Genomic DNA, 47,354 nt, shown 5'->3' with positions numbered 1-47,354 from the left:
AACAACGAAAGTGCTAATAAGAAAAAATCAGTTCGTATTTCTAAAGCAGGTCAATATTTAAAACCTTTATTAGTTCAGTGTGCTCTTGGAGCAATCAAAGATAAGGAGGGCTATTTTGGAATTAAGTATTCTCGTATCAAAAAGAGACGAGGCCACAAGAAAGCCATTATCGCAATTGCAAGAATGATGCTTGTCAGTATATACCATATGATTCTTACTGGAGAGACATTTAATCCTTCAGATTATGAATCATTTAAAAATCCTAAGCCACCTATAAAGCAACAAGTTTTAACAGAAGAATCAGCGATAGAGTTTCTTAAGAAATCAGGTTTTGACGTTTCTAAATTAACTAAACCATAATATTCAATTATTCTATTTTTTCTAAATTATTCAAACTTATTTTTAAGTTTGTCTTTTTTTATACGTTTTGATTGATTTTTGTTTCACACTTTTGTCCTCCCTTTGTTTTTAATAATTCTTTCAGTGCTTTGTTTACCTCAGTAGTACCAAGTTCGATGGTTTTGCCATATCCCTTTGAAAGAACAACTTTGTCATTCCCATTTACGCCAAGGGTATAAACGTGCTCACCATACTTTTCATTTACTTTGTACCAAAGTTCTAAGGTTCTTTTTGAAATTGCATCTAAACCTTTCTTTGCTGTCATCTTTATGACACCTCCTTTTCTTGGTACTACATATATCACTCTAAAGGGAGTAAATAGCAAGTTAATTCACATAATAATGTGTACAAATAATAAAGGAAAAATCACTCTTCTAATTGTGTAGCCCATACAATTCCAGATAAAACGAATACTACATTAGGAAGAGCCACACCGTTGCCCCACATCTTATATTCTGCAGAATCACTGTGAGGATTTTTAAGCCATTTCATTATTTGATTATCTGATTTAGGTTTTGTACTTTTACCAATTGCTAATCGATGCGTTTCAAAAACATCTCTCCAAAAACTAATCTCATCATCTGTAGGATTTTCTGTTTCAAGATTATTGCACCAAAAGTCTGGGAAACCTTGAAGCCTTGCACATTCTGTAGGAGTAAGTCTTCTAACTATGTAGTGAGGTTCGTTTACAATCGGAGGGTCTTTATAGTCTGTAGCAACTAGAGTGTTCGCTTTTTCTTCTTCAGCTAATGTAAAAAAAGATGCTTTGCTTGAACTATAAACCGGATGAGCAACACCACTAGCTCCGGCAGCTACAATGGTAGGTTCAACTTCCTCTTCAACTTGAAAACTGAACTTTGCATTGTATCCCTGATTCATAGCAGGTCTACCAATTCCATAAGAAACAACTGCAACACCACCTTGATTTCTATCAGGAGTAGTTCCCCCGGTATCAAGAGTTCGAGATACATCCGTTTCATAAACATTGGCACGAGCATTCTTTGTACCTTCCGAAGTTAATCTCACATCAAAGCTTTTCACATTCGAAACAACGAAAGGCTGATTATTTCCGCCTGTACCATAAGTTGAAAGTACTGTTGGTGCTATTTCTTCTAATTCTTTGAATCTAGTATCTTGGCCATGATTTTCAAACATTACTCCATTTCTGCCTGTTGACATACCACAGTTCACACCCAAGGTGGATGCTACTTTATCGATTGAACCATTATATCCATCTATGCTGATGCTTGTGTTTTCAGTGCTTTCTCTAGAAGTGGAGGCAGAGTCTTTCCGCGAAGAGATGCTCTTTTTAGAATACCCAGACAAGCCTTCTGACTCAAATAATATTTTTCCTGCACTGAAACCTCCAAAATCTGCGACAAGGTAGATACGTCTTCTTCGTTGGGGTACTCCCCAAAATTGAGCATCAAACACTCGCCAAGCGACTGAGAAATCATCTCCCATGATTTTTCCTGCCCCCATCCACTTTGTAGGTTTAGGCACTGACAATGATCCATCTTTGATTTTGCAGATTTCTTCGATGACTGTTTTGAAGTCATCTCCTTTGTTGGAACTAAATGCTCCTGGCACGTTTTCCCAAACGATAAATCTAGGTTTTTCTCCATTTGTTTTACACCTCATTTCTTTAATGATTCGTATTGCCTCATAGAAAAGGCTAGAGCGAGAACCAGAAAGGCCATCTCTTTTTCCTGCAATACTCATATCCTGACAGGGACTTCCAAAAGTGATAATATCAACAGGTTCTATTTCTCCACCATTCATTTTAGAAATGTCACCATAGTGTTTTACAAACGGCATCCTTTTCGTTGTTACTCTAATAGGAAAAGGCTCAATCTCCGATGCCCACAAAGGGGTAATACCGGAAATCAAGCCTCCGAGTGGAAATCCACCTGAACCATCAAATAAACTTCCTAGTGTTAATTTATTCATTTTTCTCATCACCATCCTCAACTTCTTTTACTAAAGCAGAGTATGGAATTTTCTCACCATTTCTAGTAACAAAGACATTATCACTATTACCCGTATCTTCCACATATCTTCTAAGGATGACTGATGCATATTTCTCATCAAGTTCCATCGTATAGCAAATACGATTTGTTTTTTCACAGGTCATCAAAGTAGAACCACTGCCACCGAATGTATCAATAACGATTGCATTTTCCTGACTTGAATTTCCAATAGGATAAGCAAGCAAATCTAACGGCTTAGAAGTTGGATGATTTTGATTCTTCTTTGGCTTATCAAAATTCCATATCGTAGTTTGACTTCTACCTGCATTCTTACTCCAGTAGTGTTTGCCATTTTGAAGGAAGCCATAAAGCACCGGTTCGTGCTGCCACTGATAATCAGAACGTCCTAAGACAAGCGAGTTCTTTACCCAAATACAACATCCAGACAAATGAAATCCGGCATCAATGAATGCTTTTCTAAAATTAAGTCCTTCAGTATCTGCATGGAACACATATGCAGCACCACCTTTTTCCAAATGGTCTGCCATATTTTGAAATGCAGAAAGCAAAAATTCATAAAACTTATCACTTTTCATCTTGTCATTTTTAATTGAAAGGCCATCGGAACTTTCAAATGATACATTGTATGGTGGATCGGTTAAAACTAGATTTGCTTTCTTTCCATCCATTAGAGTAGATACATCTTCTTCACTTGTAGCATCACCACACATAAGTCGGTGTCTGCCAACGCTCCAAATATCTCCTCGTTTGACAAATGCTGCTTTCTCTAATGCCTCGGATAAATCATAATCATCATCTTTCACATCAGAAGTATCATCACTTCCAAATAACTCAGCTAGGTCATTTTCATCAAATCCGGTTAATGCAATATTGAAATCCTCACCTTGTAAAGATTCAATCTCAATACGAAGTAATTCTTCATCCCAACCTGCATCCACAGCCATTCGGTTATCTGCCAAGATGTATGCTTTCTTTTGTGCCTCGGTTAAATAATCAACAAACACACATGGTACTTCTTTGATTCCTTCTTCTTTAGCAGCAAGGATTCTTCCATGACCTGCGATAACATTTAACTCTCTATCAATAATAACCGGATTGATAAAACCAAACTCTCGGAGGGAAGAACGAAGTTTCATTACTTGTTCTGCAGAGTGGGTTCTTGCATTATTGACATAAGGAATAAGCTTTGAAACTTCTACAAGTTTCATCTCAGTTGTTGTTTTACCCATAGATACCTCCTAAAAAAGCCCCCATTCAGCAAATTTCTCGAAACCACCGACAGAGTGAATATGCTCTCTTGCAATTTCAACGATTTCACTATATGGTTTTCCATCAATCGTATCATCACCAATTGCACAAACAAGATTTACAGTTTTTCCGGTTTCTTGTGCCTTTAAAAATGCGTAGATATTTACAGATACATCTGCTTTGGATAAGTCTTTACCATGAAGACCACCGCCGGTTACTGAATCCCCCATATCAGAACCAAGTTTTCTATTAGTTGCACCTGTATCAACATCAGTTCCACCCGTCCAATCACCAAGAGGATTGATTTGAGCATTTGGATATGTAGATTTTAAATCTGTGGTTTTTGCGTTACTTTGACAAATGATAAGTCTATCTCCATCAAGAATGTACTTTCCATCGTATGGGTAAGCGTCATAGATTTCATTTGCGATAACGGATAACATTTTTTGTTCAGATGTTAAAGGTACACCTTTGAAGATTCCGTTATCCCCACATTTGATTTTTTCTTCTTGGTTCTTAGCAAGATGTGTATCTTGAGGAACAATCACTATATCGAGAGTAACATTCCCTGCAATACGAGTAATTGCACCTTCAATATCTTTTGCATCAAGGCTTGCTGATGTTTCAATAATCGCATGGCACACACCATGTCCGATTAAGACTTCTACGGCAATCTTTGGATTTTCTTCTTTTCCATATGCTAAGTCAACAATCGCTCCGGCAATTCTATCTGCAATTTTATCCGGATGTTTTGGATTTACTTTTTCAATCATATCTATCTTCCTTCCCTTGCTCTTAATAAGCGTTCCATCAAATCATTTTGTGGTGCAGCATCGTCATAATCAGTACTGCAGTTTTCCTTAACGATTTGAAATATTTCATTCCATAGCCTTACAGCTTGGTTCATATAGTTAATGCCAATGTTAATAAATGGAGATGGTATAGGTTTTCCTGTTGTTGGATGCTTGGAAAGAAAACCAAGTTTATTAGTCATTTCTTCGCACTGAATCCAACGAGCAGAACACATCGCATATCTCTCCAATAACTGAGGGGATACTTTAGATGCACATCCTATCTTTTTAAGCCATTTCCATGTTTCTTCATAAATATCAGATGCTTGAAGTTCTTCTCCGTCTCTTTGTTTGGCAGACAAGAAATCATGTGGCTTTGGCATCTCCACGCCTTCAACATCTGGTATATCTAGAATTTCTAATTTTCTACCACCAGGATTTCCACTGTTTGCTTTATCTTTTACAGCTGATTTTTTACGACCTGCACCCGGTCTTGCACCACCGCGGCCGCCTATATTATTTGATTTTGTAGGCACGTCTCGTCATCCTCCTTTAATTACCCTTTTGAATACGCTTTTTTTACACAGAAGACCCCACGCCGTTCCACGGTAATCTCATTTGTAGAGATTTTGACCGCCCCTAGGCTTTGTCTTCATATTCATAAATTCTATGTTTTTTGCCATTTTGATAATCTCCACGCTCTCCATGAATTTTTGCATGACATGATTTACAAAGTGATATTAGATTACTTCTATCATGTGTTCCACCCTCAGCAAGCGGTAACTTATGATGAACCTCATCTACCGGAACAATGATTCCATTCTTAAAACACAATTCACAAAACGGATGCTCTTTAACATACTTATCACGGATTCGTTTCCATGCTCGTCCATACCTACGGCGTACAGCTTTATCTCTACCATACTTCTCGTAATCTTTATTCATTTCCTTTTCGTGTTCCTCGCAGTATCTTCCTTCGGTTAAATTGGGACAACCGGGATAGCCACAGGGTTTCTTCGGTTTTCTTGGCAAGTTTGCACCTCCTTTTTTAGTTGTTTTCATTGTGTAGTTGTATACTACTAAAACAACTACACAATAAGAAAAGCCCTTGAAGAATTGCTCCAACAAAGGCTCTTTGCTTTTTTATATATTTTTCTACAATACCATTTTACTACTTTCGCTTAGGAACTAACAGTGGCCTGAGGGTGAACTAGGGTGGCTTCTTTCAAAATGTTCTAAAGCTCTGGCATGAACACGCTTAATCCATCTATGTGAGTAGTTCATTTCTCTTGCAATGTCCTCAATTTTCATAAGTTTAGAATATCGATACCTAAGTACTAATTCTTCGATTGGGTCTTCCATACCATCAATTGCTACATCAACTTCATGTTTTAAATACTCTAGCTTTGCATAATCATTTATGAGTTGTTCTTCTAGAACATTTATCTTTTCAAGATACCTTTCAAAGGGTGCTTTAGTATTTCTTGTAGCTGCATAATGAGGCTCAAAACTAGGCGATGCTGGACAACTTGCAAGTTCTCGATAGCACTGTATTCTCTTCTCTTTTATTTTAATTAGCCTTTGTAGTTCGAATGGTTGATTTAAAAATTCTTTTGCTGTCATATCTGACACCTCCGATTTTTCTTTCCCTCGGATTGTCAATTTTTGTCTTTGATTTACAATTTTGCTTTTACTGCATCGATTAAACTGCTTTGAGTTTTATCTTTTCGTTTTAATGCTTTCAAGATATCTTCATCAATCGTACCTTTGGTAATAATGTGATGAATAACAACTGTGTCATTTTGACCTTGTCGATATAACCTTGCATTGGTTTGCTGATAAAGTTCTAAGCTCCAAGTAAGACCAAACCAAACAAGTGTAGAACCTCCGCTTTGAAGATTTAAGCCATGACCTGCACTTGCCGGATGAATAACTGCTACAGGGATTTCCCCATCGTTCCAATCCTTGATGTCGTTAGAGGTTTTGATTTCACGAACTTCAAATCTTTCTTTTATGCGTTCTAGATCATGTTTAAACCAATAAGCTACAAGTAGAGGTTTTCCATTTGCACTCTCAATCAAGTCCTCAAGTGCATCTAACTTTCTATCATGAATTGTTACAAATTCTTTATCCTCAAGATAGATTGCACCATTCGCCATTTGCGATAATTTATTAGAAAGCGATGCTGCATTGGCTGCTGTAATCTCTCCATCCGGAATAGAAAGTACAAGTTCTTTTTTCAAGGTTGTATAACTTTTCTTTTCCTTTTCTGACATTTGTACCACTGTTTCACATTCAATTAATTCTGGCATTTTTAAATGGTCAGTAGCTTTCATTGAAATTGTTATGTCAGATATTTTTTCATAAATTATCTTTTCTGCAGAAGGAAGAGGCTTATAGCTATAAACAATAGGACCATTCATTTTATCAGGTGTAAAGTATGCATTTCGATACTGTCCTATAAATCTTCCAAGTCTTACTCCCATATCTAAGATTTTGAATTCTGCAAACAGATCCATAAGTCCGTTACTTGATGGTGTTCCTGTAAGTCCAATTATTCTTCTTATTTTAGGTCTAACCTTCATCAATGACTTAAATCGTTTAGAACTATAATTCTTAAAAGAAGAAAGTTCATCGATAACAACCATATCAAAGTCAAATGGAAGTTTACTTTTCTCTACAAGCCAAGGAATATTCTCTCGATTGATAATATAGATATCTGCGTTTTCTTTTAATGCAGAAGTTCTTTCTTTTTCTGTACCTACAACCACTGAATATTTAAGATCAGAAAGATGGCTCCATTTTTCAATTTCTTCTGGCCATGTGTTCTTAGCCACTCGAAGAGGTGCTATAACTAAAACTCGATGTGCATCAAAATAATCAAATAAGAGATTATTGATTGCTGTTAAAGTAATGCTTGTTTTTCCAAGTCCCATATCAAGTAGTAATGCTGCTATTGAATTTCTTTCGATAAAGTCAGTCGCATATTTCTGATAACTATGTGGTTCGTATTTCATCAATAACACCTCCAATTTGCTCCATCCCATCAATGACATAAACTCGAAAGCCAAGCCCCATCAATAATTTATGCCTAGCCACTTGCAAAGGCCTCGGTTTTTTATTTGGTGCTTTCAATTCTATAAAAGCAAACTTGCCTTTTGGTAGAAGAACTATTCTATCCGGCATTCCTGAAAAACCAGGAGATACGAATTTAGGACAAATGCCACCATGCTTTTTTACAGTATCTACAAGTTTTTGTTCTATTTCTTTTTCTCGCATAAATACCTCCAAAATCTATAGTGGTGGAGGTCGATGAAGTCGTTTCTAAAACTTTATATAGAGTGATTTTTTACTAAAATTTCTGCCCTAAAGGGGTTTTATATAATAGACCTCCACGACCTCCATCTTCTAATCTAGAAAGTCCGATTTCAAACGAATTCCAAGCACAAAATTGCATCCTTTCGTTTTCTTTCTTTTAAACCCTGCATTTTCTATTCCTGTATAAAAATCTGTGGTACTTCTTGTATACTCTCCGGTTCTTGCACAATAAGAACGATACTCCTGATAAAATTCTCCCGACTTTTGCTGATAAGAATCATCTACTTCACAGCATTCTTCAATAAAACTAGAAAGCCAATCATTGTTTTCACGATATTTATTTATGGCATCCTCAACAACCTTGGGATTTTTTATCTTAAAGTTATTTTTGATAGCCTTTTGTGCTCCATCAATAATCCATGAAAGAACAGCACCACCTGCGTTTTCATAAAGATAATCAGCATAATTTTTCTTATCAGCACTACCGGTAATCTTTGCATTAAAAGGAATAACAATAAGTCTACGCCAAGTGCCATCATCATTTGCTCCTACCTTTGGAAGATGATTTGTATATAAAACTAGTGTGTGAGTTGGCACATATTTAAATGGATCCTTATATTTCTTTTCTGCTGAAACCTCATCCGTAGAACAAAGCTGCTTAACGATTGATGTATTTAGACGCATTCCTTCTTCAAGTTCTGCTGCTACCACTAATCGTTTACCTTTAAGTTCTGCCATTTCCGGTCTGACATTTCGTTTACAACCAACAGTCAATGCATCTGCTGAAATTGCACCACTATAAGTTCCAAGCACTCGTGCTATGGTATTCCAGAACGTACTTTTACCATTGCTGCCTTCACCATAAGCAATTACAAGTGCCTCAACATAAACCTTTCCGATAGCAGAGAGACCTACGATTTGTTGTACATAATCAATAAGTTCCTTATCTTTACAGAAGAAATTTTCTAAAGCATCAAGCCATAAATTCATGCCCACATCATTTGGAGAAATTGCCGTCACCTTTGTGATGAAGTCCTCCGCTTGATGTTCTTTACTACTTCCATTTCTTAAATCATAAGTACCATCAGGAGTATTTAGCAGAAACTCCTGAACATCAAAATCTGTAATTTCCTTAAGTAGCATAGGTTTTGCGGCTTGCAGTGCAGAAGTTACGTATTTCATATCTCTTCTTTTCATAACGAATGCGTTATATTTTGATGCCATCATAAATTCCTTGAACGCTCTTTCACTGTTTTCATCAATTGCTTTTTCAAGAGTTTTTCCTCCTGCCATAATGATTTCTTTATCTATTCCGTCATCAAGAAGTGATTTCTTAGCTTTTTCTACTGCTGCCAATGACTCATTTAGTTGTTTATCCAAAAACTCTTCACAAGCACCAACAGCAAGTTGCTTTGATTCTGACCAATGCGTACCGTCATATCTTAAATAATCGGTCGAGTCTGTATAAGCAAGTTCGCCTTTATATTCACGAACGAGCACCTTAGCTTGTCCAATATCTGAATAATCATCTGGTTTTAAGCTGTATCCTTTTTCAAAATCTTCTGGAGCAATATATCCTTCTTGTGCTTGCACCTTTTTACCAAATTTAATGGCACTGCTCCAAATCAAAGAGAGTTCATTATCTTCTAATGGTGGATTACATAGTTTAGCTTTTTCAAGATAGATTTCATGTGCTTTATCTGTATTCCCATATCTCTTAATCAAGCGTCCGGCAATATGACTCATCGTGTTGTTACGAGAACCCTCACCGATACTTTGAGTAGCATTATCAAACTCTTCAAAATCCAACTCATCTAACAAATCCACAATCGACCTAGTTCCTTCATGCCAAATAATATCTGTTGGCGTATGACCAAAAATAAACCTTGCGGCATCAAGTGCATTATCATCAAAGAAAGTCATAACTTCCTGCAATCTCTCTTTGATACCTGCACATTCTTCAGCTACAGTAATTGGCTCATGTGGAAAGTAGATATGATGTCTTGGTCTTGCTGATTTATTACCTTTATCCTTACCATCGTTCCTACTCGGTACTACGATATAACTGACATCAGGAAATAAATCTTCATACATCTTTGGATAAATCCAATCTTTAGAATCATCACTATGGTCGTTGTCACAGTCCATGACCTCTACATCAGAGGAAATGAAATCATCAACACTTCGATGACAATTCTTAAACTCACCACATACATGATCTCTAGCAATGGTAGCAAGCATATCGTCCTTATTATTGATTTCGGATTTATTTGGGTAAAGAGAATTGGCTGGATTACCGACACAATTTGCAGTGTAAATAGTTAATTTCATTATGCTTGCTCCTCCATTTCTTCAGAAAAATATCTAATTTTCATTTTTCTTCTTTTGGCAATATCAATTTCTCTTTGCATTCCATCAGAGAATTCTTTACCAAATACCCATAGTTCTCTGCATTTACCTAAAAGTACATAGTTAATCGTATGAACGGCTAAGTATCTCTCATTTGGATCAGCGTCATTCATAAACTGTGGGTATAAAAGGTGGGGAGCAATAGGAATTGTCATGTTATCAAGTGCAAATCTGCAGTACTTACGAGCATTTTCTACATTTGTTTTTATATCCCCACGATACTTACTACAGATGTAAACAAGCGGTCTATATTCCTTATTAGTCATTCTATTGCACCTCTTTTTCTATCATCGGTAAGATGCCATCTTTTTTAAGCAAGTCGTAGATAAACAAACGTCCTTTTTGTGTCCAATAGGTATGTGGTTTGGAATGAGTGCTTCCGTCTGAACCTCCATAGGTGTGTGTTTTCGTTGATGTCAGTCCCATTTCTGCATATTCCTTATACAAAAGCCAAATCTTCTTACCTTGTTTAAACTGAATCCCTTTTTCATGAAGATATTGATTCATATAATTGGCAGTCCAACCATAGTCTTTAGCAATTACAGAAATAGCAACTAAATCTTTACAATTTAAAACCACATCGTAGTAACTTGCTTTGGGTTTCATTTCTACAATTTGCTGATTCTGAATAGCAATTGTTTCTTGAAGCACTCTTGCCTTTTCTCTTTCTTCTTTTAACTGAGTAAGAGCAGCAATAAGCATATCTGGATTATTAAGTAATTCGTCTACTGCATAAGCTCCATATTTACGAATACTAGGTAATACTTCCGATGTTACCCATCTCTTAAACTTCTTAGCATTTGGCATTTTGCTTGAAAGAATTAAACTGTAAAGACCACTTTCGTTTATAACCGTCAATCCTCTATTTGGAATTTCTAAGGTCGCGTTTTCCGACCTTTGGATTACAGTTCTGTCTTCCTCATCTACATGAGTCGCAATTGCATCTTTAGTATTGCTGTAACCAAGAATCTCTGCTACGTCCTTTCCTACAAAATATGGCTCTCCATTTATCGTTAGTGCGCGGATAGAACCAAACTCCGCTTTTGTAAATTTTCGCAATTCGTTCATTAGAATTACCTCCTGTTATTTTTTTGAGGGCTATTCCTCTAAATAACAGGCAAAGAAAAATGGCAGGATTTTACCCCTGCCAATCATTTATTTAATCTTTTTTATAAAATTCTGTTTCATATCCATCCGCACGAAGTAAAATACCGGAAATCCAAGGTGGAGTTCTACCCATTTGCTTACAAATAGCATCAAGCGAGACATTCTTACTACATTCAATAATCAATTCATCATGGACATGGCCTACGATAAAACAATGAGATAACGTTCTGATGGCATACATTAAAATATCTCTGCTAATTGCTTGTACTATATTTTCTACAAACTTCGGTCCATAGCTTTCGATTCGTTCCCATTTCTTAGTTGCTCCTACACCTTCATAGGTTACCGATTCACTCCCGAACTGATTTACTCCCATCTTAGGTTTTACATAGGAAAGTCTTCTGCCACTTGGAAGTTCAATAAAAAGCATTCCGCTTTTATAGAAAAAACTGATATTCCCAATTTTTGATGGAGTTCTTTCAATAACTGCTTTCTTTACAGCACGATCAACATCCCACCAAAATTTAACAATATTAGGATTTGCCTCTCGCCACATATTCACAAGTGGTTGTAATTCTTCTTCATTAAGTCCCATATCAAGAGCTCCCATTGCTTTTAAAGCACCAACAGAACCACCATAGCCAAGTGCTAATTCTGCGATTTTACCTTTTTGTCTTAAATGAGCGTTTTGTCCATGTTTTTCTACCGGAACACCAAACATCTGACTTGCCGATGCGCAGTAGATGTCACCACCATTTGCAAAGACCTCTGCTCGCCATTTTTCTCCTGCAAGATGAGATAACACTCTAGCTTCAATTGCAGAAAAGTCAGATACAATAAATTTCATACCTTTTCTTGGCACGAAGGCAGTGCGAATAAGCTGCGATAAAGTATCTGGTATATCCTCATAAAGCATATTCATAGCTTCATAATTTCCAACCTTTACAAGTCCTCGTGCATCTGCTAAATCTGACATATGATTTTGAGGAAGATTCTGTAATTGAATAAGTCTACCAGCCCATCTTCCACTTCGATTGGCTCCATAAAACATGAACATTCCTCTTGCTCTTCCATCTCTACATACTACGTTTTGCATAGCTTGATATTTCTTAACCGAGGATTTGGAAAGCTGCTGTCTTAATTCAAGCACTGTTTTAAGTGGTTCTTTCACTGTCTTTAATACTGCTGCAACTTCCTTTTTACCAAGACTATCCATCTCTAATCCATTGTTAGAAAGCCAATCTTTCATTTGCATAACTGAGTTAGGATTTTCAAGACCAGTTAGTTCCTGCATTTTTTGTGACAATACTGCTTTAGACTTTTCATCAAAAGAAATAGCATTTTTCACAACATTTAAATCAAGAGCAATTCCTCTATCATTGATTTCCTGATCAAGATGATATTCTTCCCAAATGAAATCCGGTACTGCGAACTTAGAAAGCTTTTCTTGTATAGCCATTTCTACCTCAACATCTCTTTTGTTATATTTCTTAAATAACTCCCACTTTACTTTATCGTGAATTGGTAGATTTCTAGTTCTACCACCATTTACTTTCGTAGCTTTACAAGGAACACAGAAATATCGGATGAGTTCCTTTCCCTCAGTCATCTTTTGTTCTGATAATCCTAATACCGCACCTGCTCCTGCAAGTGATAAAGGAAGTCCCATATATGCAGACCAAATCATAGAACATTTCCAAGATACAGGACTAAGATAATCACCAACTGTATCTTCTAAAATACTGTATGATGTAAATTCATTCTCATAAAATCTTCGTAAATATACAGATAAACAAACTCTTTCAAAATTGGCATTAAAAGCCCATTTTGTAATATCTTCATCAGTTAATGCTTTAATAATCTCTATAGGTATTTCTTCTCCTTGAGCTAAATCAACCACTATTACTTCACTGCCATCAACCGAATATGCAAATAATAAAATTTCAAAGTTCTCTGACTCCACATACTTATAGACACCGCATTTCTGCAAATCAACATCTGAGTATGTTTCAATATCAATACTGATATTTTTCATTTCTTGCCACCTTCCTAAAAAGTAAGACGGTAAGATTTCTCCTACCGCCAAACCTACATTATTTCAAACTTTTCATACGTTCTTCATGATACTCAAGTTCTCTTTTTTCTCGTCTTCTATCAAAGATAAAACTTTGAATGCTATCGATTAACAAAGTAACACTTAAACTAGTCCAAGCTAAAATACATACAAATAAAATGATTGTCTCTAAAAATTCCATATTTTTCACCTAAACCCTTTCTTAAGATAAGAAATCATCATCTGCGTCTGTTGCAAAATCATCCTCAGCACGTGATTTACCACCAAGTGGTTCTCCATCTCTAATCTTTTGAAGATTATTAAGACCACAAGCAATACCTTTATTCCCGTTAGAATTAAAAGCATAAAGGCTGATTGATGCACGTCCATAAACACCACTATAGACTTCACTGCGGTCAATGATTGTATTTCTATCAGCATCTACAATGCCAGGTGCCGATGGAGAGTTAGCATTGATGAAATAACTATTTGCATATGCTTCATCGTCCGGTCTTTCAATGTCTCCGTCACGAAGTGGTGTCTTGATTGCAGAAAGTGCAGGAACACTTCTACCATTGCCTTTAAGTTTTGATTGACCTTCTTCATAAGCTGCCTTAATTGCAGCATTGATTTTATCCACTGTTGTCTTATCTGATTTTGGAATGATAAGGCTGACACTATACTTTGGAGCACCACCATTGATACTTTTTGGCTCCCAGACATTTGCATAGCTCCATCTTGTGTTAGGTCCTGTAATTACTTTCATTGGGTTACTAAATTTTGACATATTCTTTTCCTCCTATTAGTCATTAAAATCTTCTTTTGCTGTTTTGATTTCCGGACGTTTATCACTTTCCGGAACAAGTGTTGGTTTGCCTTCTGGCTTGTAAACCAAATCACCTAGTAATTCATTAAATTTCTTCTTACCAAGAAGTGTAGTCATAGCTGTTATTCCTAGTAACTTCTTCTCATATGGGTCTTTTCCTATACTCGTTACAGTTTCTGCCACTTTATCTTCATTGGTATACTTGCGAACGCTGCGACCTTCAACTACTTTAAATCCGTCATAGTGAACACCACTCATTGCCCTTTGAAGTGCATACTCTTTAACATCAGTTGCCCATGATACAAGTTCATCTACTTTTGAAAGAACAATTGAAATCTCGGCATCTTCTAATGTTACAGGCATCTCAAAATCATACTTTGCAAGTTCCATGTTTTGTTCCATGCGTTTCCTACAAGTTGCTTTGACCTTGCAAAATCTACAATGATCTCCCGCCATAAATTCACCTTCACCATCAAAGGCTAATTTTGCTTTTGGTTTTAGAACTGTATCTGCCCAAGTGTAGAGTTCATCTTTTTCCATAACGAATGTGCTGATGTTTTCTCTTCTTGGTTGGAAGATAGTCATTGAAACATTATCAATATCGTAAATTCCATCAAACAGATTTAATGCTCCAAGTGCATAACACATCATTTGAGGATTGTGTTCAGTTGATACTTCTACACCTTGACCATGCTTATAATCAATCACATGAAGAGTTCCATCTCCAATAATTACGCAATCACCAGTACCGAATCCATTAGGAACATAGTTTGAAAAATCAAGTTTCTCTTCAATAAGAATTACTGGGTCTTTACAAGTTTTCTGAGTTTCTTGACTTACAGATATGCAAAAGTTTTTGTACTCTTCTGCACATCGTTCCATTTCTTCGTCATAGAAACTAAGGTTCTCTGTAGGGTCTGTGCTTTCCATACCAATTGCAATCTTTAATTTATGTTCACAAAGAGTATGTGCATCAGTACCTTGCTTTGCATAATCACTATTCGTTTCACAATTTACTTTTTCTGCCTCTGCATTAAGTTTTGCTGATGGCGGACAGTTAATCCAGCGGTGGCTAGATGATGCAGACAATAATGCGTGTGCTACCATTTACATCACCTCCACTTTTTGCAAAAGTTCTTCATACTTTGATGGATCCACATCTGAAAGTTTTTCTACACCAAATTCGGTAAGAATTGCTTTAATTTCAGCTGTATGACCTTCTCTTGATTTAGTAGCAAGAACTCCTCGCACTTCTTCAAATGTAAAAGCCTTCTTTGGTGTTTGTTTTTCTTCATCTGAAGAAAATAGCTGTGAAAGACTATCTGCTATACCAATAAGCATTTCGCCACATTGTTTTAACTGTTTAACCTGCACTGCTAACTCGCTTGATTTACTCATTAAGCATTTCCTCCTTACTTTAGTTCTTTGACATCAACGGACTCAACCGTTTGTCCTGGAGCAAGCAAATACACCTGTGTAAAATCACCAAACAAGAATCTTGCAATTCTTGACGGCAAACGCATATCTGCTGCTTTTAGGACATTGGCTTTCTTTCCGTTGGGGTCTGAAACATTGATTGTGATTTTGTGTTTCATTGCCATTTTCCTTACCTCGCTTTCTGTAAGGTGTTGTCCCTTACAAGTAACAGGCAAAGAAAACAGCTCGAATTTTACCCCTTAAGGAGGATTTATTTAAAAAAGTTTTCTTTGATGTAATTTAGGGCATTGTTATAATGCTTTGAAACATTCTTGACGCTGATTTTCATTTCCTTTGAAATCTGAGTGAAGTTCATTTCTTCATACAATACCTTTTTGATTACTTTCTTTTGCTTGTCCGTAAGTTCTTCAATAAGTTCACGCACTCTTTCTGTATCTTCACTATTCTCACAATTTGGGTTAACCGCTAATTGGTATAAAAGACGGTTCTTATCAAAATCAGTATCTGATTCATCTGTTCCAAAATCATATTCAAGTGATAGGTTGTAATTTTTAGGGAATCTTTCTTCTACCTTGTATGCTATTTCATATTCTGATGGAGCCTCTCCTCTTCTAGCAGTTTCTTCGTCAATATACTTTTTAGTCCATTCTTCAATTTCAGCTTTTTCTTCTGGAGTTCTTTCGGGTTTGGAGTTCTTGTTGTTGTAATAAACCTCACTGTCATCTAATGCATGAAGTGTTTTGATGTCAGCCTCAGTTACCCCGTTTTCTCCAGGACGAAGAATGATTTTTTCTTCTCTACCATCAATTCCAGTAAATGTGTAAATGTAAGTATCTCTTTTCTTTGAGCTTGTTTTGTAAAATTTCATTGATTGTCCTCGCTTTTCTGTTAATTTGGTTAACTCGAACGAGGACAAAAAAATGAGCCAATACTAAGATGTACCGACTCTCCTAGCCATTTTACGCATGACGAAATAAGGGTACATCAAATTTCACCTTTCACTCGATTTAGTGAATGGCTCAATATTCGTATCCTCGCGCCGTATTACGTAATTAGGCTTGAGTTATTTTATTTTGCTAAGTCACGTGATTTAGCTTGATTACATTTTACTATCATTTAATAAGTAAGAAAATTTCCATTAAAATACCCCTTACTATCAATCAAATAGTAAGGGGTTATATATAGCATTCATATTATTTTCATGATATAATGTGATTACAAGTTAGAATTTAAATATGTGATATCTCATTCATAATGAGTTATGTCACAAATCACTAAATTATAAAACTAGAAAAGAGGTTAATCATGAGTAATTCTTCTAATTTTTTTCTAAATAATTTTTTTGAACTAGAAAACACTCCATGCGAGTGTAAAAAAGAAACTGTACATACAGCCCCAGGAGTAGATCCTTCTTTTGTTTTAAAAGTATGTGCAAACCCCAATGCTAACTCACTTCATTTTTCTTATTCCGCTCAAAAGGGATTAAATTTATCTGGTAATGCTGGAGGTATAATAACTGAAAACATTCTAGGACAACTACTTGCAATAAAACCCAATGATGTGGATGGAACAATTAGTTTCTTGGAAAAATATGGTTTTATTTTCCCCATTAGTTCAGAAATGTATGAAACAATTGATGGAACTGTATTATTAGAAATATTGAACAGAATCAAAGCTACTGTAAAATTGATGAGTGCTATAGCTGGAAAGAAAGATTATAAGGCAATACTTATTTACACAACTTATTTGTTATTTTCTGAACCAATTGAAATGAAGTTATCTAGCATAACTTATAACACCAATTTTCATGAATTTACTAATTTAATTAGAACTTACAACATTATTCCTGACCTCCATAGAAACCAAGAATTCTTTGATACTGAATGCATATCTATATTCGACACTTTAAAAGGAGATTTTGAAAAACTTGATATAAACGAAATAGCAGGTATGAGTGAAGGAAGTGGAGTAACTGGACTAACAGGAAGTCGTGATTATTATTTTAGAAATCTTTTTTGTCTATATACTACTTATAATATGGCAAATGACAATTTGAGAAATATCATTGACTTCTATTATAATTATCAGAAGAAAGTCAGTATTATTAAGAATGTTGAACCTACGAGAATTACATATTACTCAAGCCCTAACAAAGAAAACTTTTCTGATGAGATGAAAGAGATGCTTGTTAAAATCGCCAAAATTGTTATAAGCGAAGAAATTAATGCTAATCTCCACAATATTTGTCCTCAGTTAGAAATTAATGCGCTAACACCTACTTGGAAACTTAACAGTCTTCTTGAAGCTTTATATTTTTCGGTATTCTATATGAAACCAGGAGTAGAGTTATACAAAGAATGTGAAAATCCTAATTGTAAACATGAAAAATATTTCTTAATCAATGCTACTGTTACAAACAAAAAATATTGCTGTCCTGCTTGTGCCAACGCTGCTGCACAAAGACGAAGTAGACAAAGAAAACTTAACAAATAAAAAAATCTCCATTCAGTAACTTTTACGCTACTTGAATGGAGATTTTATATTTGTAATTTTATATTATTATTTTGGAGGTGATACAAGACCTCTTGATAGAACTTTTTCAATACATTCCGCTAATTCTTTTTTCTGCTGTTCAGGAGTGCCAATATAGTTGTACATTAAATATCTAGTATCCATCACTATCCCCTGAATTCTTTCAAAGTTTTTCATTTTAGGATTACTAGCATCATATCTCCAATCACCGATAGCTTCACCTATATTACCAACATTGCTGTTCAATCTAAAAAGATTATCAGCTTTATTATATGGCATAATAAAGCAATTAAAGAGGTTAGCATTAGGAATGCCTTTTACTCTTTCGATGTATTCACCATATGTAATCTGTTTATTAATATCTGTACCATTAGGCAAATGATCTGGATTACCTGTCCAACCATAACGATAACATTTTGCATCTAAAACATAATACTTATCTTTATAAATCATTATTGAATCAGGAAATAAAGGTGTTTTCTCCTTATCATGCCCATAATCCAACAGCCATCTAGTTTTTGGAAAATATTGTGTTTTATCTTCAATACCAAAAGCTTTATCAATCATTTTCTCCCATACTGTTTCAAAATGGTCAGTACCAAAAAAATACTGCGTATCAGAAGATTTCTGATCAATATACTCAAGCATTGCTCTCATAGCCGTGAAAAGTTCCTGCTCATTATCATTGTTAGTACTTCCAATTTTTTTAGTAAGAATATAGATAGACTCTTTTACACCCGGATGCATCCCTGGTTTCTCAGGCATAAAAGGAACATACAACCATCCCAACTTTTCAAAAGCCTCATAAACACAATATTTATGTATCTGCGTTATCTCTTTGTTTGCATTTGGAGTAGACGAACGAACAGTCATATTCGTGAAAATAAGCGATCCATTTTTCTGAACTAATGCTCTTTGTTCCTTCACTGTCTTCGGCCAAGAAGTCCTTCCTTTAGTATCCGTTTTGTACTGTGGATCTGTTTCAATATAATATCGTCCAGCTCTTAAGAAACCACGGATAATCGTTAAATATGCATGAATTGGAAAATCTACGGTTCTTGGTGCCTCAAACTTAGGAGACTCAATAACCTTATCTTCTTTCATAAATGCAGCAAGCACTCCAAATAAATTATTGATATCGATTCTTGAATCATCATCATTTTCCGGCAATTGATAACCTAATGGAAAATAAATCACAGCATCATCAGAATCTGCTTTTACACCAACAAAACTATCACCATCTTCATTCGTATTTACATGACATCGCTGCCTTAGATTTTTCGTTAAATCCATTAAGAATCACCACCTTTATCTACTTATTTTTTTACTGCTGTGTAGGATAAAGTGTATCCCTGACATTTTGTTTAAAAATTCTAAATCTATCAGGTCCTTTACTATATACAAATGTTCTAATTACTTTTTCTAAGCTATCCATGTTTTCTGTATCAAAAATTGCTTCTGGATTAAACTTAAATGCATCGTCCCATAAATACTTTATTACCTTTTCAGGGAATAGTCTATTGTGAAGAATAGCATCTCTCAATTCCTCAAGTCTTGCTGTTTTATTTGTGTCTAAAGTACCTAACAATTCATGGCGAATTAAATCATTTAACTCATCAAGAGTTGTTACAAAGTCACCTGTCGGTAATGCTTTTGAATCAAAGACCAAATCTTGTTCATGAACAAAGTATACACCAAGTCTCTTATCTTCTGCAGAAGCCATCTTCACTCTATTACCAATAATAATAGTATTTACTGTTTCGCAGAATTTTTGCCATGTAACCTTAGTATCAAGAATTTCGGCATTAGATAATGAATGTCTAACATTATTGAAGTTATTTTCAATAAGTCTCATATTCCATCTTCTTTGGAAAGCAGTATCCAATGTAAATACATTCTGATCCGAAGTATTCATTGTACCTAAGATTGAAAGATTAGATGGAATCCTTACTTTGTGTTTTCCATCTTCATAAACAACCTTTGCAATGTTTTCATTAGTAATTCCATACTCACTAGTTCCTATCGGATAAGTTATTTCATCCAATACTCTTGGTTCTACTGTCCTATCTAATAATTGGAATATATCACCAAAAATTGCCGGAGCATTACCGCGGTTAATTTCTTCAATAATTAACACATAAGGTCTTGAAGGGTCATTATATGCCTCCTTCAGTATATTAGTAAAAGGTCCTGGTGTAAATTCATAAGTAACCATTTTATCAACTGGGTCTACTACAGGTAAAATCTGTCCAATAAAATCTGAATTTGTATAATCGGGATGGAACACTAACCTTTCTACAACTGTACCTTTTTTACAATATTCATGTTCAATAGTCCAACTTTTTCCTGAACCAGGAACACCATATAATAAAATATTTTTACCGGTTACTACTCGTTGTGATTCGTCTATCTTATTTGATGTTAAAATATCGTCTGCAGAAACCGTACTTACATCTGTTTCATTCTCAAACTTTTCTAATTCGAATAAAGATTTTGCTGAGCCTAGAAATCCCAAGTAATCAAGAGTAGTAAAAATATTTGGATTTTCTTCAAAGATAAATACTTTTTTTGCAACTTCTTGAATTCTGTCTTCTTTGATACGTATATAATCTCTGTCAAACTCCAATGTTTCAAGTTGTTTTAATGCCAATATTAGTCTGTTGTCAAATTTTGATTTGAATTTTTCAAATTCTTCAATTGTGTCATTTTGTTCATTTCTTAATAATGTTATTAACAATAATGTTTCAAGAAAATCTTCAAACACCTCTGTAGTTGCAACTAAATAACGATATTCAGTCATCGAGATTTCATATTGTCCTGTAGTCCTTCCCAATTCAATAAGAACTTTATACAAAAGCATTACAGGATATAAACGATATTTTTGTCTAACGCCATTTCTTTGTTCATCAATTTCAGAGCTGATAAACATCTTCTCAATTTGTCTTTGAATAATATCTTTATACAAATCCGTTTTTTCATATTCCCCATTACAACGTTCCGTTATTTCTTTAAAAGTATCAGTAATAATAGATTCATCATATTTTGATGAAGTCATAGTAATCAATCCAAAGAAAGCTGCGACTCGTAATGCACGATAATTGTTAGATATATTCAAATTAGGTTTTTCCTTGTTTAATTCACTCAACTGTTCAGAAATGTAATCCTGAATATTTTTATTTTGTGTAGCACTTTGGTACTTTTGTAAAAATGATACCAAATAACACAAGCTGTCAAATGAGGTCGGTTGTTTTACTAAATACCAACACTCATAATCATTCGCACTTTTTAATTGCTCTAATTTATTTTGTAAAATAGGATTCATATCATTTATCCTCCATCTCCATAATTTTTCTTACTAATTTTGCTAAAAAGAATGAAATCTTAGGTGGAACTGCATTCCCAATAGTTTTACAAATAGTTGTTTTATTTCCGTAAAATATAAAATCATCTGGGAAACTTTGAATTCTAGCAGCTTCTCTAGGTGTTAGCGTCCTATTCTCACAAGGATGAATAAACCTTCCACCTGCTGGTGTATCAAATCTAGTTGTAATTGTCGGAGCCTGTTCATCCCAACATAATCTTCCATACGAACCACTATGGACAGAATTTATTTCTTCTTTTAATGCTGTGAAGTTTTGTCCATTATCCACTCTACTCATCCTGTCTACTGCCAATTTCGAATGATTTGTCTTTGTATGATTACTCAAAATATCATTACTACTAGCCAAATATCTTTGATAGTCTGTCATCGCCTCTGGATTTGCTATTTTACCATCAATAGTTGGACTTGGCATATTTCCAATAGCATCTTCCACCGTGACTTTGTTAAAAAATGTCGGATACTCTTTTGTCATATTCTCAATTGTTAAATCCCATAGTTTTTCAACATCCACATTATCAATAGTTGTGCCAATAATAATCATTCTTTCTCTCTTCTGTGGGATTCCAAACTCCACAGCCTTAACAACACGGTAGTATAAATGGTATGGTTTCCCATCTAACATATCTGCATCTTGGAAAATTCTCTGAATCTCTTCGAATATTTTTCCATTCTGCATTGTCATAATTCCTTTGACATTCTCCATTATAAAAACTTTTGGCTTTACAGTCTTTACAACATTGAAATAATGCTTAAATAAATAATTTCTAGGGTCATCAATAAATCCTTCTCTGATTCTTGCTCCAGCCATCGAAAACCCTTGACAGGGTGGTCCTCCAATTATTACATCAGCATCACCTATCTCAAACACACCAGATTGGTCTATATTTCTTATATCGTCCACAATCATATCTACTTCTGGATGATTCATCATGTAGGTGTTTGCAATTTTCTCATCAAACTCCACAGCTTTTTTTACTGTAAAGCCTTCCTTCAAAAAGCCTAAGGACAGGCCACCACATCCAGAAAACAAATCAATTACGTCCATTTTCAGCACCTCCACCAATTCTGTATCTATACGAGAAATTTTTAATGTAAATGCTTTCTTCATCGGTTAATCCATATAATGCATTTATATAATCATCAATCTCGTGAATGACATTTACACACTCTTTATGCTTATATTCGTAGTCTGTTTGTTTTGTACCTACATATACTTTAGTATCTTCTAATCTTTGTTCCAATGCATAAGCCAATCTATTTGTCGTTTCAAAATCAACTAAATCTGGTATTTTAAATCCAGTCAATTCTTTTCTTGTAATATGCCAACAGTCAGAAATACAAATCCAATACCACCAAAACAATGATGAATTAAGCAAGCACATGCAAAAATTTGCATACTCTCTATTTTCACATTTAAACTCTTTATATTCAGATCCATTATGTAGTGTTAAAAATGCTTTAATCCAAAAGGCTGCTCTCATATTTAAGTATAAAGGTACATTATCTTTCTCAAGCATTTTTATAAGTTCATTCCTATGTCTAGTGACTTTTCTATATACCGCACTATCAACCCTAGTACCTAATTTAGGAATATAATCATCTTGAACAAATGTGTTTTTCACAACCTCAGTAGTGCTAAAGAGTTCTCCTCTTTCTTCCTTATACCAATATCTGTAATTTCCCGTATATACATTTCGTGCTGATGTCACATTTCTTCCGAAAAGAACACACAATTTCTGATGAACTGAGGTAAATAAACAGTCTGGCCTATCTGAATAACTTAATATATATTGTTCTGCAGTTTGCCTAGATAATTCATCTCGAATTTTTTTCATTCGTGGTGTAGAAACATATGACAATGGAATTACAAACCCTATTACCCCGCCTTTTTTCAGATGCTTTGCTGAGTTATCTAATACATTTGCATATATATTCCCATACTTCATAGTTGGGGTTGATTCACTTTTTGAATCTTCTACATACGGAGGATTCCCGACAATTATGTCGTATTGTTTATTTGAATCTGGCGTTGTTGAAACAAAGTCATATGATGTAAAACAAGACTCCATCATACTTGCTAATCCTTTAATTTTAGATGCACCATGTCTGTGTAAAACACAAAGCAGTAATCTAATTTTTGTAAGTAATATAGAATCCGGGTTTAAATCATTTCCTTTTAAAGTTGAAATAACTTTTTTTATTTTCCCTCTTGTGACTTCAGTATTATGAAGATCTAATAAATCTAGTTTCATTTCAAGAGCGGCTAGCAGAAATACCCCCGCCCCGCAAGTAGGATCATATACAGTTTTTTCATAACAAAAATTGCTATAAGGGATTCCATTTAAATCAAGAACATGAAGATTATTTGGTTTTAATTTTCCGCATACCATTTTCACGCTATTGAAAAGAATAAATCTCACTATATCTGAAGGTGTATAATACACTCCTTTCGCTTTTCTAATATCTTCTTTTTCATTAATGTTAGATAATATTTCTTGAACTTCTTCATACGAATACATATCATTATATTTATTTGTAAAATCCTTTTGCTCACCCAGCAATATATTTATTTCTTCTCTAATTACTTTAAGTTCACTCTTACTGTAATTCTGCACAAGATAACCATTTGTAATGGACAATGCATTCTTTAACATTACACTTGCCATACTGTACTACCACCTTTAAATTTAATCTATTGCACTTTTCCCGCTCTTTACCCAGGCATCTAACTCGGAGAATTTAAACTTCCATTTTTTCCCTATTTTATGTGCAGGAATTCCTTTTCCTTTTTTTATCCAATCACGTATAGTTATCGGTTTAACACCTAAATGTTCAGCTGCCTCTTCTAAGCTTACCCATTTTTCGTTGTAGTTTTCTTCCATCGTTGCACCTCTGACTTACAAAAAATTGCACAATTATACATATACATTATACTATATACAATCATGTTTTTTCAAGTGTTTTATAATGTTTGATGATGTTTTGTGATGTTTTATGGTCAAAAAAATAGGGAGTCATTAAAACTCCCTAACCAATCTATCAATCCCCATCATTCTATTATAGTCTATATATTTAGCATCCCCTTCACCAAAATCCCTCACTTTAGCATACCGATTTAAATAAGCATAATCAGAATATCCCATAATAGTTCCTGTTGTGATATCATCCCAATTAACTAAGGTTAATTCAGAATCAACATCTATCGCATTTAGCTTAACAGCAACATAATAATCTTTAGGAATATTATTAAATTGATCACAATTAATTAATAGTCTTCTGTGAATACCTCTGAAACCAGTTTTTATGTCCACAGTCTTATTATCTCTAGTAATAAAATCATAACCATCAACATTTTCTTGGCCAACAAAAACATCGAACATTCCCTGCATATCAACTTCTTTACCTTTTATTTTAAGGAATGTTAAAAAAACTAATTCTCCTAATTTTCCAATATATGTTCGCTGAACTTCTATCTTCTGTTGTAGGGAAACATCACCTGATTCCTTAATTTGAGTCGGTAAAAGCCTACTATATTGATTATCCGTTAGAACAATATCTTTAGCAAATTGTAAGCACTCATTTCTCATATTCTCAGTGATATCTATATCATATACGTTAATATTGTAATTACCCCTCTGCTCTGTTCTTATTCTCACTTCAAAAATCACCTCAGTCATATAAGTTATAATTATAATTATAATAACAGCAAATTAGAATGTACACTATTTTATGTGATTTTTAAATTAATTAACCAATTTTAATAACATACATATTTGAACGATAACTCCAATCAATCGTTCAAAGGTTGTGCATAAACTAATAACAACAAGCATAAACTTTTTTAATTTCAACCTTTTTCAAGGCAAAAAAATAAGAGCCTCTTTTGCTCTCCCGATAAATTCCTATATTTTAAGCCATTCTAGGCATATTTTATACTGTATCTTTGTATCAATCTCGTAGTGCTTTTCTCCTCACCCTAATATTCAGATGGATTGTTTGAGTAAAATAAAAAAGTCATGCAAGACTACATGACTAAATATTTGTACAAAAAGTCTACCATCTTCATTCAGAATAGTTTTTGCATCTTTAACACAATAGTTACATTATAAGATTTTTTTGATTGACCACATGACACAGGTCATAAATTATAAAATTAGATTAATAAAAAATTCACGAGTATTTTGATAATGAAGCAATTCATTTTTTATGATTTTTCTAAGAAAATACTAGTGTTATGCTTCAGATGATCAATCAATAGATTTTTTAAGTTCTCTCAACGATATCTATTATTTCAGGCCAGTAGTCATCAAGACCTGAAATTTGTTTTTTTGAAGCATATATCAATTGCAAACCAAAGCAGATAATAGGTGTAAATTTATTTTCTTTATCTCCATTGATAGCCTTAACCAACGGAGCAATCCCCATATCTATATGAGCTCCTCTTTTATCAGAAAGATATTTGATAAAGTCATAAACTGTTAAATCGTAATACCCTACCTTCTTCATCAACTCGAAAATTTTTTTATTTGATAATATATCTTCCGGCTTGACTCTTCCATATCCTACTATCTGTTCACCTTTATACTCTATCTCTACGCTAGTAAACAACTGTTGAAATTCTGCCTTTTCTTGTCTCTTTAATTTATTTAGGATTAATTGAAAAGTCATATTTGGAATAACATCGGGAATATCAGACACATCTTTATCGAAGTATGCAATTTTTTGATTTGCCCATTCCTCTAAAATAATCCAATTTTCTATTTGTCCAAAACTATATGGCGCAAGTTCAATATGCAATTTATCCTCTCCCTCAAAGGAAATACCTGATATCAGAGGCATCTTAAAGTTTGGACATAATTCAAGAATTAATGGCGTATGCTGATTTTCAAACATAATTTTTCTTAAGGGCATAACAACTATGCGATCTATCAGTTCTTTATGGTCTGATCCTATTTCCTCCATATGTGTAATCGCTAATCTTATAATATCAAATTCTTTTTTCAACTCAGCCAACATACCATTTTTACTGAGCTTAAATTCTGTTATGAAATTTAATTCTGGTTCGTATTCCATGTACCAGCACCATCCTCTCTCTATATATATTCTTTATATATTCTTTATTTTCTACGCAAAACAAATTCAACAATGGAGTCTTCTATTCAAGAAACTAGAATCATTGAACAGTATTTCAAAAAAATTATCTTTTAATAATTTTAATTGCCCCTTTTAAAATTTTAGGCCCAATTTTTTTTAATCCTAGTGCCACAGCACCAATTCCAACTACTGCGGCACCATCATTTAATCCCTTTTGATGTTTTGGACATAATCCTGTAACATTCTTTTTATCAGTAATAATTCTTCCACAAACTTTACATTTCTTAACTTTTTCACTCATTATGACTATCCTCCACAGACACAAAATAAACTTCTTTTTCATCTAAATCCGATGTTTTCATCTTTAATTGTTTCAAACTTTTTTCGAATGTAGGTTTCATTTCTACAGAAAATTTATACCATGAATCCATATTATCATCGTTATATGGAAAGTAATCATGCATTAACATAGAAGCTGACTGCCCTTTTCTAGATATCGGTTGCTCAATAAAATTCAACATTCTGCTTTGATAATTTTCTATTACCAGTTTTGCAGTTTCTCTTTCACCCAAATACTCTAATATTTGAAGTCTTACTCCTACAAATTTTGTCACTATTTGCAAATCATCAGAAATAAATCCCATATAGGTATTTGGTATTTTGCTTAAATAACCAAATGGAGCATCAACCTTTTTTGCAAAACTTTTTGCAGTAGTTTCAATATCTGTATAAACGGCATTGATAGCCGTTCTCATTTTGCTATCAGCTTTCTTTAACATTCTAATTTTTTCTTCTTCTGATTTTTTAGTAGCTGCTTCTAATATAAGTCCACGTGCATCCAAAAACGGCAGAACAATCTCTCTATCTCGATCCCTTTGAATTTGATACGTTTGAAACTCTTGTATTTCAGATAATTTCGCATAAATTTGACGCATCTGTATTTGATTGCCAATACTTCGCATCGTTTCAACATTTCCTGGATTCTTTATAACTTTTTTGAGAGTAATATCTTTAATACGAACTCCATTTTCATCAAGAATAACGGCTCGCATATTATCTTCTATCTGTTTTGATTCCCCAACAGAATAAATACCTTTCTTAAGTTTTGTTTTTATATCAGAAGGCAAATTATCAAAATCTGGTAATAACATAATGTTTCCTTTTGTAATAACATCTGCTTGATTAATTACCTCACTAATTATGCTTAAGTCTGCAATTGGTAGCTGTGTAATTTCTTGTAAAGTTGAAGATTTACGTATCGATAGCATCATATCTTGCACGTAACCATCAAAAAAATTACTCATTTTAGAAATATTAACACCAGTTATATCTTCTTTTGTTCTAAAAATATTCAGATGATTTCCATTTTGAAGTTCTATAATTTCTGTACTTTCGTTCGCATTAACATCCATGCTATCAACTCCTATCTATCTTTAGTTCATCTTTCATTTTTTCTTATTACTCTGTATTGCTTTTGTAAGCCAGTCACTTACAGTTTTCACTACGAACGGAGAACTCACCAATGAAGTCAGTGTTATTCCAGCAATAGAACTCGCTGTTTTAATCCATTCCTTTGAAACAATTTCTCTTGTTGCAGTTCCAGCTAAAATGGATGGTGTTAACAAATTTGCCTTTTCCAAAAGTGAATTACACTCTTTCTCGGTGTATTTTTCTGGATGGTCAACTAGCATATCGAGAAGAATCTTAATCATTTCAGTCTCTTCTGGATGTTTTATTGTTTCGGCATCGATTACACTTCTCATAGCAATATATTGAGTTTTTGTTAGCTTGTTTCTTCCACTTTCAATATTATTTATCGTTTGACGAGTTACACCAATCTGATCCCCAAGTTCAGTTGCGGTCCACCCAATAGCTCTGCGAATCAGTAGTAAATTATTTTGCATTCTCTTGATTTCTTCCATAATAGCATCCTCCTTGCAAAGAATTTTATCACTTGACAATATATTTGTCAATGTATTATATATTCTAACTTGATAATCAATAAAAATACACTCATAGACAATACTGAGTGTAAATTTAAAAAATCATATTAAACCACTTTATGTATTATTAGTTCACCTAACTGATTGCACCTCACTTCAATGTATTCTCCTATATCAAATCCATATTTTCTTAACCATTCCCCTTTAAGAATAATAGTAGGTGTCGATTTATATTTATAACCACTTCCTTCATACACCTTAAGTTTTCTACTCTCTTTGCAAGTGATAATTTTCTTTTCTTGTCGTTCTAAAAATTGCTTATCAAACTCTTTTATGTGACTTATTGCAGCAACAACAGAATCACATTTGCTATATTCGCGATATTTCATCTCCTGTGCCCTTTTCTTATGATAAACGGTTATTCTATTAACCTCGTCAAATTGGTTGCTAAAAACGCTCCAAAAGTGTCCTGTGGCATTTGATTTCAATTCAACAAAGTTTATTTCCTTTCTGACAATCGTAAAATAAGAATCATCAAATAGTTTATAATCTCTTTTCTTTAGTATAAAACATTCTCCCTTCAATCATCTAATAACTGTACCAGTTCTCTATATTTCATCTTGCGTGTAAATAAAATCTTTCGCCTGTTTTAACCTCTCGTCATATTCATAATCAGCATAATTTACACATTCTACCTTCCCATCATAATAATTTATCTGAAGTTTTGTATCGGGTAAAACAATAATCCTATCTATCAACTTATGTATAAGTAGTAACGATATCTTTATTTTCTCTTCTGTTCTAACTTGGATGTATTCATTTTCAAATATTGGTTTCCGAGATTTCGTTTCTTTCTTCTTTATCACCAAATATTCTAGAATCGAATCATATATTAATAAAATCAGATTTTTTTCTCTTATTTTTGGTGAAGTACCATTTGATGCGCAAGAATGAATAACATAACTACAAGTTTCATAATTAGTTCCTGAATGATCTACCTTTGTATTTATCATTTTTCCACATTTTCTATCACAAGCAGAGCAGTACAACATTCCCATAAAAAAATTCCTTTTTAGTAAAGCACTAGCATGAGTTTTGTTGACAGCTTTGATTAATCTAAACTGCACTTTTTCCCATGTGTCATTATCTACTATTGCCTTATGATGATTTATTACATATATCCGATCAATTTCTCCATTGTTTTTCAATAGCTTCTTGGTAATCGGATCTAGTATATAATACTTCTGCATTAGACAGTCTCCTATATATTTTTCATTCTGGAGAATAGATAATACTGTGGCTGTGTCCCATTTCTCTTTACCTTTAACCGTCCTAATTTCATCTTTTTCCAATAAAAGAGTGATATCCTTTAAGGTGTACCCTTCTAAGAAAGAGTTATAAATTCTTTTTACAATCTCTGCTTGTTCTTCATTAATCAGATAACCTCCATCATCTCCTCGATCATATCCTAAAAAACTAGAGAAAGCTAAACAGCCTTTACCTTTTGCCATATTTTTTCTCATTCCCCATTTAGTATTTTCAGAAATAGAACGAGATTCCTCTTGCGCAACAGCTGCTATTACTGTAAGAATAAACTCTCCATCATCTGACAGTGTCCATAGATTGTCTTTTTCAAAGTAAACTCCAACATTTAAAGATTTCAATAATCTTGTGTATTTGATTGTATCTAATGTATTTCTTGCAAACCTAGAAATTGATTTAGTAATGATTAAATCAAACTCTCCTTTCTTTGCGTCTTCTATCATTTGGAGAAATTGACTACGATTCTTTGTGTTTGTTCCTGTTGTTCCTTCATCAGCATAGATGTTAACTAGTCTCCAATCTTCTCTTTTATCAATTTTATTTCGGAAATAATCTATTTGATTATTGAATGAGCGAACTTGCTCTTTTTTACTTGTGGAAACTCTCACATAGATTACAACACGAGTTACTTTCCTTTCATTTTTTTCTGCTATCTTATTCGCGGGAATTACACTTATGATTTGTTCTAACATTTTCTTTCACCTCGATTTTTGTCTATGTTTGCTCTATCAAGATGAAAAATCAAGTAATAAATTAAAATCTCAGAATATTCTTTGTACTAATTTGCCGATATACTTTGATAAGATATAGTGCAAATTCGTATCACTTTCCAATTAAAGGGTTTAAGACATCTACATCTATTTTCCCATATTTCTTATAGAGGTCTTCTTCTACATTACTTGGGATATCGCCTGTAAATAAATAATTATAGCCTCCTGTTGTGACTAACATCACTAATGAGTTTTCATTAGTAGAAGGATAGATAACATCACTTTTGAGCATCTTGATTGTAATGAGCTTATTCTTCTCTTCTTTTTGATAGGTATCAACAACACGCTTGACTTTATATTTCTTCTTTAATGAATCTAATGCACCATAGTGATCATAATCATGATGAGAGATATAAACTCTATCAATACACGGAACACCTTGAGATTTAAGAAATGGAATCACATTATGAGAGGCAATATCATATTCCCTATTACCACCTGTATCAATCAAATAATTTCCTTGATTAAAAGGGAGACGAATGAGTGAACAATCTCCCTGTCCTACATCAATAGTAGAGACCTGCGTGTAAGGTTTATAGATACTATATATATGGAAGCTGATCAGTAGTGCGCACAACAATGACATAGAAAGTTGAATACTTTTCTTTTCTTCTAATAATAAGAAGATATTAAACAAGATAATGTAATAAAGAATAATAAATGAGAGTGTTGGTTTTTGAAAAATGATTTCAGCATTGAATGAAGTAATAAAGGTAAGAATCATCCGCTGGTAGCCAATCATCATCTTCATAATCAGATCTATTGGAAAAATAAGAGAGAGAAGTGTCACAATATAGAAACAGGATATAAAAGGAGAAAGAAGAACTGTTAAGAAATAAGAAAAGATATTAATAGAGAAATTAAGTGAGAGGACAATAGGAATACCACCTAAATAAATAAGGAAAGAGCGGTATGGGAAATGTTTGGTCATAATGACAAGAAAATAAATAAAATATGAAAAGATAAAAGAAATACTAAAGATGATATAAGGATTCTTAATAACATTAACTAAAACAAGAAATGATAAAACATCTAGTTGATTGAACTTCTCCTTCACAAGATCATAGATAACAAGCATATAAAAGGCACGATAAAGAGATATATTATAAGGTATAGAAAAAACATAAAATCCTATAAGTACTTTAATGATGATATCTGCAATATCATCACGTATAAATGATTTAATAAGACTGAGACATTTATAGAGTAAATGAATATGCATTCCTGAAAGAGCAAACATATGTACGAGAGAAAGACTTGTGAGGAGTGAATAGTCTTCTTTAATGGCTTCATCTTTAATGCCTAAGATAAACAGCTTCTGGTAGCTTTTAATAGATTTTGAGGAAGAAAACTGTTTTTCTAATAATTGATAAAAGGATGGATGGGATGAGACAGAAGTAATATGGGTGATTTTAGCCTTTGCGACGATATTGTTAGCTTTGAATGAATGATATTCATCATAACCTATAGGATCTTTACGATGATTGATTTCTAGAAAGTTCAATTTAACGAGTACTTCATCATTATATTGAAACGTATGATCTGTATAAGCTTTAATCTTCCCATAATCTGTATTTAAAATAACATAATTATCTCTTATATCTTTCACCTTTCCAGAAACAATAGAAGACACTTCTGTTGATGTGGCTGGTCTAAGTATAATTGGTAATAAAAAAAGAAGAAATAACATCTTTCTTCCAAATCGTTTTACTAGATAAATTAAATAAGCTAATAGAAATATATAAAATAAAGGATGAACAAGATAAGCAACAGATAGTAATAAGACAAATACTGCATAATATACTAAATGATATCTTAAAGGCATAAGTAATCACGGTAGATGAGATATTTCTTCTCACCGATTCCTTGTATATTCATAATGTCTTCTATTGTATAAAAGGGCTGTGTATGCCTATAGTCTATAAACTTCTGTGCTGTTTTCTCTCCTACTCCTTTTAATGTCATAAAGTCTTCTATTGTTCCTTTATTGAGTGAAATCATATTTGCTCTTTTTACTGGTAAGTAAAGACGCATCTCTGCATGGATACTTCTATTCATATTCAAAGAATCCATGCAAGCATTTTCTTTAACTCCAACTTCCTTAACCAAATCACTCATTGTCATCCCTTCTTTTATAGGGACTTCTCCTGTCTTGTTAAATGCACCTTCTAATGTAATATAGACTTCTGATTTTTGTGTTGAGCCGACCTTCTCAGGCTTTTGATAACCATATATAAATGAGGCAATACTTAGAAGAATCAGCCCTATAATCTTAATTTGACGCATAAAAAAAGAGAATTAAATTAATTCTCTCTTGTAATATGAAAATGCCTATAAGCAAGATCTGTCGCAATTCTGCCTCTTGAAGTACGTTTGATCAAGCCTTTTTGTAGTAAGTAAGGTTCATAGACATCTTCTAATGTCATTCTTTCTTCACCAACGCTTGCAGCAAGTGCTTCTAATCCTACAGGGCCGCCTTGGAAACGATTGATGATACCAAGCAAATATTTATGATCAACATCATCTAGTCCTAGATTATCTACTTTTAAACGGTCCAATGCCTGCATTGTACGGTCTTTAGTAATGATTTCATCACCATAGAACTGAGCAAAATCTCTGACACGTCTAAAGAGTCTATTCGCAATACGTGGCGTTCCTCTTGAACGTCTGGCAAGTTCCATCTTGGCTTCTTCTTCCATGACCATACCATAGACTTTACTTGTACGAGAAATAATATCTCGGAGTTCTTCATCCTTATAATAATCAAGTTTAGCTACAATACCAAAACGATCACGCAATGGGGCAGAAATATCTCCTGCACGTGTAGTCGCTCCTACTAATGTGAAAGGGGGTAAATCAATACGTACAGAACGTGTTGTCGCATCTTTACCAATCATAACGTCTACACAGAAATCTTCCATTGCAGGATATAGTATTTCTTCTACAACTTTATTTAAACGATGAATTTCATCAATAAAGAGTACATCACCTGGTTCAAGAGATGTAAGTAATGCAACAAGGTCTCCTGTTTTTTCAATAGAAGGTCCTGTTGTAATCTTGATATGCGTTCCCATTTCATTCGCAATAATCATTGACATTGTGGTTTTACCTAATCCTGGAGGGCCATAGAATAAAACATGATCAAGTGTTTCATCACGCATCTTTGCAGCGCCTACAAAAACACGAAGGTTTTCTTTTAAATCATGCTGACCGACATATTCATCAAAAGAAGCCGGTCTTAAAGAACTTTCTTCATCTTCGATATGTTCATTTGTATCTAAAATATCACGATCCATAAGATTCTCCTTTCATTATTGTGTTAATAAAGCTAATGCACGTTTCACATAACCATTAGTGTCTAGATTTTCACTAGATAATACTTTCATTGCTTTTTCTACATCATTTTGTTTATAGCCTAATGCGATTAATACTTCAGTGGCTTCTTCATAATCTGGAGAACCAAGAGGCTTCATTGCACGTTTATCAAACTTTCCATGCAAATCAAGGATAATCTGCTGTGCAGCTTTAGGACCAATCCCAGGTATCTTCTTAAGATATGCTGTATTTTTACCTTCTATCGCATCAATAATTGCATCAATCTCACCTGTCGCAAGAATACCAATAGCTGTCTTACAGCCTATCCCTTTTACAAGAATAAGTTTCTGAAATAATTCTTTTTCTTCTTTTTTCTTAAAGCCAAATAAAGTAATATCATCCTCTTTGACCTGCTGATAGATATAGACTGTTGCATCATCACCCTTTTTAAAATTATAGGGGTTGGATACATGTACCTCATAACCTATTCCATGATTATCTATGACAATATGATCTGAATATAAATCTGCAATGATTCCTTTGATATAACTATACATAAAAATCTCCTTTACGCATTTCCTAATTCTATCATATGTCAAAAAAAAATACCATTTCTAGAAATGGTATTAATTATAAAATTCAAATTCGAAGTCATATAAGCGTACAGTATCGCCATCTTCACAGCCAGCTTCCCTTAATGCATCATCAATACCCATATTACGGATTTGTAATGCGAATCTCTGGAAGCCATCATCTGTAGTAAATGAGGCCATCTGTACAAGTCTTTCAACCTTCTTACCAGTAACTTCCCATACACCATTACCTTTATTATGAATAGTGAATGGTTTTTCTTCTTCCTTATAAGTATAAAGAACACTTTCCTGTTCTTCTTCCTGATTAAAGAAGTCTGGAGCAGTTTCTAATGCATCAGCAACTGCATAAAGAACAGCGTCGATACCTTCATGAATTGGTGCAATAATTGGGAATACTTTCTGATCTCCAAGCTTTTCCTTGAATTTCTTTAAGTTTTCTTCTGCTTCATCACCATCCATCTTATTAGCCACAATAATCTGTGGTCTTTCCAATAGGCGATATTCATATTCACCTAATTCTTTATTAATAGTGACATAATCTTCATAAGGATCTCTGCCTTCGCTGCCGCTCATATCAATGACATGAACAATAACACGACATCTTTCGATATGTCTTAAGAACTGATGACCTAAACCCTTACCCTGTGATGCGCCTTCAATAAGACCAGGTAAGTCAGCCATAACAAATGAACGACCATCCTTAACCTGTACAACACCTAAATTAGGTACGATAGTAGTAAAGTGATAATCAGCAATCTGTGGTCTTGCCTTTGAAACAACAGATAATAAAGTAGACTTACCAACACTTGGGAATCCTACTAATCCAACATCTGCAAGTAGTTTTAATTCTACTCTTAGATTGAATTTTTCACCCGGTTCGCCATTTTCACAGATCTTAGGTGCTGGGTTACGTGATGAAGCAAATCTTGCATTCCCTCGACCGCCACGGCCACCTTTTGCGATTACAGCATGCTGACCATCCTTTGTAAGGTCGGCAATAATATTGCCTGTTTCGTCATCATAAACACAAGTTCCTACTGGTACTCTGATAACTAAATCATCAGCATCAGCACCATGCATCTTTTTAGCATGACCTTTTTCACCATTTTGAGCCTTGTATTCACGATAATATCTTAAATCTAACAAAGTTGATAATGAGTTTGTTGCAACGAAGATAACACTTCCGCCACGACCTCCATCTCCTCCAGATGGTCCTCCCTTTGGAACATGCGCTTCACGTCTGAAAGCAACTGTACCATTACCTCCAGTACCTGCTTGAACATAAATCTTAACGCGATCAATAAATTTCATGTATCCACCTTCTTTCTTTAAAAAAAAGAATCCCATGGGGGATTCTTGAGATTAAGCTACAGGGTAAACAGATACCTGTTTCTTGTTTTTACCAAGTCTTTCGTATTTAACGACACCATCAACTTTAGCGAATAAAGTATCGTCTCCACCTTTACCAACATTAGTACCAGGATGAACCTTAGTACCTCTCTGTCTATAAATAATTGAACCAGCTGTGCAAGTCTGTCCATCAGAAAGCTTAGCACCTAGACGCTTTGATTCAGAGTCACGACCGTTCTTAGTAGAACCTACACCCTTTTTAGAAGCGAATAACTGTAAATCTAACTTTAACATAGTATTATACCTCCCTAGTGTTAATTTTAACATATTGTTCATATGAGTATTCAACAGTTTCTAGAATTTTTAATAAAGTTTCTAGAATAATCTGATAATCTTCACGATTATTGAATATCTCGAAATAAGAGTAACCACTCTCAACATTGGCAAGATTGCCATCTTTCATGAAGCCTTTAGCTTCAAGCATATTGTAAATACCTACCACTGCGGTACTGATACCAGCACATGCAAGATCTTTACCATATTCATCTTGACCAGCATGTCCTTCAACCTTAATTGATTGAATCTGACCTGCATGGCAAACGACATCTACGTGAGTCATTAAGCGTTGATTTCTTTGATTGTTAGCTTAGTATAAGGCTGTCTATGACCCTGTTTCTTATGATAATGCTTCTTTGGCTTATACTTGAATACAGTGATCTTCTTTTCCTTACCCTGTTTTTCAACAGTTGCAGTAACCTTAGCACCTTCTACGTAAGGATGACCAACTTTAACACCATTATCACCAACTAAAAGAACCTTTTCGAAAGTGTATTCAGTGCCTTCTTCAACATCTAACTTTTCTACAAAAATAGTATCTCCAGCTTCAACCTTTAACTGTTTTCCACCAGTTTCAATAATTGCGTACATCAGTGTACCTCCTTCATATTTTTTTCTCTTAGACTCGCCAACCAAGGCAGCACTTGCATTTAATACCTTTTATGTGCGGTTGTAGTCAGAGGTCTACAACGCTGATTATAATATCATTTATTACCCTTATCGTCAATATTTTTTTCAATTTTCTTAAATTCTTGTCGAGGGCAGGTACGATTATATACTTCTCTTAAGTGTTCTTGGGATACATGGGTATAAATCTGAGTTGTTGATAAAGAGGAATGACCCAATAATTCCTGTACAACACGGATATCCATTCCTGCATCAAGTAAATGAGTCGCAAAAGAATGACGTATCGTATGAGGATGAATCTTACGCAATGGATCATAGAGATACATTGTACGATCGATAATATTTTCTACTCCCCTATTTGTTAGCTTTTTTCCTCTTCTGTTCACAAATACATAATCATGTGTTTCATGATATTCATTCATAATGCTTACTCGATCATTATCAATATATTCTATTAACCATTTCTTTGCATAATCATGAAATGGCACTTCTCTTTCTTTACTTCCTTTACCGAATACTCTAAGCATCTGTCTATTATAATCAACCTGGGATAAACGTAATGAGACAACTTCACTCACACGAAGTCCTGATGCATACATAAGTTCTAAAAGAGCCTTATTTCTTACGCCTAAAGACGTATGCGTATCAATTGAGTCTAGATACCCCATCATTTCATCTACATAGAGGAAATCAGGATTTCTAGTACCTGTTTTTAATGAGTGCACCTGTGTGAAAGGATTAGAAGAAACAATCTCCTGTTTACATAAATATTTAAAGAACGATCTTAAAGAACTCAAATAATGATTAATTGTTGTATGAGATAAGTGCTTCTCATTTAAATGAATCAAATAATTCTGAATAACATAATAATCTACTTCCTGTAAAGAAATACTTTCTTTACCTATAAATAAAAGAAAATCAGTCAATTCTCTATCATAAGATTCTAAAGTGAGTACAGAGTAGTTCTTTTGATATTTAAGATAGTGAAGAAAAGTTTTCTTCTCATCCATTGATAAATTCTTCCATCTTTTCTAATGCACGTTGTGCATATTTTTCTTTCTTTTCTTTTTTCTTCACTTTACCTTCTAAATCAGGAAGAATTCCAAAGTTAGCCTTCATTGGTTGGAAATCACTAGGAGACGCATGAGTAATATAATAAGCGAGAGATCCCATAACTGTTTCTCTAGGATAGACTAGTAATTCTTCTCCCTTTAAATATCTCACCGTATTTTTACCAGCCACAATACCACTCTGAGCAGATTCCACATATCCTTCTACACCAGTCATCTGACCTGCAAAGAATAAATCTTCACGATTCTTGAACTGATATGTAGGATTTAAATATGTAGGTGAATTAAAGTAACAGTTACGATGCATAATACCATAACGGACAATAGAGGCATTTTCTAGTCCTGGAATCATATGAATAATACGGTCCTGTTCACCCCATTTTAAATGTGTCTGGAATCCTACAATATTATATAGAGACCCAACCGCATTATCCTGTCTTAGCTGAACAACTGCTTCAAAACGCTGACCATCCTTTTCTAGTCCTACTGGTTTCATTGGGCCAAAAAGTAATGTCTGTTTACCTCTTCTCGCAATTTCTTCAAAAGGCATACAGCCTTCAAAGAACTTTTCTTCAAAATCATGAGGCTTAACAACTTCCGCAGTAATCAGTGCATCATAGAAAGCATCAAATTCTTCTTTAGTCATTGGACAGTTGATATATTCTCCATCGCCCTTATCATAACGTGATTTATAAAAAGCTTTATTAAAATCAATAGATTCTTTTGTGACAATAGGAGCTGCTGCATCATAGAAATAAAAATAATCCTGATTACCCATTAAATTCATAATTTCTTTTGCGAGTGCATCACTTGTCAAAGGTCCTGAGGCAATAATAGTAGGCCCTTCAGGTATTTTGGTCACTTCTTCTCGGTGTACAGTGACTAAAGGATGATTTTCAATAAATTCTGTCACTGCATGAGAAAAACCTTCACGATCGACTGCCAAAGATCCTCCTGCAGGAACTGCATGGTCTCTTGCCATCTTGATAATCAAGCTATCATTCATTGTCATTTCCTGTTTTAATACACCAACCGCATTCTTTAAACCATCTGCACGTAATGAATTAGAACATACAAGTTCTGCAAAATCACTTGTCTTATGAACATCAGTCTTTTTCACTGGTCTCATTTCATATAAATGTACAGGAACACCTTCTTTAATAAGCTGATAAGCCGCTTCGACACCAGCCAAACCTCCACCTACGACATTTACTTCCTTAATCATATTTTCCTCCAACAAAGAAAATGAACTGCATGGGCAGTTCATTATTCTTCTTTCTTTTTCTTTTCTTTAATAATTGTTTTACACTTTGGATAATTAGAGCAGGCTTTAAATGGACCAAAACGACCCTTTTTCCATACAACTGGACTGCCACAGTTAGGACATGTTTCACCTGTCTCTTCAAGCTTCTGAGGCTTGATATATTTACATTTAGGGTAATTAGAACATGCTTCAAAGCGTCCAAAACGACCCATTTTATAGATCATAGGAGAGCCACATTGAGGACATGTCTCACCTGTTTCTTCATTGATCTTATTTTCATCAGCCTTAACATATTTACATTCTGGATAATTGGAGCAGGCTACAAATTCTCCAAATCTTCCTTTTCTAATAACAAGATCTCCACCACACTCAGGACATTTTTCTCCTGTTTTTTGTGGTTCAATCTTTTCCATACCATCATAGGCTTTTTCTAATAGTGGTTCAAATACTTGTTCAAATTCAGTTAAAGCATGAACATAAGTATCCTGACCCTTCGCAATTTCATCAAGCTCATTTTCCATCTTTGCAGTATAGTCTACATTGATAATTGAATCAAAATATTCAAGAAGTTTCTTATTAGTCAAAAGACCTGATTCAGTAGGCTTGAATGTTTTCTTTTCTAAAATGACATATTCTCTAGTCTGAATTGTATCAATAATAGTGGCATAAGTAGAAGGACGACCAATACCTAATTCTTCCATTGCCTTAATAAGTTTTGCTTCTGTATAACGTGCTGGTGGTGTAGTGAAATGTTGTTCCTTGTTGATCTTTTTAGCGTCAATTTCTTCATTTTCACTCATATCTGGGAGTAATTCATTCTTACTCTTATCATATTCACCATAAACCTTTAACCAACCATCAAACTTTAAGATAGAGCCTGATGCATTAAACTTATAATCATTGTTGTCTAATACTAAAGATGTACTTGCAGACTGGCTTGGTGCCATGAGTGAAGCAAGTGCACGGGCATAGATCAATGAATAAAGCTTATATTGTTCCTGTGTAAGATATTGTTTAATACTTTCTGGTGTACGTTCAATACTTGTTGGACGGATGGCTTCATGGGCATCCTGAACATTTTCAGTCTTTTTAGACACCTTAATGCTTCCTACATATTCTTTACCATATGTCTTTTCAATATAATCCATAGCAGCAGAAGTGAATTCTGGTGATAAACGGATAGAGTCAGTTCTCATATAGGTAATTAGACCGACAGTTTCAGTACCGATATCAATCCCTTCATATAATTTCTGAGCAATGGACATAGTACGTCTTGCCTTAAATCCTAATTTACTGGATGCTTCCTGCTGAAGTGTCGAAGTAATAAATGGTGCATAAGAATTTCTTTTCTTTGTTGTCTTTTTAATCTTTTCAACAGTAAAAGTTGAACCTAGTGCATCATAAATAACCTGTGCTTCTTCACCATTATGGATTTCTAACTTCTTAGTCTTATGTTTTGTAAGTTCTGCCTTGAAAGGAATATTATCCTTTTCAAATTCAGCATCGATTTTCCAGAATTCTTCTGGTACAAATGCATCAATTTCTGCTTCTCTTTCACAGATCAATCTTAATGCAACTGACTGTACACGTCCTGCAGACTTAGATTTAATCTTCTTCTGTAGTAGTTTAGAAAGCTTAAACCCAATAATTCTATCTAGAACACGTCTTGTTTCTTGTGAATGAACTAAATCCATATCTATCCTACGTGGATTTTCAATTGCATTTGTGACTGCATTCTTAGTCACTTCGTGGAATTCTACTCTCTTTGTAGTTTCAGGATCTAATCCTAATACTTCTGCTAAATGCCATGAGATGGCTTCCCCTTCACGGTCCGGATCGGTTGCGAGATAAACATCATCTGCTTTTTTCGCACATGCTTTTAGTTCTTTTACAACATCTTTCTTATCTTTACTAATAACATAATGAGGGGCAAACTCATTTTCTATATCTACACCTAAGCCGCCTTTACCAGAAATAGCCAGGTCTCTGATATGTCCTTTTGATGATTTAACTACGAAATCATCGCTTAAGTATTTACTAATTGTTTTAGATTTAGATGGTGATTCGACAATAACTAAATGACTCATACATCTAACCCTCCTTCATCACCTTATAATATGGGAATTTTTTATTTTGTCAACATCTTAGTGAGAATAAGAAGCAAAACGCTTCCTATTCTTCTAAGATATCTTCTACACTCATAACTAGCTTTGCGCCCTGCTGGATGAGTGCATTACAGCCTTTACAGTCATATATACGCCCTGGAACTGCAAAGACATCCTTGCCTTGTTCTAGGGCAAAACCAACTGTAATCATTGTGCCACTTTTAATATCTGCTTCAGTGACAAGAAGTTTCTGTGAGAGTCCGGCTATAATACGATTTCGTTTAGGGAAATAGTCCTTTCTTGGTGGGGTAAGACCTGGATATTCACTGATAATAAGTTCGTTTTTTAATTGATCATAGAGTTCCTTATTCATTGGTGGATAGGGATAATCAATCCCACTTCCAAGTACTGCCACTGTATGACCATTAGATTTTAAAGCCGTACGATGGCCCACACCATCTATACCTTTAGCCATGCCTGATACAATCACAAGTCCTTGTTTTACAAGATCTTCTACAAGAATACGCGTCGCCCTGACACCATACTCACTGCAGTCTCTCTTACCAATCACACCGATACATTCATTATCTAACAAAGATAAAGATCCATAATAATAGAGCACAAATGGAGGACAGTTGATGAACTTAAGATGCTGTGGATAATCATCACTAATAATAGTCGTATAAGAACACTTAATTGTCGCAAAAAGTTCTTTCTTTAATGATTCATCTACGCGTTCTTTACGTTCTAATGCCTTATAAATTAAATCAAACTGTCCATGATACTTCAACGAAAAATAAAGTAGAATATCTTCCACACAATCACCTCCTACTATATCTATTCCCTGTAAGAGGCTTCTTTTCTCAAAAAAGAGAAAGATATTTAATCTTTCTCTTCAAAATCAAATGATAATTGTTCATTCAGTACTTTTTGTACTGGCGCAAAAGATTTACGATGTATTGGAGTCACACCATATTTTTCTAATGCTTCCTTATGTGCCTTAGTGACATAACCCTTATGTTTTTCAAAGCCATATTCTGGATATTGTTTACCATATTCCTTCATGATGCGGTCTCGAGTCACTTTCGCAAGAATACTTGCTGCTCCAATAGATAAACTTTTTGCATCTCCTTTAATAATAGAAAGATGAGGAATATCTCCTAAAGGCATTGCATCACTTAATGTAAAATCAGGTTCTAATGATTCTACAATACGTTTCATACCAGTACGAGAGGCTTCATAAACATTCAGTGTATCTACTTCTTCTACTGATAAAACCTCTATTTGATAAGCAAGCGCATTCTCTATAATGAGGTCATAGAGTGCTTCTCTTTTCTTTTCTGTGAGCTTCTTTGAATCATTAATACGTTCATCATAGAAATCCTCAGGAAAGATGACACCCCCCACAACAAGAGGTCCAGCCATAGGACCTCTACCTGCTTCATCGACACCTAATATTCTAGAATAACCAGCACCTCTGGCTTCATTTTCATATTTTAAACGTTCCTGATTATTCATCGATTAACTCCCAAGTAATTCTTCCCAGAGAGGCATTCTTTAAGTCATTAAAGAACGTTTCCTGAACACGGTCATAATCTGTTTCGCCTCTTAATTTCTTAATATGACGATAATCTGAAATATGATCATAGACTGGTAGTACCCAATCAGAATCTAAATTAATAGTCAAATTATAACGTTCCTTCAACTTTTCTGGATAATGTTTTGCAAGATAACCAATTGCATGAATAAAGAGATCATCAAGAGGAAGAATTTCCATCTTAATAGAGCCACATAGTGCAACATTCATCGCTTTATTGATATCTGTAAACTTAGGTTCTAGAACACCTGGTGTATCAAAAAGTTCAAAGTCCTTATCAACACGAATAATCTGCTGAGCCTTAGTTACACCTGGTTTATTTCCTACTGCAGCAGCTTTTCTTTTCGCAATCTTATTAATAAAAGTAGACTTACCTACATTTGGAATACCTGCAACAAGAGCACGAATTGGTTTGGGTTTTAATCCTCTAGCCGCTTCTTTTTCACGCTTTTCTTTTAACTGATAGCGGCACATATTAACGATTTTCTTTTCTTCCTTGAAGTTCTTTAAGTCAACCGCAATAGCACTATGTCCCTGTCTTTTAAATTCTGCAATTAATGCATCTGTAGCCTTAGGATCAGCTAAATCTTTCTTTGTAAGAATATAGAGGCGTGGCTTATTCTTAATCATATAATCAAGCTCTGGATTATGTGTTGAAAAAGGAGCTCGTGCATCTACAAGTTCAATCACAATATCTACTAACTTAACTTTACTTTCGATTTCTCTTTGGGCTTTAGCCATGTGCCCTGGATACCACTGAATCTGTTTTGCCATAATTTCCTCCTCAATCATTACTCTTAATATGTTTTATAGGATAAATGATATATCCATTTTTAGCACGTATATCTTCTTTGTAGATAGGTCCAAAATATCTTGAATCATAGGATAATGGACGGTTATCCCCTAAAACAAAATATTCATTATGCTTTAACTTGATTTTAAAATCTCTTGTATATTGCGTGAGACCTAATTCTCTTTTTTCTTTCTGTATAAAAGAAAGTTTGAAGAATGATTCTTCTACAAGTTTACCATCAATATATAAATGATCATTCTTATAGCTGATTTCTTCTCCTGGCAGTCCTATCACTCGTTTAATGATATCTTCTTTTAATGCTGCGCTGCGTACTTCAACGATATCAAAACGGTGTATCTGCTTATGTGATGTAATTCCAGTCATTAAGATAAAATCTCCATCATGAATAGTAGGCATCATTGATGTTCCTTTTACCTTTACAGGAAGAACAATAAAAGTAAATAAGCATAATATAAGAGTCACTAGACCAGGTAAACACAGCTTCTTTAATTTATTCATAATATAGAAAAAAGAATGGGGTAAGCCCCCATTCTCTTATCGAATTTCTTTAATTCTAGCAGCTTTACCAGATAATCCACGTAAGTAATGTAATTTAGCTCTACGTACTTTACCAACCTTAGCTACTTCGATATGATCGATGATTGGAGAGTTTACCGGGAATACTCTTTCAACACCTACACCGTAAGAAATCTTTCTAACAGTGAAAGTTTCACCAATACCACTACCCTTTTTAGCAATACAAACACCTTCGAACATCTGAAGACGAGTCTTATTACCTTCCTGGATCTTTACAAATACTTTTAAAGTGTCACCAGCTTTGAACTGAGGTACATCAGTCTTGATCTGGCTCTTAGTAATTTCATTTACTAACTGCATGTTCATTATAACATTTCCTCCTACACAAATTTAGTCTTGGAAGCTCATTCGTATATATAACCAGCGGAACTTCTGTGTCTTACGACTCGCCTATTATAGCACCGTCTTTTTTATAAATCAATTACTTTTTTAATTCTTTTAGAATTTCTAACTCTTCTTCTGTAAATGAACGTTTTTCTAATAAATCAGGACGTTTGATTATTGTTTTACGTAATGATTCCTTTAAACGCCATTTACGGATATTTTCATGATGACCACTTATGAGGACATCAGGAACCTTGCTGCCTTCATATTCATAAGGTCTTGTATATTGTGGATATTCTAATAATCCATTAGAGAATGAATCATCTTCATGACTTGCCTGAGTGATCACTCCATGAAGTAAACGGATGACACTATCCATCACTACCATCGCACCAAGTTCTCCTCCAGTGAGTACATAATCACCAATAGAAAGTTCTACATCTACATAATCACGAATACGTTCATCAAAGCCTTCATAATGACCACAGATGATAACGAGATGTTTCTGATTGAGGGCTAATTCTTCAGCATAAGCCTGATGATGTGTCATACCCTGAGGGCTCATTAAAATAACAAGTGAATCCTTTGTGACTACTGTCTTTAAACAATCTAATAAAGGCTTACACATAAGCACCATGCCCTGTCCACCACCATAAGGTGTATCATCTACACTCTTATGACGATCTGTCGCAAATTCTCTAAAATCATGAATATTCACTTCTACATGACCACTATCAATAGCTCTTTTAATAATAGATGTTGTCAAGAATCCTTCAAACATCTCTGGAAATAATGAAAGAACATCAATTTTCATCTAAGAAGCCTCCAATCAATGAGACATCAATACGCTTATGTTCAATATCCTTATTTTTTACAAAAGCATCAATATAAGGGATCATAACCTTCTTACCATTCACATCAACACCAATAATAGCCTGTGCCCCCTGATATACATCAGTGACCTTACCAATATAAGTGCCATTATTATAGACTTCACAATCCACAATATCAGAAATATAATGCATGCCTTCAGGTAATAAAGAAGTATCCTTAGGTGCATAACAAATACATCCCTTATACTTTTCTACTTCATTAATATCTGTATAACCTTTAAAGGCAATCATATCAAATCCTTTATGGATATAATGCTTACTGATTTCAAAATCAAGATATTCTCTTGGTGTTTTGACAAGAATATGGCTGCCAGGGGCAAAGCGCTGTTCTCCAAAATCAGTTGAAGAAGCAATCTTTAAATCACCCTTGATTCCAAATGTATTAATGATTTTACCAATTTCTACAAGTTCCATTTGTACCTCCAAAAAAAAGGAAGTGTACACTTCCTTTATTCCTCACCATATGATTCAAATTTGATATCTAATCTCTTATGCATACCACGTGTACTTACAGACATAAGCTGTCTAATAGAATTAGCCATAACGCCTTTTCTACCAATTAACTTAGAAATATCATCATGTGATGCATAAACATATAGAACAATCGCGTTATCATCTAATGAAGGCATTTCTCTAACCTCTAACTTATCACGATCATTGACAAGTTCAAGACAGATGTCCTGTAATGCCTTAACGTAATCCATAATTATTTAGCCTTCTTAGATTCAGCAAATTCTTTGATTACGCCTTCTTTAGAAAGGATGTTCTTAACTGTGTCAGAAGGCTGAGCACCGTTACCTAACCACTTTAAGATTTCTTCTTTCTTTAAAGAAACCTTAGCTGGGTTCTGTCTTGGATCATAAGTTCCTAACTGTTCAATGAAACGACCATCTCTTGGCATTCTTGAATCAGCTGCAACAATTCTATAAAATGGTGACTTCTTAGCACCCATTCTCTTTAATCTTAATTTAACTGCCATTGTATTTTCCTCCGATTAATTTAATTTGCTTACTTATAATACCATATTCAAATTAGGTGTCAAGTATTTTTACTTGACACTTTAACTTTTTTTAAATGCCTCAATTGTAAAATGAAACTGGAATTAAGGAATTGGGATAAAGGGGCATGCCCCTTTATCCCAATTCGCGTGGCTGCAGGCCCCTATTCTCAATTTTTGTAAAAAAAGTCCATAGAAATCGTATTATATAGTTACCACACTTTATAAGGAGATTTCTATGAACACTGTTAATATATCACAAAAAGCAAAAAATAAACACCTTAATTTTTCTCATTATGAATTCATCATCAATTCTTTGATACAGTTCAATGCTTCCCATCCTGGTAAGCGTAACATTGGTAAGACTCAATTCATTAAAGAGTTAGCTTCTACTGTAGGTACTACTGTCTCTAATATATATTCTATCATCAAGGATGCCACTATCTCTGTTAGAGATTACAATCTCAAGGTTCATTATGAACTTTCTGCCATGGCTGCATTTGAAAAGAGATCCAAGAATCATAAGATTCCAAATAACTCTAAATTTGAAAAATCAAAAGAGTTCATCTCTCTTGTCGAACAGGAAGTAAAATCAAATAGATTATCCTCTATTGATGAGACCATAAACTATTTAAAGCTTCATCAGCCAGATATTATAAAGAATATGGTGATTGTGTCTACTAAAACATTTTACAGCTATGTCCACCAGGGAAGAACATCCATCAAACCTATTGATCTTCCTCGCATGGTCAGAAGAAAGACAAAAAAGAACTGGAAGTCATACATTCCAAAAAGACAGAAAGGCACTTCCATTACAGAAAGACCCGAATATATCAAGGATAGAGAAGAATTCGGACACTGGGAAGGTGA

The 47,354-nt window shown here is 34.2% G+C and carries 53 protein-coding genes, 1 pseudogene and 1 other annotated feature; of the genes and pseudogenes, 3 read left to right on the top strand and 51 right to left on the bottom strand.

The window, feature by feature from the left end:
* Positions 1 to 360 (top strand): annotated as a pseudogene (locus tag ABUA27_RS01970) (IS110 family RNA-guided transposase); the annotation flags it as partial.
* 58 nt (positions 361 to 418) lie between these two features.
* Here ABUA27_RS01970 and ABUA27_RS01965 read toward each other — a convergent pair.
* The 19 genes from ABUA27_RS01965 to ABUA27_RS01875 all read right to left on the bottom strand — a co-directional run bounded on the left by ABUA27_RS01965 (position 419) and on the right by ABUA27_RS01875 (position 16,447).
* On the bottom strand, positions 419 to 664 hold the full coding sequence (locus ABUA27_RS01965) for a hypothetical protein (protein WP_349820122.1): 246 nt from the start codon (positions 662 to 664) through the stop codon (positions 419 to 421).
* 101 nt (positions 665 to 765) lie between these two features.
* The gene (locus ABUA27_RS01960; RefSeq protein WP_349820121.1) at positions 766 to 2,358 is read right to left on the bottom strand and encodes a DNA cytosine methyltransferase; all 1,593 of its coding nucleotides are present in this window, start codon (positions 2,356 to 2,358) and stop codon (positions 766 to 768) included.
* Positions 2,342 to 3,619: a site-specific DNA-methyltransferase gene (locus tag ABUA27_RS01955; protein WP_349820120.1), complete on the bottom strand. Its 1,278-nt coding sequence runs from the start codon at positions 3,617 to 3,619 to the stop codon at positions 2,342 to 2,344. Before ABUA27_RS01955 ends, ABUA27_RS01960 begins: the two co-directional genes overlap by 17 nt.
* Positions 3,620 to 3,628: 9 nt before the next feature.
* Positions 3,629 to 4,411: an S-adenosylmethionine synthetase N-terminal domain-containing protein gene (locus ABUA27_RS01950; protein ID WP_349820119.1), complete on the bottom strand. Its 783-nt coding sequence runs from the start codon at positions 4,409 to 4,411 to the stop codon at positions 3,629 to 3,631.
* A 2-nt stretch (positions 4,412 to 4,413) separates the two neighbouring features.
* Positions 4,414 to 4,965, bottom strand: coding sequence for a P27 family phage terminase small subunit (locus ABUA27_RS01945; protein WP_349820118.1), 552 nt, complete (start codon positions 4,963 to 4,965; stop codon positions 4,414 to 4,416).
* A 103-nt stretch (positions 4,966 to 5,068) separates the two neighbouring features.
* Complete coding sequence (locus tag ABUA27_RS01940) at positions 5,069 to 5,491, bottom strand: HNH endonuclease (protein ID WP_502879941.1); 423 nt, start codon at positions 5,489 to 5,491, stop codon at positions 5,069 to 5,071.
* 126 nt (positions 5,492 to 5,617) lie between these two features.
* Positions 5,618 to 6,052, bottom strand: a complete 435-nt coding sequence (locus ABUA27_RS01935) for a hypothetical protein (protein WP_349820117.1) — start codon at positions 6,050 to 6,052, stop codon at positions 5,618 to 5,620.
* Between the two features lie 53 nt (positions 6,053 to 6,105).
* Entirely contained in the window at positions 6,106 to 7,446 is a 1,341-nt protein-coding gene (locus ABUA27_RS01930) for a DEAD/DEAH box helicase (RefSeq protein ID WP_349820116.1), read from the bottom strand.
* Positions 7,427 to 7,708 (bottom strand): VRR-NUC domain-containing protein, encoded by a 282-nt coding sequence (locus ABUA27_RS01925; RefSeq protein ID WP_349820115.1) that lies wholly within the window; start codon positions 7,706 to 7,708, stop codon positions 7,427 to 7,429. Before ABUA27_RS01925 ends, ABUA27_RS01930 begins: the two co-directional genes overlap by 20 nt.
* Positions 7,709 to 7,837: 129 nt before the next feature.
* Positions 7,838 to 10,078 (bottom strand): phage/plasmid primase, P4 family, encoded by a 2,241-nt coding sequence (locus ABUA27_RS01920; RefSeq protein ID WP_349820114.1) that lies wholly within the window; start codon positions 10,076 to 10,078, stop codon positions 7,838 to 7,840.
* Positions 10,078 to 10,422 (bottom strand): DUF7768 domain-containing protein, encoded by a 345-nt coding sequence (locus tag ABUA27_RS01915; protein ID WP_349820113.1) that lies wholly within the window; start codon positions 10,420 to 10,422, stop codon positions 10,078 to 10,080. The genes ABUA27_RS01920 and ABUA27_RS01915 overlap by 1 nt, the downstream gene beginning before the upstream one ends.
* Before the next feature lies 1 nt (position 10,423).
* Entirely contained in the window at positions 10,424 to 11,224 is an 801-nt protein-coding gene (locus ABUA27_RS01910; RefSeq protein WP_349820112.1) for a phage antirepressor KilAC domain-containing protein, read from the bottom strand.
* 91 nt (positions 11,225 to 11,315) lie between these two features.
* Positions 11,316 to 13,298 (bottom strand): DNA polymerase, encoded by a 1,983-nt coding sequence (locus ABUA27_RS01905; RefSeq protein ID WP_349820111.1) that lies wholly within the window; start codon positions 13,296 to 13,298, stop codon positions 11,316 to 11,318.
* Between the two features lie 58 nt (positions 13,299 to 13,356).
* Positions 13,357 to 13,518, bottom strand: coding sequence for a hypothetical protein (locus tag ABUA27_RS01900; protein WP_349820110.1), 162 nt, complete (start codon positions 13,516 to 13,518; stop codon positions 13,357 to 13,359).
* A gap of 21 nt (positions 13,519 to 13,539) precedes the next feature.
* Complete coding sequence (locus ABUA27_RS01895; protein ID WP_349820109.1) at positions 13,540 to 14,103, bottom strand: DUF2815 family protein; 564 nt, start codon at positions 14,101 to 14,103, stop codon at positions 13,540 to 13,542.
* A 15-nt stretch (positions 14,104 to 14,118) separates the two neighbouring features.
* Positions 14,119 to 15,249, bottom strand: a complete 1,131-nt coding sequence (locus ABUA27_RS01890; RefSeq protein WP_349820108.1) for a DUF2800 domain-containing protein — start codon at positions 15,247 to 15,249, stop codon at positions 14,119 to 14,121.
* Positions 15,250 to 15,540 carry a DNA ligase gene (locus ABUA27_RS01885; protein ID WP_349820107.1) on the bottom strand — a complete coding sequence of 97 codons (291 nt, stop codon included), beginning with the start codon at positions 15,538 to 15,540 and terminating at the stop codon, positions 15,250 to 15,252.
* A 14-nt stretch (positions 15,541 to 15,554) separates the two neighbouring features.
* Positions 15,555 to 15,743, bottom strand: a complete 189-nt coding sequence (locus ABUA27_RS01880) for a hypothetical protein (protein ID WP_349820106.1) — start codon at positions 15,741 to 15,743, stop codon at positions 15,555 to 15,557.
* An 86-nt stretch (positions 15,744 to 15,829) separates the two neighbouring features.
* Positions 15,830 to 16,447, bottom strand: a complete 618-nt coding sequence (locus tag ABUA27_RS01875; protein WP_349820105.1) for a sigma-70 family RNA polymerase sigma factor — start codon at positions 16,445 to 16,447, stop codon at positions 15,830 to 15,832.
* A gap of 437 nt (positions 16,448 to 16,884) precedes the next feature.
* Between ABUA27_RS01875 and ABUA27_RS01870 the strand changes: the two genes are divergently transcribed.
* On the top strand, positions 16,885 to 18,072 hold the full coding sequence (locus tag ABUA27_RS01870; protein ID WP_349820104.1) for a hypothetical protein: 1,188 nt from the start codon (positions 16,885 to 16,887) through the stop codon (positions 18,070 to 18,072).
* Between the two features lie 66 nt (positions 18,073 to 18,138).
* Here the strand turns inward: ABUA27_RS01870 and ABUA27_RS01865 are convergent, their stop codons facing one another.
* From ABUA27_RS01865 to rpsP, 32 genes are all read right to left on the bottom strand, one after another.
* Positions 18,139 to 19,404: an LlaJI family restriction endonuclease gene (locus ABUA27_RS01865; RefSeq protein WP_349820103.1), complete on the bottom strand. Its 1,266-nt coding sequence runs from the start codon at positions 19,402 to 19,404 to the stop codon at positions 18,139 to 18,141.
* Between the two features lie 31 nt (positions 19,405 to 19,435).
* The gene (locus ABUA27_RS01860) at positions 19,436 to 21,433 is read right to left on the bottom strand and encodes an McrB family protein (protein ID WP_349820102.1); all 1,998 of its coding nucleotides are present in this window, start codon (positions 21,431 to 21,433) and stop codon (positions 19,436 to 19,438) included.
* A 1-nt stretch (position 21,434) separates the two neighbouring features.
* A complete protein-coding gene (locus ABUA27_RS01855) occupies positions 21,435 to 22,538 on the bottom strand; it encodes a DNA cytosine methyltransferase (RefSeq protein WP_349820101.1) in 1,104 nt (367 codons plus the stop codon).
* A complete protein-coding gene (locus tag ABUA27_RS01850; protein ID WP_349820100.1) occupies positions 22,525 to 24,159 on the bottom strand; it encodes an HsdM family class I SAM-dependent methyltransferase in 1,635 nt (544 codons plus the stop codon). The genes ABUA27_RS01855 and ABUA27_RS01850 overlap by 14 nt, the downstream gene beginning before the upstream one ends.
* A gap of 21 nt (positions 24,160 to 24,180) precedes the next feature.
* Entirely contained in the window at positions 24,181 to 24,375 is a 195-nt protein-coding gene (locus ABUA27_RS01845; RefSeq protein ID WP_349820099.1) for a helix-turn-helix domain-containing protein, read from the bottom strand.
* Between the two features lie 135 nt (positions 24,376 to 24,510).
* A complete protein-coding gene (locus ABUA27_RS01840; RefSeq protein WP_349820098.1) occupies positions 24,511 to 25,170 on the bottom strand; it encodes a hypothetical protein in 660 nt (219 codons plus the stop codon).
* Positions 25,171 to 25,756: 586 nt separating this feature from the next.
* Positions 25,757 to 26,566, bottom strand: a complete 810-nt coding sequence (locus ABUA27_RS01835; protein WP_349820097.1) for a hypothetical protein — start codon at positions 26,564 to 26,566, stop codon at positions 25,757 to 25,759.
* Between the two features lie 124 nt (positions 26,567 to 26,690).
* Positions 26,691 to 26,888: a hypothetical protein gene (locus ABUA27_RS01830; protein WP_349820096.1), complete on the bottom strand. Its 198-nt coding sequence runs from the start codon at positions 26,886 to 26,888 to the stop codon at positions 26,691 to 26,693.
* A complete protein-coding gene (locus ABUA27_RS01825) occupies positions 26,881 to 27,999 on the bottom strand; it encodes a hypothetical protein (protein ID WP_349820095.1) in 1,119 nt (372 codons plus the stop codon). Before ABUA27_RS01825 ends, ABUA27_RS01830 begins: the two co-directional genes overlap by 8 nt.
* Before the next feature lie 33 nt (positions 28,000 to 28,032).
* A complete protein-coding gene (locus ABUA27_RS01820) occupies positions 28,033 to 28,509 on the bottom strand; it encodes a helix-turn-helix transcriptional regulator (RefSeq protein WP_349820094.1) in 477 nt (158 codons plus the stop codon).
* Positions 28,510 to 28,637: 128 nt separating this feature from the next.
* Entirely contained in the window at positions 28,638 to 29,114 is a 477-nt protein-coding gene (locus ABUA27_RS01815; RefSeq protein ID WP_349820093.1) for a SymE family type I addiction module toxin, read from the bottom strand.
* A 24-nt stretch (positions 29,115 to 29,138) separates the two neighbouring features.
* Positions 29,139 to 30,545: a recombinase family protein gene (locus ABUA27_RS01810; RefSeq protein WP_349820092.1), complete on the bottom strand. Its 1,407-nt coding sequence runs from the start codon at positions 30,543 to 30,545 to the stop codon at positions 29,139 to 29,141.
* A gap of 130 nt (positions 30,546 to 30,675) precedes the next feature.
* The gene (locus ABUA27_RS01805; protein WP_349820091.1) at positions 30,676 to 32,448 is read right to left on the bottom strand and encodes a ComEC/Rec2 family competence protein; all 1,773 of its coding nucleotides are present in this window, start codon (positions 32,446 to 32,448) and stop codon (positions 30,676 to 30,678) included.
* Positions 32,439 to 32,909 (bottom strand): ComEA family DNA-binding protein, encoded by a 471-nt coding sequence (locus tag ABUA27_RS01800; RefSeq protein WP_288835237.1) that lies wholly within the window; start codon positions 32,907 to 32,909, stop codon positions 32,439 to 32,441. The genes ABUA27_RS01805 and ABUA27_RS01800 overlap by 10 nt, the downstream gene beginning before the upstream one ends.
* Before the next feature lie 17 nt (positions 32,910 to 32,926).
* Positions 32,927 to 33,919: a Holliday junction branch migration DNA helicase RuvB gene (gene ruvB / locus ABUA27_RS01795; protein ID WP_129981019.1), complete on the bottom strand. Its 993-nt coding sequence runs from the start codon at positions 33,917 to 33,919 to the stop codon at positions 32,927 to 32,929.
* 15 nt (positions 33,920 to 33,934) lie between these two features.
* A complete protein-coding gene (gene ruvA / locus ABUA27_RS01790; RefSeq protein WP_129981018.1) occupies positions 33,935 to 34,495 on the bottom strand; it encodes a Holliday junction branch migration protein RuvA in 561 nt (186 codons plus the stop codon).
* Between the two features lie 69 nt (positions 34,496 to 34,564).
* On the bottom strand, positions 34,565 to 35,842 hold the full coding sequence (gene obgE, locus ABUA27_RS01785; RefSeq protein WP_129981017.1) for a GTPase ObgE: 1,278 nt from the start codon (positions 35,840 to 35,842) through the stop codon (positions 34,565 to 34,567).
* Positions 35,843 to 35,893: 51 nt separating this feature from the next.
* Positions 35,894 to 36,175, bottom strand: a complete 282-nt coding sequence (rpmA, locus tag ABUA27_RS01780) for a 50S ribosomal protein L27 (protein WP_022425801.1) — start codon at positions 36,173 to 36,175, stop codon at positions 35,894 to 35,896.
* 4 nt (positions 36,176 to 36,179) lie between these two features.
* The gene (locus ABUA27_RS01775) at positions 36,180 to 36,500 is read right to left on the bottom strand and encodes a ribosomal-processing cysteine protease Prp (protein ID WP_129981016.1); all 321 of its coding nucleotides are present in this window, start codon (positions 36,498 to 36,500) and stop codon (positions 36,180 to 36,182) included.
* On the bottom strand, positions 36,500 to 36,808 hold the full coding sequence (rplU, locus tag ABUA27_RS01770) for a 50S ribosomal protein L21 (protein WP_022425803.1): 309 nt from the start codon (positions 36,806 to 36,808) through the stop codon (positions 36,500 to 36,502). Before rplU ends, ABUA27_RS01775 begins: the two co-directional genes overlap by 1 nt.
* A 20-nt stretch (positions 36,809 to 36,828) precedes the next feature.
* Positions 36,829 to 36,899, bottom strand: a sequence feature (ribosomal protein L21 leader region).
* Between the two features lie 22 nt (positions 36,900 to 36,921).
* A complete protein-coding gene (gene xerA / locus ABUA27_RS01765; protein ID WP_129981015.1) occupies positions 36,922 to 37,854 on the bottom strand; it encodes a site-specific tyrosine recombinase/integron integrase in 933 nt (310 codons plus the stop codon).
* The gene (gene trmFO, locus ABUA27_RS01760; protein ID WP_349820090.1) at positions 37,847 to 39,139 is read right to left on the bottom strand and encodes a methylenetetrahydrofolate--tRNA-(uracil(54)-C(5))-methyltransferase (FADH(2)-oxidizing) TrmFO; all 1,293 of its coding nucleotides are present in this window, start codon (positions 39,137 to 39,139) and stop codon (positions 37,847 to 37,849) included. Before trmFO ends, xerA begins: the two co-directional genes overlap by 8 nt.
* A gap of 41 nt (positions 39,140 to 39,180) precedes the next feature.
* Entirely contained in the window at positions 39,181 to 41,265 is a 2,085-nt protein-coding gene (gene topA, locus ABUA27_RS01755; protein WP_287844927.1) for a type I DNA topoisomerase, read from the bottom strand.
* A gap of 85 nt (positions 41,266 to 41,350) precedes the next feature.
* Positions 41,351 to 42,100, bottom strand: coding sequence for a DNA-processing protein DprA (dprA, locus tag ABUA27_RS01750; protein WP_129981013.1), 750 nt, complete (start codon positions 42,098 to 42,100; stop codon positions 41,351 to 41,353).
* A gap of 65 nt (positions 42,101 to 42,165) precedes the next feature.
* The gene (rnhB, locus tag ABUA27_RS01745; RefSeq protein WP_129981012.1) at positions 42,166 to 42,801 is read right to left on the bottom strand and encodes a ribonuclease HII; all 636 of its coding nucleotides are present in this window, start codon (positions 42,799 to 42,801) and stop codon (positions 42,166 to 42,168) included.
* Complete coding sequence (gene ylqF, locus ABUA27_RS01740) at positions 42,794 to 43,654, bottom strand: ribosome biogenesis GTPase YlqF (RefSeq protein WP_129981011.1); 861 nt, start codon at positions 43,652 to 43,654, stop codon at positions 42,794 to 42,796. The genes rnhB and ylqF overlap by 8 nt, the downstream gene beginning before the upstream one ends.
* A 10-nt stretch (positions 43,655 to 43,664) precedes the next feature.
* On the bottom strand, positions 43,665 to 44,192 hold the full coding sequence (lepB, locus tag ABUA27_RS01735) for a signal peptidase I (protein WP_129981010.1): 528 nt from the start codon (positions 44,190 to 44,192) through the stop codon (positions 43,665 to 43,667).
* A 36-nt stretch (positions 44,193 to 44,228) separates the two neighbouring features.
* Positions 44,229 to 44,576, bottom strand: coding sequence for a 50S ribosomal protein L19 (gene rplS / locus ABUA27_RS01730; RefSeq protein ID WP_022425811.1), 348 nt, complete (start codon positions 44,574 to 44,576; stop codon positions 44,229 to 44,231).
* 115 nt (positions 44,577 to 44,691) lie between these two features.
* Positions 44,692 to 45,408: a tRNA (guanosine(37)-N1)-methyltransferase TrmD gene (gene trmD / locus ABUA27_RS01725; RefSeq protein ID WP_287844919.1), complete on the bottom strand. Its 717-nt coding sequence runs from the start codon at positions 45,406 to 45,408 to the stop codon at positions 44,692 to 44,694.
* Entirely contained in the window at positions 45,398 to 45,901 is a 504-nt protein-coding gene (gene rimM, locus ABUA27_RS01720) for a ribosome maturation factor RimM (RefSeq protein WP_217747816.1), read from the bottom strand. Before rimM ends, trmD begins: the two co-directional genes overlap by 11 nt.
* Before the next feature lie 35 nt (positions 45,902 to 45,936).
* Positions 45,937 to 46,191, bottom strand: a complete 255-nt coding sequence (locus ABUA27_RS01715) for a KH domain-containing protein (protein WP_006504719.1) — start codon at positions 46,189 to 46,191, stop codon at positions 45,937 to 45,939.
* 2 nt (positions 46,192 to 46,193) lie between these two features.
* On the bottom strand, positions 46,194 to 46,466 hold the full coding sequence (gene rpsP / locus ABUA27_RS01710; RefSeq protein WP_006504720.1) for a 30S ribosomal protein S16: 273 nt from the start codon (positions 46,464 to 46,466) through the stop codon (positions 46,194 to 46,196).
* Between the two features lie 256 nt (positions 46,467 to 46,722).
* Here rpsP and ABUA27_RS01705 point away from each other — a divergent pair.
* On the top strand, positions 46,723 to 47,354 hold a 632-nt coding region (locus tag ABUA27_RS01705), incomplete at its 3' end, for a transposase family protein (protein WP_502879940.1).

The organism is Catenibacterium sp. RTP21428st1_D7_RTP21428_210409, assembly GCF_040227455.1.
In the GTDB taxonomy this organism is placed as follows: Bacteria; Bacillota_I; Bacilli_A; order Erysipelotrichales; family Coprobacillaceae; genus Catenibacterium; species Catenibacterium mitsuoka_A.
This window is presented reverse-complemented; position numbering and strand designations above follow the sequence as displayed.

Coding starts and splice junctions, on each gene's coding strand:
- ABUA27_RS01965 (WP_349820122.1), bottom strand. CDS start 664: ATGACAGCAAAGAAAGGTTTAGATGCAATTTCAAAAAGAACCTTAGAA.
- ABUA27_RS01960 (WP_349820121.1), bottom strand. CDS start 2,358: ATGAGAAAAATGAATAAATTAACACTAGGAAGTTTATTTGATGGTTCA.
- ABUA27_RS01955 (WP_349820120.1), bottom strand. CDS start 3,619: ATGGGTAAAACAACAACTGAGATGAAACTTGTAGAAGTTTCAAAGCTT.
- ABUA27_RS01950 (WP_349820119.1), bottom strand. CDS start 4,411: ATGATTGAAAAAGTAAATCCAAAACATCCGGATAAAATTGCAGATAGA.
- ABUA27_RS01940 (WP_502879941.1), bottom strand. CDS start 5,491: ATGAAAACAACTAAAAAAGGAGGTGCAAACTTGCCAAGAAAACCGAAG.
- ABUA27_RS01935 (WP_349820117.1), bottom strand. CDS start 6,052: ATGACAGCAAAAGAATTTTTAAATCAACCATTCGAACTACAAAGGCTA.
- ABUA27_RS01930 (WP_349820116.1), bottom strand. CDS start 7,446: ATGAAATACGAACCACATAGTTATCAGAAATATGCGACTGACTTTATC.
- ABUA27_RS01925 (WP_349820115.1), bottom strand. CDS start 7,708: ATGCGAGAAAAAGAAATAGAACAAAAACTTGTAGATACTGTAAAAAAG.
- ABUA27_RS01920 (WP_349820114.1), bottom strand. CDS start 10,078: ATGAAATTAACTATTTACACTGCAAATTGTGTCGGTAATCCAGCCAAT.
- ABUA27_RS01915 (WP_349820113.1), bottom strand. CDS start 10,422: ATGACTAATAAGGAATATAGACCGCTTGTTTACATCTGTAGTAAGTAT.
- ABUA27_RS01910 (WP_349820112.1), bottom strand. CDS start 11,224: ATGAACGAATTGCGAAAATTTACAAAAGCGGAGTTTGGTTCTATCCGC.
- ABUA27_RS01905 (WP_349820111.1), bottom strand. CDS start 13,298: ATGAAAAATATCAGTATTGATATTGAAACATACTCAGATGTTGATTTG.
- ABUA27_RS01900 (WP_349820110.1), bottom strand. CDS start 13,518: ATGGAATTTTTAGAGACAATCATTTTATTTGTATGTATTTTAGCTTGG.
- ABUA27_RS01895 (WP_349820109.1), bottom strand. CDS start 14,103: ATGTCAAAATTTAGTAACCCAATGAAAGTAATTACAGGACCTAACACA.
- ABUA27_RS01890 (WP_349820108.1), bottom strand. CDS start 15,249: ATGGTAGCACACGCATTATTGTCTGCATCATCTAGCCACCGCTGGATT.
- ABUA27_RS01885 (WP_349820107.1), bottom strand. CDS start 15,540: ATGAGTAAATCAAGCGAGTTAGCAGTGCAGGTTAAACAGTTAAAACAA.
- ABUA27_RS01880 (WP_349820106.1), bottom strand. CDS start 15,743: ATGGCAATGAAACACAAAATCACAATCAATGTTTCAGACCCCAACGGA.
- ABUA27_RS01875 (WP_349820105.1), bottom strand. CDS start 16,447: ATGAAATTTTACAAAACAAGCTCAAAGAAAAGAGATACTTACATTTAC.
- ABUA27_RS01870 (WP_349820104.1), top strand. CDS start 16,885: ATGAGTAATTCTTCTAATTTTTTTCTAAATAATTTTTTTGAACTAGAA.
- ABUA27_RS01865 (WP_349820103.1), bottom strand. CDS start 19,404: ATGGATTTAACGAAAAATCTAAGGCAGCGATGTCATGTAAATACGAAT.
- ABUA27_RS01860 (WP_349820102.1), bottom strand. CDS start 21,433: ATGAATCCTATTTTACAAAATAAATTAGAGCAATTAAAAAGTGCGAAT.
- ABUA27_RS01855 (WP_349820101.1), bottom strand. CDS start 22,538: ATGGACGTAATTGATTTGTTTTCTGGATGTGGTGGCCTGTCCTTAGGC.
- ABUA27_RS01850 (WP_349820100.1), bottom strand. CDS start 24,159: ATGGCAAGTGTAATGTTAAAGAATGCATTGTCCATTACAAATGGTTAT.
- ABUA27_RS01845 (WP_349820099.1), bottom strand. CDS start 24,375: ATGGAAGAAAACTACAACGAAAAATGGGTAAGCTTAGAAGAGGCAGCT.
- ABUA27_RS01840 (WP_349820098.1), bottom strand. CDS start 25,170: ATGACTGAGGTGATTTTTGAAGTGAGAATAAGAACAGAGCAGAGGGGT.
- ABUA27_RS01835 (WP_349820097.1), bottom strand. CDS start 26,566: ATGGAATACGAACCAGAATTAAATTTCATAACAGAATTTAAGCTCAGT.
- ABUA27_RS01830 (WP_349820096.1), bottom strand. CDS start 26,888: ATGAGTGAAAAAGTTAAGAAATGTAAAGTTTGTGGAAGAATTATTACT.
- ABUA27_RS01825 (WP_349820095.1), bottom strand. CDS start 27,999: ATGGATGTTAATGCGAACGAAAGTACAGAAATTATAGAACTTCAAAAT.
- ABUA27_RS01820 (WP_349820094.1), bottom strand. CDS start 28,509: ATGGAAGAAATCAAGAGAATGCAAAATAATTTACTACTGATTCGCAGA.
- ABUA27_RS01810 (WP_349820092.1), bottom strand. CDS start 30,545: ATGTTAGAACAAATCATAAGTGTAATTCCCGCGAATAAGATAGCAGAA.
- ABUA27_RS01805 (WP_349820091.1), bottom strand. CDS start 32,448: ATGCCTTTAAGATATCATTTAGTATATTATGCAGTATTTGTCTTATTA.
- ABUA27_RS01800 (WP_288835237.1), bottom strand. CDS start 32,909: ATGCGTCAAATTAAGATTATAGGGCTGATTCTTCTAAGTATTGCCTCA.
- ruvB (WP_129981019.1), bottom strand. CDS start 33,919: ATGGATCGTGATATTTTAGATACAAATGAACATATCGAAGATGAAGAA.
- ruvA (WP_129981018.1), bottom strand. CDS start 34,495: ATGTATAGTTATATCAAAGGAATCATTGCAGATTTATATTCAGATCAT.
- obgE (WP_129981017.1), bottom strand. CDS start 35,842: ATGAAATTTATTGATCGCGTTAAGATTTATGTTCAAGCAGGTACTGGA.
- rpmA (WP_022425801.1), bottom strand. CDS start 36,175: ATGTTAAAGTTAGATTTACAGTTATTCGCTTCTAAAAAGGGTGTAGGT.
- ABUA27_RS01775 (WP_129981016.1), bottom strand. CDS start 36,500: ATGACTCACGTAGATGTCGTTTGCCATGCAGGTCAGATTCAATCAATT.
- rplU (WP_022425803.1), bottom strand. CDS start 36,808: ATGTACGCAATTATTGAAACTGGTGGAAAACAGTTAAAGGTTGAAGCT.
- xerA (WP_129981015.1), bottom strand. CDS start 37,854: ATGGATGAGAAGAAAACTTTTCTTCACTATCTTAAATATCAAAAGAAC.
- trmFO (WP_349820090.1), bottom strand. CDS start 39,139: ATGATTAAGGAAGTAAATGTCGTAGGTGGAGGTTTGGCTGGTGTCGAA.
- topA (WP_287844927.1), bottom strand. CDS start 41,265: ATGAGTCATTTAGTTATTGTCGAATCACCATCTAAATCTAAAACAATT.
- rnhB (WP_129981012.1), bottom strand. CDS start 42,801: ATGAATAATCAGGAACGTTTAAAATATGAAAATGAAGCCAGAGGTGCT.
- ylqF (WP_129981011.1), bottom strand. CDS start 43,654: ATGGCAAAACAGATTCAGTGGTATCCAGGGCACATGGCTAAAGCCCAA.
- lepB (WP_129981010.1), bottom strand. CDS start 44,192: ATGAATAAATTAAAGAAGCTGTGTTTACCTGGTCTAGTGACTCTTATA.
- rplS (WP_022425811.1), bottom strand. CDS start 44,576: ATGAACATGCAGTTAGTAAATGAAATTACTAAGAGCCAGATCAAGACT.
- trmD (WP_287844919.1), bottom strand. CDS start 45,408: ATGAAAATTGATGTTCTTTCATTATTTCCAGAGATGTTTGAAGGATTC.
- rimM (WP_217747816.1), bottom strand. CDS start 45,901: ATGGAACTTGTAGAAATTGGTAAAATCATTAATACATTTGGAATCAAG.
- ABUA27_RS01715 (WP_006504719.1), bottom strand. CDS start 46,191: ATGGATTACGTTAAGGCATTACAGGACATCTGTCTTGAACTTGTCAAT.
- rpsP (WP_006504720.1), bottom strand. CDS start 46,466: ATGGCAGTTAAATTAAGATTAAAGAGAATGGGTGCTAAGAAGTCACCA.